Raw genomic sequence first — 57,671 nt, 5'->3', positions numbered from 1 at the left:
AAGCCTTGAGTCCTTCAAACACTTCCTGGCAGTATTGCAGGATACCGGCACATTCATTGAGGACAATATTAGCATCCTCAGTCAGGCCACCCTGCTCCCACTTGCCATTTTTAAAATTAGCCACATAGCGCTTAGAAATCGGACGATAGCTAAACCCTAAATTTGACCAGTCAACATTTACACTTGCCATACTAAAACCCCTTTTCTATCATCAAAGTAACTTTATTTTATTCCTACAGTGTACAAATGTCAAGGAATGATTGTTACTTTAATTGACTCTGCAGTTTGCGCAGTTCCATTCTGGCTCCGGCAAGTTTTTCACGAATATCACTGGCCAGCAGGGCCTCACCTTTCTCCTCATACGCCAGGTCACCGGCCAGACCGTGGAGATATACCCCGGCTAAAGGTGCCAGGCCGCTTTCCGTCTGCATGGTCAGGCCGGCAATTGTTCCTGCCAATACATCGCCGCTGCCAGCGGTGGCCATACCGGAATTGCCTTTCGTCGTGAAAAACGCCATGCCATCAGGATAAACCACCATCGTACACTCGCTTTTCACCACCAGCACACATTGATACTCCGCAGCAGCCTCCCTGACAATTGGCAGCAGGGAAGTACGTAAATCATCCACAGATACACCCAAAAGCCCGGCCATTTCCCCTAAGTGGGGTGTCAGCACCGGCACCTGGGGCAATTTGCTTAAGTCGTCCACCTGACTGCGGTATGCATAGATTGCATCGGCGTCCATAATCAAGGGCTTATTAACCCGGCTGACAAACATACGCACGAGTTCCTGCGTTTCCATGGCTCGTCCAAGTCCCGGTCCAATAAGCACCGCATCATGTTTTTCTGCCAGTGCTAAGAGCGTCTTTAAGGCCGCCTCACCGCCCATAACACCCTCTGATTTTTCTTTTTCCGGCACAGGCTGCACCATAACTTCAAGCAGCTGTGACGCCAGCACCGGCTGCAGACTTGCCGGCACTGCCAGAGTCACAACCCCGGCTCCGGCCCGGAGCGCCGCCGTAGCTGACAGCGCCGCCGCCCCCGTCATCCCCAGACTGCCGGCAATCACCAGGATTTTACCACAATCACCTTTATGCACGGCATGGCCGCGTAAGGGCAAAAGTGTTGTGGCCAGACTGTCGTCCAGCAATTCCTGCTGAATGCTGTCACTTTGCAGCAACGTCTGCGGTATACCAATATCGTCCACAATCAGCTCCCCGGTCATTTCCGTGCCAGGGCTCAGCAAATGCCCCACCTTGGGCAGGCCCAGGGTCAACGTCATATCAGCTGCTACAGCCACAGTGGAAATTCTGCCCGTATCAGCCTCCACGCCGCTGGGAATATCAATGGACAGTACTTTTTTCTGCGACTCATTAACTTCTTCAATAATACGCAGAATCTTCTTTTTTAACTCACCCTTGAACCCGGTTCCAAGCAATCCGTCCAGCACAGCATCAGTGAATTTCAGCGCCAGGTGCAGCCGGTTCCAGTCCCTGTCCTCCTCCAGCTTGTGAATCTCGATTCCCATCTGAGCCGCTGTTTTTTCCATGCGGGCAGCGGCCGGTTTTAAATGCGCCTCTTCACAGGTAAGAAAGACTTTTACCTTCGCGCCCATATTCTGCAGGTACCGGGAGGCCGCCAGAGCGTCGCCGCCATTATTGCCGCTGCCAGCCAGCACGCAGATAGACTTGTCACGCACGCCCTGCAGCAGAGAGGCCATTGCCTGTGCCGTACGGTGGCCTGCACTTTCCATCAGCAGCAACTCCGGCAGACCGTATACTTCTGCTGCAGCTTTGTCGATATTACGCATTTCCTCACTTAAAGCTATTTTCATTTCTCTGCCTCCATTACACATTGTGCTGCCGCATATTCTTTGGTGTGAGTCAAAGACAGCCAGACCTTGCTCACATTTTTTTCTTTGGCCATTGCTGCCCAAAAGCCCTGCAAATTGACCTGCGGACACCCCAGTTCATCATTAACGACTTCTATCTCCAACAGCGAACCACCGCGCAGCCCTGTTCCAAAAGCCTTCAGCACAGCTTCCTTGGCCGCAAAACGGGCGGCAAAGCTCTGCGCAGCCTGTTTGCCCCGGCTCTTACAATACTCTACTTCCCGGGCGCTAAACACCCTCTGCTGAAAGTGCTGACTGTCAACAGCCTTGGCCATACGCGCCACTTCTACAATATCTGTCCCTATTCCTACTAGCAAAACTTACCTCCTGTATCTATAGACATAGAATAAGCCGGCTAGTTTAAGCCGGCCCATCTTATTGATTTAATAGGACGTTGTCTGAATGCCGCTGCCTGCACTGCCGCTGGTTGACGGCGTATTATTGGTCATACTGCCTGCCGGCGTAGTGTCAGTGGACCCCTCCTGCTTGCTGGCCTTTCCTTCTTCAGGATTGAACCGGTAATTGCGGGCAATAAAAATTTCTACCCGGCGGTTCTGCGCCTTGCCTGCCTCGGTTTTATTGTCAGCAATCGGACGATACTCACTGTAACCGATAGCACTAAATCTGGCCGGATTAAGCCCGTTATTGGCAGCCAGGAGCGCCTTCATCAGATTCAGGGCACGGGAAGAACTAAGTTCCCAGTTGGAAGGATACTGCGGCGTACTAATCGGCACATTATCCGTATGACCGGAAATGACCACGCGTTCCGGAACAGACGCCAACAGCCCTGACACCACCGGAACAATGGATTTAGCCTGTCCCACCAGCTGTGCTGACCCCGAAGGGAATAAAGCCCGTTCTTTAATGCGAATCATCAGCCCCTCTTCGGCCAGCTGCGTGCTCAGCTGCTCGTCGAGATTATTCTGCTCGATATATTCCTGCATTTTCTTTTGCAGTTCCTCAAGCTGCTGATTTTCCGCCAGATAGGCATGATTACCCTGGTCCTCGTCAGAAATCAGTTCCGAACGCCGTCCCACATTCGGACCAGCCTTATCAAAGAAGGAAGGACCGCCCATATTAAAGGCTGCAGAAAAAGCCTGCGCCAGGTCAGCCATCTTTTTCTGGTCTGTCTGCGAAATAGCGAACAATGCAATGAACAATGCCAACAGAAGTGTCATCAGGTCAGAATAAGGCAAAAGCCAAGGCTCGCCTTCATGCTCCTCGTGGGGAGCGGCATGTTTCTTTCTAGCCATTAAATCACTCCTTCTTCAAGCCTTCACGTGCGGACTGAGGAATGAATACCATCAGCTTAGCTTCAATTGCCGTTGGCGAATCGCCAGCCTGCAAAGACAAAATACCTTCAATAATCATACGTTTCTCACTGACTTCGGCCTTGGACAAAAGTTTCAGTTTGTTAGCCAGGGGCAGATACACAACGTATGCGGTAAAAATACCCAGAATCGTAGCAACGAATGCTGCTGCAATAGCGTGACCCAGTTTGTTAACGTCGTTCAAGTTACCCAGGGCGGCGATAAGACCGATAACGGCGCCCAACACACCGAGGGTAGGAGCATACAGACCTGCCTGCTCCAGCATTGCACGGCCTTCAGCATGACGTTCCTGCATAATCGCCAGTTCTGCGTCCAGTACGTCACCCACGAATTCAGGGTCCATACCATCGATGACCATGCCCAGACCAGTGCGGAAGAACGGGTCCTCAATATCCTGTACCTTACTTTCCAGCGCCAGAATACCTTCACGGCGTGCAATCTGCGAAAGCTCGATGAACATATTCAGCAGCTCTGACTTCTCATGCAGCGCCGGTTTGAAAAAAGCCATCTTAATCAGCTTAGGCAAATTTTTCAACTGATTCATATTGAATGCAGTAAACAAACAGGAGAATGTACCGCAGATAATAATCAGGAATGCTGCCGGGTTATTCAGCGAACTGATAGGCGCACCCTTGATGATCATACCTACGAATACCGAGATAAGACCACCTACTGCACCAATAATTGTTGACGTTTCCAAAATAAAAGCCCTCCTAACCTTCCGTTGCCATCAAAGAGCATCTAAAGATTTCAATTTTTAATTGCACCTAACCTTAGTTTATATAATTCCATGCCGATACAAAAAATCCTACTATAGCGCCGGAAAAAAATTTTAACTTTTTATAATAAATTTTTGTTATTATATCATACATTCATTAAAAGTATGATATAATAGATGAGGATAAAACAAGTTTATAGAGAAAGAAGCGATACGATGGAATTACGACAACTTGAATATTTCCAGATGGCCAGTCGTCTGCGAAATATCACCAGAGCGGCTGAGAGACTCCGTGTTTCCCAACCGAACATCACCGTAGCGATTAAAAAGCTCGAGGCCGAACTTGGTATCCAGCTTTTTGACCGCAGCCAAAAGCAGCTGTCTCTTACCCCAGAAGGAGCAGTCTTTCTCAACCGCGTGGAACTGGCTCTGCGCAACATTCAAGACGCCGTCCTTGAGGTCAACGATTACAAGCAACTGCAAAAAGGCACCATTAAAATCGGCATTCCGCCCATGATGGGTGCCTATCTCTTCCCCAAAATCTTCTCCAGTTTCCAACGCCGCTACTCCCATCTGGAAATCTTCATGCATGAAGAAGGTTCCATGTCTATCCGCGAACAGCTGGAACGGGATGAACTCGATTTCGGCATCATCATCATCTCCGGCGCCAGCAGCCATCTGCAGCTCCTGCCCATGACGAAAGACCAGATTGTCTGCTGTGTCCCCGAGGACAGCCCGCTGGCCAGCAAGAGCAGCATTTCCCTCCATGATATTGCCGAGGAAAACATCATCATGCTTAAAGAGGGTTCCTTCCTGCGTCAGACGATCCTCTCGCAGATGAAAGAGGAAAATATCACACCCAATATCGTGCTGGAATCCAATCAGGTTGTAACCCTTAAGGGATTAGTTGCCAGCGGTGTCGGCATTGCCTTCCTTCTCAATATGGTAGTGGAAGACACGCCTGGTGTCAAGGCTATCCCCCTTGCTGACCCGTTGGTTGTCGACGTGGGCCTGGCCTGGAAAAAAGACCGCTATATCTCCAAGGCGGCTCAGTCCTTCATCGACTTCTGCAAGGATTTGCTCAAAGAACGGAAAAACAAACAGTAAGACAATAAAAAAGACGGCTGCACGCCGTCTTTTTTATTGTCTTACTAACCGTTATTACATAACGATATGTGCCATCACGAAACCCATGCAGCAACCAGTTGCTACACCGATAAGACCAGGAATCATAAAGCTGTGGTTAAGAATGTACTTACCGATACGCGTGGTACCAGAACGGTCGAAACCAATGCAGGCCAGGTCGGAGGGATAAGTCGGCAGGAAGAAGTAACCATAGCAGGCGGAGATGAAGGACATGATCATCACCGGATCCATGCCTACAGACAGTGCCAGCGGTACAACGATAGCGATGGCTGCTGCCTGAGAGTTAACCAGTTTGGAAGTGAGGAACGCGATGATAGCGTATGCCCAGGGATAAGTCGTTACAGCGGCACCAAGGCTCTGCTTGAGGAAGGTCATATGGGCACCGAAGTACGTGCTGGCCATCCAAGCAACACCGTAAACGGATACGAGAGCAACGATACCAGAACGGAATACCTGGCTGTTACCCACGTCTTTTGCCTTGATTTTGCAGGAAATCAAAATCATAGCTGCTACAAAGAGCATTACCATCTGGATAACAATCGTCATCGAAATCGGCTTCATAGCGCCCTTGGCATTCGGGAAATGCGGCAGCAAATCCGGGAAATTGCCCAGGCAGGCAATGACGAAAATACCAGCAAAGAAGATGTACATAGCGCGGTAATAAGTAGCCGGCAGTTCCTTGTCCATCAGGGATTCCGTATCACCATAAACATAGTTGCGGTTTTCCGGGTCCTTGATGAATTCCTGGAAACGTTCATCATCAGCCAGTTCCTTACCACGGCGGTAAGACCAGAGAGCTGCGCAAAGTACGCCAAAGCCCGTTGCCGGAATGGATACTGCCAGAATCTGCAGAACCGTGTAGTTAAAGTTATGAGCAGCAAAGAAACCAACGATGGATACTACAGCAACCGATACAGGGGAAGCACAAATTGCCATCTGCGATGCCACGGAAGCTACAGCCATCGGACGTTCCGGACGGATATTCTGCTTGATAGCGATATCATAAATAATCGGGAACATCGTGTAAACAACGTGACCAGTACCACAAAGCACCGTCAGGAACCAAGTGGTCAGTGGAGCAAAAATCGTAACCTGCTTCGGGTTGCTGCGCAGGAAGATTTCTGCATATTTCAGCATAACCGTAAGACCGCCGGACGTCTGCAGGAAACCTGCGCAGGTAACAACTGCCAGGATTGTCAGCATTACATCAATAGGCGGATTGCCCGGTTTGTAACCGAAAACAAAGGTAAAAATAATGAGACCAATACCACTGATTACTGCCAAGCCAATGCCGCCATGGCGAACACCGACGATTAAGCAGGCCAATAGTACCAAAAGACCGATTAACATTTCCATAATCTTAATCTCCCTTTCCTTAAATATAGTTGTTAAAGACTTACCCCTTAGGTGTGATATTCTTCATAGCCCTTGAAATTCCTGCAACCCTCTGTAAAAAATTTTCAAAACCTTTTAAAATATCGCACATACATGAGTTGGTCTTAAATACTTGCCTATTATACTACACAGCTTATATATAAGTAAATACTATTTATCATAAAAATATTTAATAATTATTTATTTTTATGTTACCTTAATCACAGTTAATAAACATACTGGCAAAATGTCTAAAATCCCCCTTCACTTGACACGTTGTAAACCTTTTGGGTATAATTACTATGTATTTATAATATATTTAGGCAACGGCGCCTTTTGCTACTCCCCTTTTAGGACAGCAGGATAACTGTAACTTTTGGAAAGGGCAGAAACAAAAGGCGTTTAATTATTATATGAAAGAAGGATATCCATGGAACTATTGAACACCATCGTCAATGAAATCAACAACATTCTTTGGTCCTATGTGTTGATTATCGTCCTCGTGGGCTCCGGTATTTACTTTACCCTGTCCACTCGTTTTGTACAGCTGCGGCTCCTGCCGGAGATGATACGCCTGCTCACTGACGGCGTCGGCACAAAAACCGAAGGCCACGCTGTCAGCTCCTTTCAGGCATTCTGTGTCAGCACAGCCTCCCGTGTCGGTGTTGGCAATATTGCCGGCGTAGCCATCGCCATCGTGACCGGCGGTCCTGGTGCTGTCTTTTGGATGTGGGTTATAGCTTTTATCGGCTGCGCTACGGGTTTTGTGGAAAGCACCCTGGCACAGATTTACAAGCTGCCCCGCAAAAATGGTTCTTTTCACGGCGGCCCTGCTTACTACATTAAAAATGCCCTGCATCAGCCGGGCGTAGCCAAACTCTTTGCTATTCTTATTTCTGTAACCTTCGGTCTTATCTATTGCTCCGTACAGGCCAACACCATCGCCCTGTCGGCCCAGACCGCCTTTAACATTTCCCCGGCTATCACCGCCGGTTTCCTGGCAGTTTTCACCGCTCTGGTTATCTGCGGCGGCGTAAAGCGCATTGCCCGGTTCACAGAATTTTTGGTTCCCATCATGGCCGGTCTTTATATTCTAGTAGCCATCATCATTACGATTATGAACATCGACAAAGTTCCCGGCATGCTGGCGCTCATTATTCATGACGCTTTCTCGCCGCAGGCAGCTGTCGGCGGTGGCCTCGGTTCCGCCATTCTCACCGGTGTAAAACGCGGCCTGTTCTCCAACGAGGCCGGTGAAGGTTCTGTACCAAATGCTGCAGCTACGGCAGACGTTACCCATCCGGTAAAACAGGGCCTTATTCAGTCCTTCGGTGTTTATGTTGATACGTGGCTCGTCTGCTCTGCTACGGCCTTTATCGTACTGCTGACCGGTCAGTATACCATCGGCGGTGAACTCACGGGTATCGCCCTGGCCCAGGCCTCCCTGGCCAGCATTTTCGGTGGCTTTGCCCCTGCCGCTGTTTCCTTTATGATTCTTATGTTCGCTTTCAGCTCCATTGTCGGCAACTACTACTACGGCGAAATCAACATTGCCTTCTTCGAGTCTAAGTCAAAAGCCGGGCTGTTCCTGTTCCGCGCCCTCGTTATCTTCATGGTAGTATTTGGCAGCATGGCTGAACTTTCGCTCGTCTGGAATCTGGCTGACCTCTTTATGGGTTTCCTCTGCCTGACTAACCTGTACGCCATCATCCGCCTGTACAAATATGCTCATGTTGCTCTCAACAGCTATCTGGAGCAAAAAAATAAGGGCATTGCTGAACCGGTCTTTGCCCCGTCAGTTCTGCCCAGTGAAAGCGGTATTCACGCTTGGGGTGTAGATAAGGACTAACTTACAGTTTATTACGCCACACAGCATTATTCATGCAATAGGTGGTACAAATGGCGATGGCTAAGGCATCGGCTGTATCATCAGGTTTTGGCGGCTCCGGCAGGTGCAGCAGCTTGGTTACCATATAGATAACCTGTTTCTTATCTGCCTTGCCGTAGCCGGTTACATCCTGCTTTATCTGCATAGGCGTACGCTCTACCAATTGCAGGTTGTTCTTGGCAGCTGCCAGGAGCACCACACCGCGGGCCTGGCCTACAGGAATGGCGGTCGTGACATTACGGTTAAAAAACAGCTTTTCTACGCCCATCACATCTGGTTTGTATTCCTTAATAAGCCGGTCCAGTTCATCGTATATTTTGAGCAGCCGGTCCTCCATCCGCATATTCGGCGTGGTAAAAATCGAACCATAGGCGTGGGGAATCAGGCGGCTGCCTCTGGCCTCCACGAAACCATAACCGCAGATGGCCGTGCCAGGGTCTATGCCTAGTGCTAACATCATTTATCCTTTCATAAAACAATTTCAGATACAGAAAATGGGCTCGTTACGAGCCCATTTTTTATACCTGTTAGTCTTCGTCAGTTTCGTAGTTACTGTACACGTTCTGCACGTCGTCGTTGTCCTCGAGTGCCTCTTCGAGTTTCAGCATCTTTTCGGCATCTTCACCGGAAAGTTTTACCGTATTCTCCGGAACCATGGTGATTTCAGCCGAGGCGGTTTCAATGCCCTTCTCAGCCAGTGCTGCCTCGATGGCGTCGAAAGCCTCCGGCTCAGCCGTGATTTCAAATACTTCGCCTTCGTCCTTCATGTCATCTGCACCGGCCTCCAGTACGATTTCCATGAGTTCGTCTTCATCACCGAAAACTTCTTTTTCTACAACGAAGATAGCCTTCTTGTTGAACATCCAGCCTACGCAGCCATCCTGACCGAGGTTGCCGCCGAACTTGGAGAACAGATGGCGTACATCTGCTGCCGTACGGTTGCGGTTATCCGTGAGGATATCGAGCATAACGGCAGTACCAGCCGGGCCATAGCCTTCGTAAGTGAGTTCTTCGTAGTTGCTGCCCTCAGAAGCGCCGAGACCTTTCTGGATAGCACGGTTAATGTTATCCTTCGGGATATTATTGGCCTTAGCCTTGGAAAGAGCCAGTTTCAAACGCATATTACCAGTGGGGTCGCCACCGCCCATACGTACGGCAATGGTGATTTCACGGCCGATTTTCGTGGTGATACGGCCGCGGATAGCGTCGTTAGCACCCTTTTTACGTTTGATATTGGCCCATTTAGAATGTCCTGACATGCAAAATTCGCTCCTTTTGCTTATTTACCTTCATTATTGAAGAAATTATCGTTAATAACTCTGATAGTATACTACGATTCTTTTTTTTCGTCAAATTGCGAGCATACTATTTGTGTTTTTCCCAAAAACTCCCTGCCTGCGCAAAATTGGGCGCGATGACTACGGCGCCATCTTTATTCATATAGCCCCATTTTTCTCCGATACAAACCGGCAGCAAGCCTTCAGCCATTATGCCGGCGTCCGTAACTTCTGCCGGCAGTTCCTTTACCGTCTGCCCTGACTTGTCAATCAAGTACCAGCCTGCACCCGTATAGGCCGCGGCTACGCCTTCGCCAAAGGGGCGCAGCATTAAGTATCGCGGACTGATATCATGTTTGCCGTCTACACTAATTGCTCCCCACTTCTTATCACGGCGGACCAAGGACATATCTTCTTTAAACGGCAATACCTCATCATAACTGGTGGGGACGATTTCCTTGCCCTGACGATTGATGAAACCGCGCTTTTCATTGCTCTTCAAGGCATTTTTCGGTGGCAGACCGATACTGCCCAGGGCAATACTGGCACCATAAGCCAGTGAGCTCCAGATATTCAGCTTTTTCTTCACTTCGTGAATTTCCGCCACACCATTTTTAAAGGGGCCGATATAGCGCGAGTCACGCGGCAGCAGCAAAATCCCGTGCTTGTCTATATAGCCTTTCCCCTGTGGCGACTGCACCGCTGCCAGGCTCTCGGCAAAACCGGAAAACACCTCACTGAACTGCGGCTGTATTTTCATAATGCCCAGCTTATCAATAAAGCCCCATTTGCCCTGCTGTTTTACTGCGGCCAGTCCGCCGGAAAATTCTTTTGCGCCATCAAACTGCAAGTCGATAACGATTTTACCGCTGTCACTAACATAGCCCCACTTATCTTTTTTCTTAACAGGGGCCAGCATTTCTTCATTGAATTCGCCGATATAATCAAAAACCTCATTACCCAGTGGAGAACCGTCACGCCGCACGAGCCGCCATTCCGTCCCCTGCCGTACAGCAAAGCTGTCATTATTTTCCGCTGCTGCCGTTATTTCATCATAAACAGCCGGCAGCAGCTGCTGTCCTTCACTATTATAAGCGCCCCAGTGCGCCTCATTATTTTCTACCAGATATGTTTTGCCATGATTAGGAATCAAGATAGTCAGGTATTCCACCGGGACTATTACCTTTCCCTCCCGGTTCAAAACACCGCACTTATCCCCCTTCTTCACCAGCAAAGCGCCGTTGTCCCAGGGAATAATCCTATCATAACCCAACGGCACCAGAAAATTTCCCTGCGCATTGATAACACCGCATAAATCATGTTCCTGCACCACAGCCAGCGGTTCAGCTTGCAGGCGGTTATCCCCACAGCCCCATAACATCATAGCTGCCGCCGCTGCTGCCAGCCCCTTTTGCCACCGATTCCTCATGCAGTCCTCTCCTTTGACTTGTCACTGTACCTTAATCTGACACATCTTCATAGCGGCCAGGGCATTGTCGTGGCTTTCCGGCGTAACACCGGCACAGCAGCTGCTGTCCACGCTGACCTTGATTTCCGGGTAAGCTGCCTTGATGAGCATAGCATTGCTGATTACACAGATATCCGTACACAGCCCCACGAGCTCCACTTCTGCCGCGTCGCCCACATATTTAATAAGTTCCATGGAGCCAAAGGTCGGCTTTTCCACCACCGTCCGGGCCTTTTCGACAAACGCCTGCAGTTCCGGCGTTATCTCCCAGCCCTGCGTGCCCTTAATACAATGTTCCACCGGCAGATTCTGCCCCTCCTGCGTACTCAGATAATTCTCGCCATGCGTGTCCATGGTGAAAATGAGGTCAGCCTCACCAGACGCTGTTATTTTTTGCAGCTTTTCTTTCAGCCTGGGCAGCATCGTCTGTGCCTCCTTTGTTCCGAGGCTGCCATCGATAAAATCGTTTTGCATATCCACAACTACAACTATTTTCTTCATATTTCTGCTCCTATCATTGACCATTTTCCACGATTAAACATAAAACAGACACTTGCTCACTGCTTTCATTATAACGCCATTGTTCCAGCTTTGCCATAGGCAAAACCACCTAGATTTTACATAATAATAACCGCTGACAGGTCAGAAACAACTTGTCAGCGGCTGAATTTTCACAGGCGTATAACGCCATACTGTACTTTGCTGTAACGTCCGCCGGCGCGCTCTAAAAATCCCAGTCGGGCAAATTCCAGACTTTTGCTGGATTCTTTGAGAACTACCCTCTGCCGGGCAACGCGTTTAGCCTCGGCAATCGTTTCCACGGTCAGCGGATTCTTGTTGGCCACAGGGCGCAGGGGCGCAATGTTTTTGCTCTCAGCGAAGGGGTGGCGGAACATCGGGTCAAAATAAATGACGTCTACAGAATTATCCGGCTGTGCTTTGAGATAGTCATAAGCCTCTATAGCATGCGTCTTTACCCGGCGCATGGCCGCAATAATCTGCTCAGTATCATTTTCGTAATTGGCCAGTCCATAGCCCACTACCGCCTCAATCAGCGGCTGCGACTCCAGACCGGTAACACTGCCGCTGTCACCGACCACAGCACTCGCCACAATGGCATCAGCACCAAAGCCCAGTGTACAGTCGAGCACATCCATTCCCGGCTCCAGCCCCATGGCCTCGGCCATGCGGTCACCGTCACCAAAGCGCAGGTTTTTCATGCGCAGATGTGCCATATTGGGGTGAAAAAACAATTCTGCCTCCGGCGTTACCAGTGTCAGCAGACCTTTTTTGGCCACCAGCGCAAATTTAGCGTTATAGCTTTGGCAAAGTTCGGGGATATTCGTGCGCCCCCGTTCCGCATAGGGAATGGAGAGTTTTTCTGCCATTTCCCGGGCCAGCTTTTCACTGGGGCGGTTCCACTTACGGCCTGTAGTCGCTATGGCCTGCAATTTATTTTCCAACACTATCTATCAATCACTCTTTCTCAAAAACCAAAGCCTGTCCGCTTGAACATCTTGGCTAAATCCTCACTGCTGAACTTTAAAATGGTCGGACGTCCGTGGGGACAGGTGTAGGGAAATGCCGTTACCGCCAGTTCATCCAGCAGTATTTCCATCTGCCGCATATTGAGCTCTTCCCCGGCCTTGATAGCCGCGCGGCAGGCGGTCGTGGCCAGGCAGGCCTGACGGATTTCCTTGGCAGTGGTTTCATGCATATTGCTCAAATCCGTCAGAATTTCCCGGACAATATCCTCCGCCTCACTGACTGGCACATCTGCCGGCACTTCCATCAGGCGGTAGTCAAAGTCACCAGCGGCCTCTAACTGAAAGCCCAGTTTAGCAAACAGTTCCTTGTTCTCCTCCACCAGAGCCGCCTCTTTGCGGTCAAAGGTCAGGAGCTGGTGTACTAACAGCTGCTGTGAGGGAATGCCGTCCACCATGGCTGACAACTTGTCAAACAGTATACGTTCATGGGCGGCATGCTGGTCAATGATATATAGTCCCTTTAAGTCCTGCGCGATAATATAGGTCAGGTCCACCTGCCCGATAGGAATCATGCGCCCCGTGTTTTCCCCGGCCGGTTCTGCGGCTGACAAATCGTTATTGTGGGCGGCCGTTGACATGTCTGTATTTGACAGGTCAGATTTTGACTTGTCAAGCTGCTGACTGTCAGCTACGGCCTCCCGATGTTCGGCCTGCTGATAATGAACCTGCCGCTCCTGCTGCAGCTGGGCCTGTGCCTCCGCAAAGCTCACCGCCGGTTTTACCGCCGGCCGGCTGACAGCCTCGTAAATGGTTTTCGGCTGATACGCCGGCTGATGATTTGCAGTCAGCGGCTGCCGTGCTGTCTGCGGTGCCGGAGCCGTGGCTGGTACAAACTCCATCGGCTCCATCGTGTACTGCTGCGCCCGGGGCTTTTCCACCACCGCCGCTACGTCCTGCAACGCGCCGCCGGCACTGGGGCGGATAGCGTCCAACACCGACTTATACACGGCCTTAAAAATACGGCTTTCATCTTCAAACTTCATCTCGCTTTTCTGCGGATGAACATTGACATCAATCGTGCGCTGCGGCACGGTGATTTTAAGCACCGTCAGGGGAAAACCGCTTTTAGGAATCAATGAACGATAGGCGTTGTCAATGGCTTTGGCAATGGCTCGATTCTGGATAATGCGCCCGTTGACAATGAAGGTCTGCCAGCTGCGGCTGCTTTTCAGCATAGACGGCTTGGTGATAAAACCGGCAATCTTCAGGTCGTCGTCCTCTAACTGCAGCGTCAACAGGGAATCGGCTACCTGCCCGCCGTAAATGGCCTGCACCGTATCAAACAGATTGCCATTGCCCGGCGTTACCACCGCCGTTTTGTTGTTGTTGATAAACTGAAAGGCAATATCCGGCCTGGACAAGGCCAGTTTGATGATAAAATCATTTATCTTCGAGCCTTCCGTATGATTGGTTTTCAAAAATTTCTTCCGGGCCGGGGTATTGAAGAACAAGTCCTCCACCTTAATGGTCGTCCCCACATTGCAGCCCATTTCAATAATATCCGGCGTCTTGCCGCCAGTTATCTCCACCTTGGTTCCCAGGTCTGCCCCCTGCTCCCTGGTCAGCATGGTGAACCGCGACACAGAGGCAATCGTCGGCAAAGCCTCGCCCCTGAATCCCATCGTGGAAATGGTATTAAGGTCTGAAACCGCCTGTATCTTACTGGTAGCATGGCGCAAAATCGCCATTTGTGCGTCTTCCTTGCTCATGCCCTTGCCGTTGTCCGTCACGCGCATAAAAGAGGTGCCACCGGCCATGATTTCCACTTCGATACGGGTTGCCCCGGCGTCCATGGCATTTTCAATAAGTTCCTTGATTACTGATGCCGGCCGCTCCACCACCTCACCGGCGGCAATTTTATTGATGGTGTTGTCATCTAAAACGTGGATTAGGCTCATGCTTGTCCTGCCTCCCTCTTGGCCTGTGCCTGTAATTTATAAAGTTCATTCATGGCCTCTAACGGTGTCATGGTCATAACGTCCAAAGCCAACAATTTGTCGCTAAGGCTGTTAGCAAACAACGAGCCCATCATGTCCACGGGCTTTTCTGCCGGTGCCGGAGCTGCACTGCCGGTATTTTCCTGCATAACAGCCGCGTCTGCCTCAAGTTCTGCCAGAATATCCTCTGCCCGTTTGGTTACGGACTTGGGCAGGCCAGCCAGCCGTGCTACATGGATACCGTAGGACTTATCCGCCGCCCCCGGTACAATGCGCCGCAGGAAAGCTACCTGCGTACCGCGTTCCTTGACCGCTACACAGTAATTCCTGACGATTTTGTTTTCCAAATCCGTCAGTTCATGATAGTGTGTCGCAAAGAGCGTCTTGGCATGCACCTTCTGCTCGATGTGTTCAATCACGGCCCGGGCAATACTCATGCCATCAAAAGTGCTGGTACCGCGGCCGATTTCATCGAGAATAACCAGACTGTTCTTGGTCGCATATTTTAAAATCTGCGCCACTTCATTCATTTCCACCATAAAGGTACTTTGGCCGCTGACTAAGTCATCACTGGCACCAATACGGGTAAATATGCGGTCAACCGGCGAAATTGCCGCCTCCCGTGCCGGGATAAAGCTGCCAATTTGCGCCATCAACGTGAGCAACGCCGTCTGCCGCATGTAGGTGGATTTACCGGCCATGTTCGGCCCGGTAATCAGCATGATTTCGCAGTCATTATGATTCAGCTTTGTATCATTGGGAACAAACAAATCACGCGTAAGAATGCGCTCCACCAAAGGATGGCGGCCGTCCTTTATGTCAATCTCGCCGTTGGTGGTCATGCGCGGCCGCACGTAGTTATAAGCTACCGCTGCCTCAGCCAGTCCCGTCAGTACGTCCACAATGGCAATTTCATGGGCTGTGCCCTGAATTTCCGTCAGTCTGGTCTTAATGACTTCGCGGACTTCCGTAAAGAGATTGTACTCAATGCTGACGATTTTTTCCTGTGCGCCGAGAATTTTTGTCTCAAACTCTTTCAGTTCTTCGGTGATATAGCGCTCCGCATTGGCCAGTGTCTGCTTGCGGATATAGCGGTCAGGCACCAGGTCAGCACCGCTGTGGCGCACCTCAATATAATAGCCAAACACCTTGTTATAGCCGATTTTCAGTGAACGAATGCCCGTTTCTTCCTTTTCCCGTTCCTCGATTTCCTGCAGCATGGACTTGCTGTCATGGGCAATCCGGCGGTACTCGTCAAGGTCAGCGTTGTAACCTGCTTTAATAATGCCGCCATCACGCAGGGAAATTCCCGGCTCGTCCACAATGGAACGCTGCAATAAATCTACCAAGTCATCAAAGACCTGCATATTTTCATGACAGCCCTTAAGTACCTGCGACTGTGCCTTGGCCAGCTGGCCTTTAATCTGTGGCAGGCACATCAGCGATATTTTAAGCGCAATCAAATCCCTGGCATTGGCCGTCCCCACCTCAATACGCGTCAACAGACGCTCGAAGTCATGCACTTCCTTGCAGCCGGCACGCAGGCCGCCACGCAGAGCAAAGTCCTTGGTCAGCTCTTCCACCGCGTCAAGCCGCTGGTTGATGGGCAGGATATTTAACAACGGGTACTCCAGCCATTTTTTCAGCAGGCGGCTGCCCATAGCTGTTTGCGTAAAATCCAATACATCGAGCAACGTATCCTTCTTGCCGCCATCACGCAGGTTGCGCGTGATTTCCAGATTACGCAGGGTATAGGTATCAATGACCAGATTTTCCGAGGCATCCAAAAAGTTCAACTGATTGAGATGCGTTAAATCCGTCATCACCGTAGCATGGAGATAATCGAGCAGCGTAGCCACGGCCTCCTTGGCCCCTTCATCGCAGGGACGCACATCTGCGGCAAAATGCTCAATAATCCTGTCCTCCACCGCAGGGGAAACGTCCTCAATACGCGTGTACGATACAGCCGGCAGGCGCAGGTCGGTGAACTCCTTTAAATTGTCCATAAAGGACGGCTGCCCCACCACCAGCAGTTCCGGCATGGCCAGACGGTAAAGCTCATCATATAGCATTTGCTCCCGGCTGCCGCCGTCATATATGCCATAGAAACATTCGCCCGTGGAAATATCCGCACCAGCCAGAATAATGGCCTCGCCCTTTTCATAAACCAGCGCAATATAATTATTGGCCGCGTCCTTCAGGGCCGACTCCGACAGCACCGTTCCCGGAGTGATGATTTTTATGACCTCACGCTTGGTCAGCCCTTTGGCCTTGGGGTCACCAATCTGCTCGGCAATAGCCACCTTGTAACCACGGCTCACGAGCTTGTTGATATACCCCTCAGCCGCATGATAGGGCACGCCGCACATAGGTGACTTATCCGTGTCGCCGCTGCGGCTGGTCAAGGTCAGACTGAGCTCCTTTGACACAATTCGCGCATCGTCAAAGAACATTTCATAGAAATCACCCAACCGGAAAAAGAGAATGGCCTCGGGATGCTGTTCCTTGGTGGCCAGATATTGCTGCATCATGGGCGTAAGTTCCATGTAAGCGCTGCACCTCCACAAATCTAAAAAACTATAAATAACGGCAGGAGCTCCCTCACCTTGAGGGAGCTCTCCGCAAAATTATACACGCATGCCTTTTAACACCCAGGTCTGAGGGTGAGTAATCTTAACATTGATGAAATCACCAGGCTGCTCATCCTGATGACTAAAGAGCACGATTTTATTCGTACGGGTATGCCCCGTCCATACAGCCGCGTCATTCTTGCTGGGGCCTTCGACCATAACTTCCATAACAGCGTCCTGCAGAGCCTGATTCTTTTCCAGGCTTATCTGATTCTGCACCTCCATGAGGGCGTTCAGACGTTCTTTCTTCACCGCATCGTCCACCTGATTGTCCATCGTGGCCGCCGGCGTGCCGGAGCGCTTGGAATAGATAAACGTATAGGCCGAATCATAGCGGATTTCCTTTAAGAACGCGAGCATCTGCGCAAAGTCATCTGCCGTTTCGCCGGGGAAACCCACAATCAAATCCGTAGTGAGTGACGCCTCAGGAATACGCGCCCGAATCTTCTTCACGAGTTCCTTGTAGCTTTCCACCGTATAAACACGATTCATGGCCTTTAATAGATGATTGCTGCCATACTGTACCGGCAGATGAATATGCTCACAAAGATGCTCACCTGTGGCAATAGCCTCAATGACCTCATCACTCAAATCCTTGGGATGCGAAGTCATAAAGCGCACACGCTTAATGCCCGGCACCTTATCCACCATCTGCAGCAGTTCCGCAAACGTGGCCAGCTTATGGTCTTTGCCGTAGGAGTTAACATTCTGGCCGAGCAGGGTAACTTCCTTATATCCCTGCGCCACAGCCTGCTCCACTTCTTTCACCACATCTTCGGGACGGCGGCTGCGTTCGCGGCCACGCACATAGGGCACTATACAATAGGTACAAAAATTGTTGCACCCATACATGATGGGAATCCAGGCTGAAAGTTTACCGTCACGGGCCACACGGCTGTCCTCGGCAATCGCCGGCGCTGTCTTATCGTCCAGTGCCGTATTGACCACATGACCGTGCTCCTGCTCAATTTCCTGTACAACCTGATTGAGCTCATGCACCTTGCCGGTCCCCAGCACAAAATCAATATGCGGCGCCCGTTTGATAAGCTTGTCGCTTTCCTTCTGCGCCATACAACCGGTAATGCCGAAAATCAGCTGCGGATTCTTACGTTTGAGATTCTTTATCTCACCGATTTTACCGTAAACCTTATCCTCAGCCGTTTCCCGGACAGCACAGGTATTGATGATCAGCAGATCGGCCTCTGCCATATCCGCATCATCAGCCAGCCGCTCATAACCAATATCCGCCAGCTGCCCGGCCATGCGTTCCGCATCCGCCACATTCATCTGACAGCCGTAAACCAAAAACTTGACATAGCGCTGAGCTTTGCCATTTATTATCTTCATCTTAAATCATTCAGTCCTTTAGTAAATTGTTACCCAATACTATATTTTAGCAAAAGCCTTCTTTTTTGTCTATGTCAGACATCAGCAAAACAAGGCAATCTGGTCGGATTCGCCCATGCCGTCGAGGCAGCCGTGGTCGCGGAGTATTTCGATATTGGTCTTGGAAATACCGGTACGGCGGCGCAGGTCTTCGATACTGGTGAAAATACCATCTTTTCTGGCCTCGACAATGCTCTGGGAGGCTTTTGTGCCCATGCCGGCCAGGCTGGCGAGCGGCGGCAGCAGGGATTTTTCGTGGATAACGAATTTTTCTGCATCCGAGGTGTAGATATCCACCTTTTCGCAGTCGTAACCACGCAGGTACATTTCCCAGGCCAGCTGCAGAACAATCAGCGTAGCATTTTGCTTGGCGTCGAGTTTTTTCTCCTTGGAAATCTCCTCCAGTTCCTTTATCTGCTGCCCAACATATTCCTGCCCCCTGGCAACGACGTTGGCGTCAAATTCATCGGCGCGGATTGAGAAATAAGCCGCATAATAAGCCAATGGATAATGAACCTTGCAGAACGCAATGCGGTAAGCCATCATAACGTAAGCCGTGGCATGCGCCCGAGGGAAGAGGTATTTTATCTTCTGACAGGAATCAATATACCACTGCGGTATATCGCCGTCCTGCAGTTTCTTCACCACTTCCGGGTCAATGCCCTTGCCCTTACGCACCTTTTCCATGGTCTTAAAGGACAGCAGCGGGTCAATGCCGTGATGGATAAGATACATCATGATATCATCACGGGCCGAGATAGCATTCTTAATGGTACACTGACCGCTGCGGATAAGGTCCTGAGCATTGCCCAGCCACACGTCGGTACCATGGGAGAACCCTGATATACGCACGAGGTCCGAGAACACGTCGGGATTGGTGTCGTCAATCATCTGCCGCGTAAACGGTGTACGGAACTCCGGTATGCCGAAGGTGCCGGAAGTTGCTCCGAGTTCCTCCGGTGTCACGCCCAGCGCGTCAGTACAGTAAAAGAGCGACATCGTGGCCACATCATCGAAGGGAATCGTTTTCGGATCGCGGCAGGTCAGGTCCTCCAGCATTTTGATTACGGTCGGGTCATCGTGTCCGAGAATATCGAGCTTAACCAAACGGCTGCTGATGGAATGGTAATCGAAATGCGTGGTAATCGTGCCGCAGTTCATATCATTAGCCGGGTGCTGAATGGGTGTGAAGAAATGTACGTCCATATCCCGGGGCACAACCATGATGCCGGCCGGGTGCTGGCCGGTTGTGGACTTTACGCCCATACAGCCGTGTGCCAGCCGGTCGATATAGGAAATGTGCTTTTTAACACCCTTTTCCTCAAAGAATTTCTTCACATAGCCAAAGGCCGTTTTATCAGCCACGGTCTGAATGGAACCGGCACGGTATACGTTGTCCTTGCCAAACAGAATTTCCGTGTACTTATGCGCCACGGGCTGGTATGTACCGGAGAAGTTCAAGTCGATATCAGGCACCTTGTCCCCATCGAACCCCAGAAATACGGCGAATGGTATGTCGTGGCCGTCCTTAATAAGCGGTGTACCGCAGACAGGACAGTCCATATCCGGCAGGTCATAGCCGCAGCCGTAGGAACCATCGGTAATAAATTTGCTGTACTGGCAATGCGGGCAACGCCAGTGCGGCGGCAGGGGGTTAACCTCCGTTATCCCCGTCATCGTGGCGATAAAGGACGAACCTACGGAACCACGGGAACCTACCAGATATCCATCGTCATTTGATTTTTTCACCAGACGCTGGGAGATAAGATAAAGCACGGAAAAGCCGTGGCCGATAATGGGCTTAAGCTCCTGCTGCAGACGTGCCTCAACGATTTCCGGCAGGTTTTCCCCATACATGGCCTTGGCCCGGTTGTAGGACATGGATTGAATTTCTTCGTCGGCTCCGGGAATCATCGGTGAGTACAAGTCATCAGGAATCGGCTTGAACTTTTCAATCATGTCATTTATTTTCCGGGGATTGGTGACCACAGCCTCGTAAGCTGCCTCTTCGCCGAGGTAGTCAAATTCGGCCATCATTTCTTCCGTCGTCCTCAGGTACAGGGGCGGCTGCATTTCTGCGTCATCAAAGCCCTTGCCTTTCATGAGAATGGCGCGGTAAATGCTGTCATCGGGATTGAGGAAATGTACATCGCAGGTAGCCACCAGCATTTTCCCCAGCTTTTTGGCCAATTCTGCCACTTTGAGGTTGATATTGATTAAATCTTCATCAGTCGTGATATTAGGAAATTTTTCGCTGCGTTTCAGGAAGTCATTGTTATGGATGGGCTGAATCTCCAGGTAGTCATAGAAATCTGCTATCTCAAGCAGTTTTTCCTCAGACTGCCCCTCCACAATGGCACGAATCAGTTCGCCGGCCTCACAGGCCGAGCCGATGATTATACCGTCCCTGTATTCCTGAATGATTTTCTTGGGCAGGCGCGGCTGACGATGGAAATATTTGACATGGGACAGGGATACCAGCTGGTAGAGATTGCGCAGGCCGTTGGGATTCTTGGCCAGGAAGATAATATGATTAGCTCTTTTCTGCTCAAAATCATCCCCGGTAAGATAGCCTTCCATGCCGTAGATAACCTTGATATTGAGTTTTTCTGCCGTTTTGGCCGCGTCCGGATAGGCCTGAACCACGCCGTGGTCAGTGATGGCAATAGCCGGCCAGCCCCAGCTGTCAGCTGTCTTTATGAGGTCTTTAACCGATACCACCGCGTCCATGGCGCTCATGGTGGTATGCGCATGGAGTTCCACCCGCTTTACTTCGGCCTCATCGGTACGCTTTTTCTGCTCTTTTTTAGCCAGTGAGTCCACAAAGAGCACGTACTCGTTCATATAGGTATCAAAACGCACCGAGCCCCGCACGCGGACAGACATGCCGTCCTTCAGCTGGCTCATTATTTCGTCATAGTTTTCTTCCTTGCCGTTGCGCCCCTTGCCAGTTTTGAAGAATTTCTTGCAGGCAATGCCGTTAGACTCATCCGACAGGCAAAAGGTCAGGAGTTTGGTACCCGTCTTAAACTCAATGGTTTTCAGGCCGGAACCGGCACCTTCACCGATAAAGCCTTCCAAGATGACGTTTTTCGTCTCGCCGTCCAGCTCGTCGATAAGTTTGCGCTCGCCCATGACACCAGTGCCAAAGATGGTATTGCCGGCACTTTGTACCACCACTGGCCGGGACAAGTCCTCGCGTTTCCTGGGGGCAGCTTTTTCTGCCGCCGGTTTCTTATCGGTGGCTTTGGCCGACTCGGCCCGGGATTCAGCCACGCGTTCCTTATGCACGGCCGCCTGATATTCGGGAGTATTAAAGCTGTCGTCTACTTCCAGATTCTGCAGTACCTCTTCACTGGCCTCGCAGACTACGGGGCAGCGATAGCCCAGCATGTCCTTAATAGCCCGGCTCATCAACTGTGTCACGGCATGCGCGCGCATGATTTCGCCGCCCAGTTCCCCGGGCACATGCAGGATGAGTTTGCTGCCGTCTACGGTGTACTTGGAACGCTTGAGCAGTTGAAAAACCGTGGGATTCCCCTCGGCCACCTGCGTTACGAGCTTGGCCCACACCTTATGAATGCCATCCTCAATGTCAATGACGTCCTGATAGAAAATGACGTCCTGCAAATTACACTTGCTGCAAATCTGCGCCGCAGCTGCTTTTAACAGCGCGTCAGGAATAAGCGTCTGACTTGTCAAAGCAATTTCCCAGGCGCTGTTTTTGACACTGACTTCGACATGACGGATAACCGCATTTTTCAGCAAGGTCTTTTCCTCATCATCGAGCGTCATGCCCTGCACCAGCTGCCAAAACATATTATCTTGTTGCGGAACTATGCGATACTTCTGCATATACTCACTTACTCCGGATACAACTCTTTATACTTCTTACGGTCACCAATTACCTGACGTACATAATCCCTGGTTTCCTTATAGGGAATAGCATCTATATCATGAAAATTCAGCGTCCAATGGCGTTCCTCCATCCAGGCACGCACATTGCCCCGGCCGGCATTGTAAGCGGCCAGTGCCAGTACATCATTACCCTTGAATTCCCGCTGCAATTCCGCCAGATACCAGGTTCCATAGCGGATATTGCGGTCCGGTTCATGAAGGCTCTCCACGCTGTAGTTTTTATCATCCAGCTGGTCAGCAATCCATGCCGCCGTTTCCGGCATGAGCTGCATCAGCCCCACCGCGCCGCGATGGGATTTGGCCGTGTGCTTGAATTTGCTCTCGCTTTTGATTACCGCCGCCGTCAGATTGCTGTCCACATGATATAGTTCCGCATATTTCATCACCGTATCATGATAGGGATAGACATAGAAATACTTGCGCTGCACCGGCTCAAACTGCAGGATACAAAAAGCACTAAGGCTTATACCTAAAATAAATAAAGCAACGCAAAAGCAGGTTGCCATGCGTCGCTGAATGCGTCTGTTACGCTGGACCCTGTCACGAAAGTCCTGCATGGGTCCACTCCTTCCAAAGTTTATCAGCCTGGTTGTATGATTCGGCCAGGCTGCCATTATTATCAATCAAGCTGTCGGCCCGTTGTTTTTTTTCAGCCAGCGGCATCTGGGCAGCAATGCGTCCTAAGGCCTCTGCCTTTGTGTAGCCATTGCGTTTTATCAGCCGTTCAAGCTGTACAGCGGCGTCCACAAAAACCAAACAACTTACCTCTGTCATTTTATCCCATCCGGCCTCAAAGAGCAATGGAACATCAAGGATAATTACAGGAAAATTTTTCTGCCGGGCCGCCTGTATCTGTTCTACCATTGCCGCCTGTAAAACCGGATGACTCGTTTCATCCAGCCAGCGGCGCTGCTGCTCATCACTAAAGACGATATTGCCGATAGCCCGGCGGTCCAGCGTCCCTTCCGGCAGCAATATCCCCTGGCCGAAATGCGCGACATACTTTTGATAAAGCTCGCCTCCGGGCTCTGCCAGGGTTCTGGCCAGGTCATCGGCACTAAGGACGGCTGCGCCCTTGGACTGAAAATATGCCGCAATTGTGCTCTTGCCACTGGCAATGCCGCCGGTCAGGCCAATTATTTTCGCCATACTCATCACTCCTGGCACTGGGGGCAAAAGTGCGTCCCCCGGCCGCCAACGGTAATACGCTCCATAGGCGTGCCGCACTTACGGCAGGGCTGCCCCGTGCGGCCGTAGGCGTAGAGATGTTCCTGATGACCGCCCTTGCCCCCGGCTCCATTCTGGTAATCCCGGAAAGTCGTACCGCCATCGGCAATGCCGGCAGCAATGACTTCATTTACTGCAGCTGCCAGCTTGCGGCACTCCGTTTCCGTAAGCATATTGGCCGGACGCTGGGGATGAATCCCGGCTAAAAACAGGGCCTCATCGGCATAGATATTGCCAATACCACTGATGTATTTTTGATTGAGCAAAAATGATTTTATCGCACCCTTGCGTTTTTGGGCCACACCCTGCAGATATTCCGCAGTAAAATCATCACTTAACGGCTCCGGTCCCATTTCCGATAAGCCCTTAAGCCGCCAGCGTTCCCCGGCCTGCAGGCCATGAATTGTGCCGAGCGTACGGGTATCACCATAGACTAGACTTGCTCCGTTGCCCAGTTTAAAGATAACCCTGGCATGGCTGTCATGATTAACGCCTTCCGGCTCGTAAACCAGCCGGCCTGTCATGCGCAGGTGAAAAACGACTTCCCGGCCGCCGGTGAGTTCCATCAGCAGGTATTTTCCCCGGCGGACCATCGACTCAATGCGCTGGCCTGTTACCAGCGACCGGAACTTCTCAGGTTCCGGCCATTTTATCATACGGGGCAGGACAATATCCACAGACATAATCTGCTGTCCCTGCACCATTTTATCCAAATAGCGGCGGATTATTTCCACCTCTGGCATTTCCGGCATTTTACTTCGCCTCCGCCCAATTCTTACCGGCATGCATATCGATAAGCAGCGGCACGGAGAGTTTTACTACCTGCTCCATCGCCTTTTTCAATATGCCCTGCACCTTGTCCATTTCGGACTCCACCACTTCCAGTACCAGTTCATCGTGCACCTGCAGGAGAATCCGGCTTTTTACCCCGGCTGCCTGCAGTTCTTTATACACACTTATCATGGCCAGCTTGATGATATCGGCCGCCGTACCCTGTATCGGCGTATTCATGGCCATGCGCTCAGCCAGCGAACGCTGCATAAAGTTGCGGCTGTTAATGGCCGCCAGTTCCCGGCGGCGGTCAAACATGGTCTTTACATAGCCGTCCTGATGAGCCTGCTCCACGGTCTTGTCCAAAAAAGCCTTAACCCCCGTGTAGCGTGCAAAATAATTATCAATATACCGTTTGGCTTCCTTCTTTTCGATATGCAAATCCTTGGCCAGGCCAAAATCGCTGATACCATAGACGATACCAAAGTTTACGGCCTTGGCATGACGGCGCAAAGTGCTGTCAACTTCGTTAAGCGGCACATTAAAGACTTCGGCGGCCGTCCGTGCATGGATATCCTGATTCTGCACAAAAGCGTCGATAAAGCGCTCATCAGCAGACATATGCGCCAAAATGCGCAGTTCAATCTGCGAGTAATCAGCCGACAGCAGGTAGTCATACCCCTCACCCGGCTCGAACAGGGCTCGTATCGTACGGCCTTCTTCGGTACGCACGGGAATGTTCTGCAGGTTCGGGTCAGAGCTTGACAGTCTGCCCGTTGCCGTCACCGTCTGATTGAAAGTGGTGTAGATACGCCCGGTATCACCAATCAGGTCACGCATACCATCGATATACGTGGATTTCAGCTTGCTAAGGGTACGATAATTAAGCACCAGTTCCACCACAGGATGTTTAGCGCGCAGTGTTTCCAAAACCTCGGCGTTGGTCGAATAACCGGTTTTCGTCTTTTTGACCGGCGGCAGCTGCAAGTCCTCAAACAGGACCTCCCCCAGCTGCTTGGGCGAATTGATATTAAACTCCCGGCCGGCCAGCGTGTAAATATCCTGCTGCAGGCTGTCCAATCTGGCGCTTAATTCCTGCCCCTTGCTATCAAGTTCCTGACGGTTGATATAAATGCCTTTCTGCTCCATGCTGGCCAGTACTTCTACCAGTGGCAGTTCAATTTTGCTGTACAGTTCCTGCATGCCAAGTTCCTGCAATTTGGCTGTCAGCATCTGCTGTACCTCAGCCAAAATATCAGATTCCCAGACAGCTTTTTCCTGTGCGTCTGTCAACCCTTCCGGCAAAGTCTGTCCCAGATATTCCTGCGCCAGATTCTCGACCTGATAACGGTTGGACTCGGGGTGCAGCAGGTAAGCTGCCAGTTCCGTATCGAGGTAATTTTCTGCCGGCTGCCAGCCTGCCTGATAATAGGCCTTAAGGCCGCTAAGTGCCACTGTTGGCACACTGCCTAAAACGGCGAGCAGTTTTTCATAGGGTTCACCCTCAGCGGTTACAAAACCGTGTTCATGGGCCGGCAGGGTGCATAAGGCCACACCGGTTAGTTTGGCAAAGGGAGCCTTGCCGGCAAAAATGCCGCTTATGGCCAAAGCCTCAGCTGCCGCCAGCTTTTCTGTAACTTCCGCTGCCGTCCAGGTCTTGCTGGTCAGGTCGATAGTTTCCGGCGCCGTCTGCGAAAAGTCTAAGACCGGGGCCGTATCACCTTCACCATAGAGCTTGACGAAATTTTTCCAGACCGCCCGCAATTCATAACGGTCACAGAATGTCTGCATGCGCACATGGTCCGGGGTAACAGCATAAGCCTCCCAGTCCAGCGTAAGGTCCGGCACATTGCATTCGATAGTGGCCAGTTCCTTGGACATGAGGGCCTGTTCTTTGTTTTCCGTCAGCCGTTCCTTAAGTTTTTTGCCGGAGATGTCATCAATATGCGCCAGTACTTCCTCCAGCGTACCATATTCAATTAACAGCTTGCTGGCTGTCTTGGGCCCTACTCCCGGCACTCCGGGAATATTGTCAGACGTATCCCCCATCAGCCCCTTTAAGTCAATCAGCCGGATAGGTTCAAAGCCGTATTCCTCCCTGAAGGCGGCCTCATCATAGGTTTTCATCTCTGAAATGCCCTTCTTGGTCAAAAGGACCTGCAAATTAGGACGCACCAACTGCAGGGCATCACGGTCCCCCGTGATTACCATTACCTCATGACCTGCTCCTGCCGCCTGAGTGCTAAGCGTACCAATGATATCATCGGCCTCATAGCGCTCTTTTTCGATAAATGAAATACCAAAAGCTGCTGCAAATTCATGCAGCAGCGGAATTTGGGCGAGGAGCTCTTCCGGTGTTTTGTCCCGGGTGCCTTTGTACTCAGCGTAGCGCTCAGTACGAAAGGTCTGGCGGCCCTTATCAAAGGCAATTACCAGCTTATCCGGCTGTAGCTCCCCCATAATCTTGGTGAGCATATTGGAAAAGCCAAAAATTGCATTAGTTGGTTCGCCACGGGAATCCGTCAACGGCGGCAGTGCATAAAAAGCACGATACATAAGGCTGCTGCCGTCTAAAATCACAAAACGCTGGCTCAAGCCTATTCCTCCCTTGGTTGTTGCCTGTGTTTAATTATTTGGTCGTTTGTTTCCTGCTATCCTGTTTAATGACCTGTGCCTGGCTGTCAGCCTGAACAGCTTTCTTGTTCTGGGACATTTCCTGAGCTACAGGGTCAGTCACCACTTTGACGGCCGGCTTTTCGGCTTTATTATCTGCCGGCTGCTGTTTGTTTTCCACAGCCTGCGGCATGTTCTTCAATATAAAGCTGCCATTTTCCACCTGACCGGTCAGTTTGAAGAGCGTCGCTGCACCATCGAGCTTGCAGTAGAGAACGTCCTTCTTGTCAAAACCATCAGCTACCCCCACGGTGCTGATAAGTTTTTGTGTCTTGTTGTTCCAGCCCAGGTCAATATGGGTGGCGTCAGCCAGGTCAATTGCCGGCAGGTAAGTCACACCATTCTTGATGACGGCCTTATTCTTCATTTTTACACCATTGACGAACAGGGGGTAAACCTGACCAACATAAGTAGGTTCCCCATCGGAGGCATTGATTTTAGCCTCGATTTCATCATTGGTCACAAACCCGGATACACCATAGCCGGCCAGCCACTTATTGACGTCTGCCACGCTGATGTTCTGCCAGCCATAACCGTCCGGATAGATATAGTAAACAACGTTGTTATCGGCCAGTTTTTCTACCACTACGCGGTTGTAGGTAATTTCTACCGGCGTGCCGATTTTCACGAGGTCAAACAGGGCCTCAACGTCGCTTTCCAGCATGCGGATACAGCCATTGGACACATAATGGCCAATGGATTCCGGCTTATTGGTGCCGTGAATACCATAGTTGCCCTGCAGCTCCATCCAGCGATAGCCTAAGGGGCAGGACGGCCCCGAAGGAATCACATCGCCATTTTCCGGGTTAATCCACGAAGGATTTACGTCCTTGGAACGGATTTTATAGTAGCCGGTCGGCGTCGGCGTATATGCCGTCCCCGGTCCTATGGGATACAAACGGATTTTTTCCTCCCCGGCAAACACCGCCAGCGAACGGGCTGCCAGATTTATGGAAATCCGCAGGTCCTCCATATTGGCCGCAGCCGGTGCAGCAGGCGCAGCATTTTCCTGTTTCTTATTCTCCATCTTGGGAGAGGCCGTATCCGGGACTTTTTGCTGTACCATAACGTCAGCAAAGGTCGGTACCTCACTGGCAGCCGTTGCCGCCATAGCCCCGGGCGTAAAACTCCCGGCTAAGATAAGCGAACCTAACACACTTGCACAAATATTCCTGAGCATTTTTTTCTCTCTTTTCTCTCCTGAATTTGACATGTCAATCTGACTTGTCACCTTAATATCCTACCATTAACAGACAGCTTTTTCAATGGGGCTTTTCTCCCGTCAAAGTGCCGGGCGCACCTCACCGAAAACGTCCTTATGCTCGTTAATCTTTTCCTGGCCGCCGAACACACAGAGGACATTCTCATGCATGCAGCTGTCGATGAGGTCAGCCATAGCGCGGACATCTTCCTGCCGCGTTGCCAAAATCTCGTCACGGGATTTCTGCCGGTCAGTGGCCGTAATCCCGCGGAGCCAGCAGGTTGCAGCTGCCGCGCCCTTCATCTGCGGCGTAAGCGGCGTATCAATGTTACTCATGGTCCCAATGATATACTTATCCATTTCACGCTCCGAGGCGGTGAAATTGCGTACATAATCTGCTGTTCCGTCAAAGACCGCCAAGGTTTCAGTAAGATTCGGGTCACGGTAGGAACCAAAGAACATCATGCCGTTGCGGTTAAAGCTGGTAAGGGCCCCGTAAGCGCCGCCCAAAACGCGAATCTGCGTCCAGAAGTAATCATAGCGCAGCATGGTTTCCAATACATGCATGGTGCCCGTAAACTTGTAGCCAAGTTTCAGGAAGTTTGCGCCCTTGCCCACATACTGCACGCGGCTCGAGGACGTAAGACCTTCATTTTTAGGCTGCAAATCCCAGTGATATGCCTGTGCCGGATATTCCTCATGGCTGAGCTGTTCCTGGAAAGCGGCAAATTTGGCGGCAAATTCCTCATAATGCTCCTCATTGTCAGTTACGCTCACAATGAGGTTGCTGGTCGTAAATATTTTACGGGCAACTTCCGTAACCTTTGCATGCAATTCCGGCAGTTTGGCAGGATAATCAGCCAGCAGCTCCTTAATAAAGGGATAGAACGGCAGGCCGCCTTCATCTGCATAACGGCCGGCCGGAGTCAGATACCCGGCCAGACGGGAGCTGACCACCTGATGGGCCGAACGCTGCAGATTCTGCTCAATCGTGGACTGTTCCTGCTCGAGCAGTTCGCGGATACGCTTTTCATCGCCATAACAGCTGCCTTGAATAATCTCCTGCAGCAGTTCCAAAAGCTGCGGCATTTTTTCCCGCAGGACCTTGGCCTTAATCTTAAACTTGGGCACGCTGGAATCAGGTTCATCTTTTTTGGTATAGGTGACGATATCGTAAGCAATGCCGCCGGTATGAAGATTTTTCAAATTAGCAAGTTCCGCATAGCTGTGCTTGTCCGTGTCTACACTGCCCAGGAGTTCACTCAGCAGGAAAGCATATTGGATATCTTCCTGCGGCACAGTTGCTGCATCAAACAACAGACTTAAATATGTAATGCCATGCGTATCTACATCACTAAAGAGAACCTTAGTGCCGGCGATATCACGTTCTGCCAGCGGCAGGTCATATATTTTCTGCCGCACGTCGCTAAGTTTTAGTACAGGAATCTTGGCCAGTGCCTCTTCCGTATCCACACTCTGCTGGCGTTCTTTGAGGGCCTTATTAGCGGCCACCAGTTCCTGCAGCTCGTCAGCGCTCATGCTTTCCTTTTTCTTAGCCAAAAGCTCAACTTGCGCCTTTTCCCGTTCTGCGGCCATCGTCGTGCTCGGGGCCATAGTCAGCAGGGCAGCATGCGGATTGTTGAGGAAGTAACGGCGAATCAGGTCTTCAAAATAACCATTGTTCAAGCCTTCCTTCATGGCCTTAACGATATCTTCGTAAGCCAGTACATCTTCCGGGGTACCATCATAGAGCCAGGTACGCATAATGCGGATACCATAGATAAGTCCCTTGGGTGCAGAACCGAAATCAGCCTCACGCAAACGGAATTCGAGCAGGTTGATGGAGGCCTCCAGCAGAGTTTTATCAATGCCTTCATCCGCCAGTTTTTTCAAGGTGTCAAAAACAATATTATAGAACTTATCTGCACGGTCTACTTCAGAATTATTGATGACAATGCTGAAGAACGGCTGCAGAATATCCTCCTCGTAATTGGAATCAACATCCTTGCCCAGCTGAGCATCAATAAGTGCCTTGCGCAGGGGCGCAGCCTGCGTGCGCAGTAAAGCGTGTTCCAGGATTTCCAGCCCCATAGCGTCCTGCAGGTTCAGGGAGTCGCCCATAACCCAGCTCAGGGACAGGAAGGATTTTTCGGCCGTGTCCTCATCAGGGCTGGCCGGGTACTGCAGGTTCTGCCGCAGCAAACCGGCAAAAGGCTGCTGTTTTTCAATCTGCGACGTAACCGCGATACGTTCAAAGTTAGACAGATACTCCTTATCGAGATATGCAAGTTTTTCCTCGATATCCAAATCACCATAGAGGTAAATATAGCTGTTGCTCGGGTGATAATAGCGCTGATGGAAGTCCTTGAACATCTCATAAGTCAGGGACGGAATGGCCTCGGGGTCACCACCGGACTCATAGCCATAGGTAGTATCAGGATACAGGGCTGCCATAATCCGGCTTTCGAGCAAATCGTCCGGTGCCGACAGTGCGCCCTTCATTTCATTATATACAACGCCGCTGTACACCAGAGGGTCCTCCGGCTTTTCAATCTCATAATGCCAGCCTTCCTGCATCAGCACCTGGGGATTTTCCAGCATATAGGGATAGAATACAGCATCGAGATACACATCCATCAGGTTCTGGAAGTCCTTGTCATTACGGCTGGCCACCGGGTACATCGTTTTATCCGGATAGGTCATGGCATTGAGGAAGGTATTTAAAGAACCCTTGACCAGTTCCACAAATGGTTCCTTCAGGGGATATTTGCGGCTGCCGCACAAGGTGGAATGTTCCACGATATGCGCCACACCGGTATCATCAACCGGCGGCGTACGGAAACTGATGGAAAAGACTTTATTGTCATCATCATTTTCCAAGAAAAAGAGACGGGCGCCGCTTTTTTCGTGCTCAAAAGTCCATGCGACTGAACTCGTCTCCTTGCTTTCACTGCGATTTATTACTTTAAAACCATGTATACGGTCATTTATCTTCACAAAATCACTCCTGTATATCAAACATAAGTTTACTTTGCACTTCAATAATTATAACGCCTATGGCAAAAATTTACCATAGGCGTCAGCGTTATTATTTAGGAAATAAGCAGGTCAGCCAGTTCTTCGCGCGTGACCGCATAAGTACCCAATCTGGTCACAACGCGGCTGGCTGCCAAATTAGCCAAATACGCCCCTAAAGCCGGTGGCAGTCCTCCGGCCACAGCCAGGCCAAACACCGCCGTCACGGCGTCTGTAGCACCCAGGACATCGAATAATTCCTGCGCCTCGGTTGGAATATGCACCGTCTCATCAGTCCGCACTAGTGACAAGCCCTGCTGTGACCTGGTGGCAATTACGTTTTTCACATGGAATTTACGCATGAGATAATGGCAGGCTTTTTCCACAGCACCGTCCTCATTCTCTGCCGGCTGCAACAGTTCTTTATTGATTCTTTTTAAGTTCGCTACCACATAATCAGCTTTGCGGTAATTAACCCAGGTCGCGGCACTCATATCCACCACCACCGGCACACCGTGATTATGACATTTTTCAATAATCCAGCTGCAGGAGGCGTCCGTGCAGGCACCATTGGCATGGTCAGAAATAATCACACAGTCCAGACTCTCGCTGAGTTTTTCGCCAATGTACTGCTCATAGCGCGCCATATCCTGCAAAGCTATCGGCCGGTCATCTTCGAAGTCCAGGCGGAACATCTGCTGATTGCCGCTCATAATACGCACTTTGGTGGTCGTGGGACGTTCTGTATAGATAAGCCCGTCGGTATCAATACCGTAGTTCTTAAAGCGTTCCACCAGACTTTCACAATGCGAATCCCGTCCCACAAAGCCGGCAATACTTACCCGGCAGCCCAGCACAGCCAAACTATACGCGATATTGGCACTGCCGCCGAGTTTTTCTGATGACGAATTAACCCTTGTTATGGGTACGGGTGCCTCACCGGAAATTCGCGTAACATCACCATAATAATATTTATCAAGCATTATGTCACCGACAACCAGCACATGACATTGTTCCGGTTTGGTGGCCAAAAAATCACGCAATCTCTGCGCATCCATATTTAAACGCCCCCTTTAATAATTTATGTATTCGCTAAAAAAAAACAATATCCTGCAAAAAAGGAGCATTGCCCTAAGGCAATGCTCCCTAAAACATACAGTTTTAATTTGCTTTATCTTAGCCGTTGATACGTGCCAAAACTTCAGCTGCAGACAGGTTGTTAGCCGTCATGTATTCCGTCAGTTCTTTGTAATCGTCCTGAGCTTTCTTAGCTTTAATTTCGCTCAGCTGTGCTTTCAGAGCTTTAATCTCGTCCTGCTTTTTGGAAATCTTTTCTTCGATAGCGTTAATTTTCTCTTCGTAATTTGCTTTTCTTGCCATGGTTCATTTCTCCTTTAAAATAAAAATTATCTTTTATTATTTTAACGAATAATTTACCATTATGCAAGTATTTTGGTAAAATTTTTTATTGTTTCAAGCCTTAGCAATTTCAATCGCTGCCTGCAAATCCAGACTGCCTGTATAAATCGATTTGCCGGCAATTACACCTTCAATTCCACAGCTTTCCTGTGCCTTTAATGCTTTTATATCAGCTAGGGATTTCACTCCGCCGGAGGCGACAATTTTTACGCCGCTTTCCTGTGCCAGTTTTACGGTTGCGTCAACATTTACACCGCTTAACGTTCCATCACGGGAAATATCTGTATAAATTATGGTTTTTACGCCGGCGTCTTTCATTTTTTGTGCCAGTTCAATAACACCGACATTGCCGGATTCGCCCCAGCCTTCCACGGCGACAATTCCATCCTTAGCGTCAATGCCCACGACAATACGCTCACCGTATTTAGCGCAGGCCTCACGCACCAAATCAGGATTTTTGACAGCGACTGAACCTAAAATAACCCGGGTAATTCCCATGGCCAGTAATTTATCTATCTGCTCCATGGTACGGATTCCGCCCCCAAGCTCTGTCGGAATATTTACGGCCTGCAGAATTTCCTCTATGGCCGCTAAATTTTGCGAAGAGCCAGCAAGTGCCCCATCCAAATCCACAAGGTGCAAATACTCTGCCCCCTGCGCCTGCCACTTACGGGCCATAGCCGCAGGACTGTCCGAAAAAACCGTTTCCTGGGCAAAATCCCCTTTAAACAAGCGCACACATTTACCGCCCCGAATATCAATCGCCGGAAATATTATCATAAACATCCTCCCCAACACCAGCCCAGCGCTCAAGGATGAGCGCTCGCGGACGTAAATCACGTGATGTGATTTCAGTCCGCTGTTTTCGCCTGTACCCTTATGGGTATTTGGTACTTTTCTTTGCGCCAAAGAAAAGTACACACATACACATTAACTCAACTTGCAGAAATTATCAATTATATGCAAACCAACGTCTCCGGATTTTTCCGGATGAAACTGCGTAGCGAATATATTTCCCTTTTGCACCGAAGCCGTAAGCTTTTCTCCATAATCCGTTGTAGCTGTAATAACGGATTTATCTTGCGGCACCGCATAATAACTATGCACAAAATAAACGTATTCCTTATCCTGCTCCAGCCCCGCAAACAAATCTTGCTCCTGGCGCGGTTCAGCAATATGCAGCCTGTTCCATCCCATATGCGGAACCTTCAAGCCCTCGGCCTGAATCTTTTTCACCTGTCCAGGTATAAAGCCCAAGCCCTTTGCTTCCGGCGATTCTTCACTGCCGTCAAAGAGAATCTGCAGCCCTACACAAATACCCAAGAGTGGCTTGCCTGCCACCACTTCCTCTTTCAGCAAGGGAATCAGACCGCTTTCTTCCAAATTTTTCATGCAGTCCCCAAAGGCCCCCACGCCGGGCAAAACCAGTTTTTCTGCCGCTTTAATTTCCGTGGGATTATTGGTAATCTTTGCCTCTGCCCCCAAAGCGGCAAAGGCTTTTTCCACGCTGAATAAATTGCCCACACCATAATCAATTATTGCAATCATCTGCCGGCCTCCTTAGAGCATGCCCTTCGTTGAAGGAATACCTGTTACCTTGGGGTCAAATGATACAGCCTGCCGCAAGGCATGTCCCAGCGCCTTGAATATCGCCTCGATTTTATGATGGGTATTCGTGCCATACAGGATTTTTACATGCAGGGTTATCCCGGCATGCATAGCAAAAGCCCGCAAAAATTCCTCCGTAAGTTCCGTATCAAAGCCGCCCACCTGTGGTGCCATTTCGCCACCGTCATAAACCAGAAATGGACGGCCGCTGATATCGAGGGTTACAAACGCTAAGGATTCGTCCATGGGCAGATAAAACGTCCCATAGCGGCAAATGCCTTTTTTATCGCCAATCGCCTGTTTAAAGGCATCGCCCAGCGCAATGCCAATATCTTCGACACTATGATGGCCGTCGACCTGCAAATCGCCCTGACAGTTAAGCGTAAAATCCAGCTGGCCATGGGCCGTAAACAAATTGAGCATATGGTCAAAAAAGCCGATACCGGAGGAAATTTTTCCCTGCCCTTTTCCATCCAAATTCAGCTGCAGGGTGATATTGGTTTCTGCTGTCTGCCGTTTTATTTCCGCGTTGCGCTCACTCATATACGACCCTCCACAAACGTTTTTACCGCCTCATACCAGGTGTCATTTTCCTCGCGCAGTCCCATGGAAATGCGCAGGCAGTTCTTTAACCCCGGCTTATCCCCAAAGCTGCGGACGCCAATGCCTTGTTCTTCAAGGTATTTATTAAGTTTCACAGCCTTGGCATATTTAATGAGAATAAAATTGGTTTCCGAAGGATAAACCGTTACCCCCGGCAGTTTGTCGAGCAAAGTGGTCATGCGTTTGCGCTCGGCAATCATCATCTGAATGCGGGGCACGTATTCATGACGCATCTGATAGACAATATCGGCTGTAACGAGTGATAAAACATTCATGTGATAGGGCATATAGGACTTGCCAATCATCGTTATGATTTCCTTGGCAGCCAGCATATAACCCACACGGGCCGACGCCAGGCCATAGGCCTTGGAGAAAGTTCTGGCCACAATTAAGTTCGGATATTTAGCCAGCAGGCCGACTGCCGAACGGCCGTAAAATTCTATATAAGCCTCATCGATAAGCAGGGCACAATTGCTGTGAATATTGGCTGCTATGTACTCAATGGTGTCCAGGTCATACGCTGTCCCCGTAGGATTATTAGGATTACAGATTACCGCCAGCCCGGCTTTTTCCTCATTTACCATCGCTACAAATTTTTCTTTATTCAGGGAATAATCCTTATTCAGCGGAAATTCAATTCCCTGAGCCTGGGCAGCTTTGGCATAAATGCTGTACATGGAAAACGACGGCACCAGATAGACGATTTTTTTCGCTTTCGTTCCCCCAAAGCAATAGAACAGCTTTTCAATTATTTCACTGGAACCATTGCCAAGTAAAACATTTTCCTTCTGCAGGCGGTGATTATCCGCAATCTGCTCACACAGATAGTCGTATTCCTCATTGGGATAACGGTTAAATGCCACCCGGGACAAACGTCCCATCAGGCGGTCCTCCACCATCGGCGGCAGGTTCATATTGCATTCATTGGCGTTGACTTTTATCTGCCAGTCCCGCTCTACCACATCATAGGACGGCATATCCTTTAAGCCGGTACGATATTTCAACATAAATTATTTCCTCCTCAGTCGAATGGCATTGGCGTGTGCCTGCAGCCCCTCCGTTTCCGCCAGGCGGATAATATCATCACTGACGGCCGCCAAGGCCTCCTGACTATAAGAAATCAGGCTCGTGCGTTTCATAAAGGTTTCTACATTCAGTACGCTGTAATAACGGGCAGTACCGCCTGTAGGCAAAACGTGATTAGGGCCGGCAAAATAATCGCCCAAGGGTTCCGGCGAATACGCCCCAAGGAACACTGCGCCGGCATGTTTTACTTCCGGCAGGAGTTTAAAAGGCTCTTTGGTCAGTAATTCCAAATGCTCCGGTGCCGAAGTGTTGGCAAATCGCAGGGCCTGCGCCATATCCTCTGCAATGACAATCAGGCCATTCCGTTCTATGGAGGCACGGGCAATTTCCTGCCGTGGCAGTTTCTGCAGCTGGCTTTCAGCCTCCATGGCTACCTGCCGGGCCAGTTTTTCGCTGTCAGTAATGACAATGCTGGAGGCCAGGGGGTCGTGTTCTGCCTGGCTCAGCATATCTGCCGCCGTATAAACGGGGTCAGCGCTGTCATCAGCCACAATGAGAATCTCGCTGGGGCCGGCCAGCATATCGATATCCACGTGTCCGTAAACTTCTTTCTTGGCCAATGTCACAAAAATATTGCCCGGGCCGGTAATTTTATCCACACGCGGAATGGTTTCTGTTCCAAAGGCCATAGCCGCAATGGCCTGCGCGCCGCCTATCTTATAAATTTTCTGTACGCCGGCCAGTTTAGCAGCAATCAGCACATAAGGATTGATAGCGCCGTTTTTCGGCGGTACCATCATGATGATTTCCCCCACGCCGGCCACAACTGCCGGCATGGCATTCATAATCACTGAGGAAGGATAGGCGGCCGTACCGCCGGGTACATATATGCCCACCCTGTCCAGCGGAATCAGTGACTGTCCCAACAGCGAACCATGTTCACGGTAAGTCATCCAGGAATTAGGCTTTTGCTCCTCATGATAACGGCGTACGTTGGCCGCCGCCTTCTCTAAGGATTCCACCACCTTGGGGTCAGCCTGCGCCTCTGCCGCAGCAAATTCTGCCTCCGTCACCAGTAAATCATCAATGTTACATTCTACTTTGTCAATGAGTTTCGTATAGCGCAGGACAGCTTTATCACCTTCAAAGCGCACATCATGGACAATCTGGGCCACCAATTCGGCGGCGCTCATATCCCTGCCGAAGGTTATTTTATTAGCCTCCCTGATTTTAGGGCTTAATTCCACCGTATCAAAAGCAGGTTTCTGTAACATTTTATTGATGGCTGCCTCGCCCAGTTCACTTGCTTTGACAATCTTCATTGTGCCGCCTCCGCTTCTAAGACCTTACGTAAATCTTCCACCAGACTGTGTATTCTGTCAAACTTCAGTTTAAAGCTGACACGGTTGGCTATCAGCCTTGCCGTCGCCTCCTGAATAGAAACAATTTCCTCCAAATCATTTTCCCGAAGTGTCGTACCGGTTTCCACGATATCTACGATACTTTCCGACAAGCCCACAATCGGCCCAAGCTCAATGGAACCATTCAGCTTGATGTATTCCATCTGCATGCCCTGCTGACGGAAAAATTTCTCGGCAATATGGGGAAATTTTGTAGCGACACGCGTGTGGTTGTAATCCATGAGTTTGGCCCGTTTTTCCGCCTTGGGCACAGCCATCATCAGATGACATTTGCCAAAGCCCATATCGAGCAGTTCATAGACGTCTTTTTCCGTTTCGAGCAGTACGTCCTTGCCAATCACGCCGATATCTGCCGCCCCATATTCCACATAAGTCGGCACATCAGCGGTCTTGGATACGATAAAACGGATTTTCTTTTCTTCGTTGCTGATAATCAGCTTGCGTGATTTATCCGACAAACCTTCGGCCGTATAGCCGATTTTTTCCAGTAATCTGGCCGACAAGCCAAAGAGTTTACCCTTGGGTAATGCTATGGTAAGATATTCCATTTCAGACTTCATGCACAAGCCTCCAATTCCCTAAACTGACCAGTCAGTCTGACCGGTCAATGGTCAAATGTCAATTCAATTCATCTGCCGCACGCAGCAGTTTAAGTTCCGGCGGTTCATTTTCCGCAGCCGAAGCATGATGACAGCGGATAAGCGTGGCCTCAGCTGCCATGCCGATATTTTCCAGTTTCATCGCACCTATTTCCGGGTGTTTGTAATATACATACATTATATGACCAAGCCAGCCTTTACCAGTTTCCCCCAGTTGTTTGGCTTTAGCCGGGAAATAATGTTTTAACAGTACGGCTGCGACCTTACCCATAATATCCATATCCCCCTGCACGCGTCCAACATCGTGCAGCAGTGCGGCACGCAGCAGCAAGGCTTTGTCCCCTGACGGCTGCTGCTGCCATAGTTTCATGGCTGTCCTGGCCACATGCAAGGCGTGGTACTGGTCAGCAGGGTGCATGGCATAAAAGAGCTGCTGTGCCGCCTGGGGCAGTTTTTCGGCCACCAAATCCTTATCTTCCGGCGTAATCCGTGCGGTCAAAGCCCGGTAAAACTGTTTGATACGCTGTATCATGAGATATACTCTAAGGCCGCATAATTTTTCTGCTGCTGGCTTTCTTGGGCCGCCGCCTCTGTCTGGCTGCTGACTGCCAGTTCCACGGATTTACCCTGCTCACGCAAGACTGCAGCCCTTTCAATGGCCGCCGTTTCCCGGCCGTCAGCGTAACCCACATATACATCACGGGGCAGGCTGTGCCGGGGCAGTTTCTGCCGTTCAATGGCCAGCAGAATACGCTCTATCCCCAGGGCAAAGCCCGTGGCCGGACAGGCCGTACCAAAGTCGGCCAGCAGGTGGTCATAACGGCCGCCGCCACAGAGCGGATATCCCAGGCCCGGTGCATAGACTTCAAAGACCATGCCGGTATAATAGCTGAAGTCCCTGATTATGCCCAGGTCAAAACGCACATACTGCTCAACCTTGTAGGCTTTCAGCAGGCGGTATATTTCTGCCAAATTGTCCAGTGCCCGGCGGCTTTGTTCATTAAGCGCAATATCGTACGCATTCTTTAAGAGCTCTTCGCCGCCATTTAAGAGCGGCAGTTTCTTTAAGACCTGCTTGGCATTCTCCGGCAGCTGCAGCTGTTCCACCAGCTGGTTTAATTCCACCAGATTTCGGCGTTCCATAGCCTCCTTCAGCTCTGCCTGTTCCTGTTCGCTCAGGCGGTACTGATTGAGTATGCCGTTTAGAAATTCCACCTGTCCCAGGCAGACCGTAAACTCTGTCAGTCCGGAACGCAGCAGCCCGGTTACGGCTAGTGCCACCACCTCGGCGTCCGTGGCCGGACTGCCAGGGCCCATAAGTTCTACACCGGCCTGATAGAATTCACACTGACGGCCGGCCTGTGCCTGCTCATAACGGAACACACTGCTGATATAGGATAGTTTCAACGGCAAGGGACTGTCCTGCAGGCGCGTGCTGACGAGCCGGGCAATGGGCGTAGTCATTTCATGGCGCAGGGCCACGGTTTTATTTTCCTTATCAAAGAGCTTGAACAGATGATTGCCAATACTGCGGTTACCGCCCAGGCTCAACGTATCCAAATATTCAATGGAAGGTGTAACCACTTCCTCATAGCCCCACTGCGCAAATAATTCTGCCAGCCGGGTTTCCACCACCCGTTTGCCTGCCGCTTCTGCCGGCAGAAAATCCCGGGTTCCATAGGGAATCTTTAACAAGCTTATATCTTTTTCCATGAGCACTACTCCCCTCGCCTTTGTTTATATCATTTGTCTGCTGTATCAGCCGGTATTCTGTCCAAAACGATTTTATACCCGTCCGCACCGTAATTCAGGCAGCGTTTTACCCGGCTGATAGTGGCGGTGCTGGCACCGGTACGGGCCACAATATCATCATAGATATGGCCACCCTGCAGCATACGGGCTACCTCGAGCCGCTGGGAAAGCGCCTTAAGTTCACTGATAGTGCAGATATCCTCGAAGAACTGATAACATTCCTCTATCGATTTCAGTGACAGGATAGCTTTAAACAGCATATCATTCTGATCCTCCCGCAGTTTAGGATTAACCAATTCCGTCCCCTCCTCTTATACTTTTCGTCTTTAATCCTTTAGTTTGTGAAATTATGTCACTCATTATAGCATAAACGTAAACAAAAAAAAAGCCCTGGAAAGATTTTTTCACTTTCCTGAGCTTTTTGTATCCCAATGTCAGTTCAGAGCAAACATTTATACTTTATTACTCTTTAAATTCAATTTTTCCGGTCATACCGGATTTGAGAGTAAATGACGTGTCAGCCGGCAGGGAAATTTTTACAACGGTCAGAATTTTTGACTTGTCAGTTTCTGACTCGTCATTTTCCGGCGTACTGATATCCTGTACCGTTCCCTGCAGTTTATGACCGTCAATTTCGTAATTGACAAATTCCCCGAGCCGTACCTTGGCAGCCTGATTTGCTGTCAGCTTGGCCTCCAGCCAGGCATCATTGCTGGCCTGAATGCGGACAACTTCCTGTTCATTCTTTAACTCGCTGCCTGTGGCAATACCCTCAGCCAGACTAATTACACCAGCCGCTGCTGCTCGGATTTCCGTTGCCTGCTGGTCATTTTTCGCGTTGGCTAAAGCAGCCTCAGCCTGCTTAACCTGTAACTCAGCCTGTTTTAACACCTCAGGGCTGGTCGGAACTACCGTTGTCTGCATTGCAGCTGCGGACGGCGCAGCATTGGCAGCTGCCTGGGCTGCAGCATACGCCGCCGCGGCTTCATCACGTTTGGCCGCGCTGATAGCGCCCATCTCAAACAACTCATTCATACGCTGCATACGTGAATACGCATTTGAAGCGCGCTGCTGAGCTCCGCTGTCCACGACAGGTGCTGCTGCCTGCGCCACGGTCGTCCCCTTTTGCAGCTGCGCATAACTTTGCTGAGCCAGCTGCACATTCTGTTCCAGCTGGGCAATATCTTCCGGCGTAATCTTGGATTCCACCCGGGCAATCACAGCGCCTTCTTCCACATAGTCGCCGTCCTGCACCAACAGTTCCGTAATCTTGCCATCACCTTTGGCTGTAATCACAGACTCACGCCCCACTACCAGCGCGTCGCTCACGGTAAAGCTGCGAGAGTTGTGCTGATAGAGGTACAAGCCGCCACCGGCCAGAGCCGCCAGTACAATCAAACCCAGCAGGCCAAAGCGGATAAAATTCTTCGCTTTCTCTGTAACATCTACTTCCATCTATATCCCCCCTTGGGATAATAACCATCAGACTATCCAAAGGCCCGGCGTAACCTTTTCGGGAGCGTTTGACGCGCAGCGCCTCAACGCCAGAAAAGGTTATGCCGGGCCTTATCGAGCCTAACTTACTTTATTTTAGCCCAGCTGAGCCTTAATCACTTCTACAGCCTTATCAAAAGCCTGCGGCAGAGCATCTGCATTCTTACCGCCAGCCTGAGCCATGTCCGGACGGCCGCCGCCGCCACCACCGACAACAGCAGCTGCTTCCTTGATAATCTTGCCGGCATGAATGCCCTTGGCATTGGCCTCTTTCGTAGCCTTGACCACGAGGTTGACTTTGCCATCATTAGCGCAGGCCAGAACCACAACGCTCGGCGTATCGAGCTTGGAGCTGGTCATATCAGCTACTTCACGGAGTTCGTCCATGCTGCCGGCATTTGTCTTGCCGCAAACAACATTAACGCCGTTTACTTCCTGCAGACCAGCAATCAGTTTTGCCGCATCAGCCTTATCGCGCATAGCAGCTACTTCGTCGAGCTGTTTCTGCATAGCCTTCATTTCGCCCTGCAGTTTTTCAATCTGCGCCGGCACTTCTTCTTCCTTGGTCTTGAGCTTGCCAGCAGCGTCAGCAAGAATTGCCATCTTAGCGTTGGCATAGTCCAGCGCAGCCTTCCCCGTGATAGCCTCAATACGGCGCACACCGGAGGCTACACCAGATTCGCTGACAATCTTAAACATGCCAATCTGGCCAACATTGGCTACATGGGAGCCGCCGCAAAGTTCCATGGAGAAATCAGGAACCTTGACCACACGTACCACATCGCCGTATTTTTCGGAGAACAGAGCCATAGCGCCAGCGGCTTTAGCCTCATCCAGGCTCATGTGGGAGATTTCCACATCCTGGCCCTTGAGGATTTCGTTATTGACGAGTTCTTCTACATCAGCGAGCTGCTGAGCCGTCACCGGTTCAAAGTTCGTGAAGTCAAAACGCAGGCGTTCCGGCGTAACGGAGGAACCAGCCTGGCTGATCTGGTCACCAACAACCTTCTTGAGAGCAGCCTGCAGCAGATGCGTAGCCGTATGGTTACGGGCAGAGGCCAGTTTCTGGGCCTTGTTTACAGCAATCTGTACTTCGTCGCCAACTTTAAGCTGACCTTCTTCAACATAAGCTACATGGTAAACCGTGCCGTCCGGCAGTTTCTTGGCGTTGCTGACGCTGATATGACCGAATTCCGAGGTCAGAATACCTTCATCACCAACCTGTCCGCCGCCTTCTGCGTAGAACGGCGTCGTCGTGAGGATTACACCAGCCTCCTGGCCGTCGGTGATTTCGTCCACCAGCTTGCCATCCTGCCAGATAGCCACAACCTTGCCTGCCGTTGCCTTTTCATCAACCGTCAGCTTGCTGACATCGATGGAGGACAGGTCGGGCACAGCCACACGGGTGTTTTCAGCACGGGCGTTGCGGGCACGCGTGCGCTGTTCATCCATAGCCTTGTCAAAGCCTTCCTTATCGAGTTCCAAACCATTTTCATGGAGAATTTCTTCCGTCAGTTCCCAGGGGAAACCAAAGGTATCGTAAAGGCGGAAAGTAACTTCGCCGTCGAGCGCCGTCTTGCCGGCAGCCTTAACCTTTGCGATTTCAGCACCGAGAAGTTCCATACCCTGGTTGAGGGTAGCAGCAAAACGATCTTCTTCAAGGCTGATAACCTTCTTGATGTAATCGGCCTTGTTGACGAGTTCTTCAAAGTCCTTGGCACCGCGGTAAATTTCCACAGCAGCATTAACTGCACCTTCGAGGAACTTGTCCTTGATGCCGAGCATACGGCCATGACGGATAGCACGGCGCAGAATACGGCGCAGCACATAGCCACGGCCTTCGTTGGAGGGCAGAATGCCGTCCATAATCATGATGGCCATGGAACGGGCATGGTCAGCGATAACCTTAAGGGAAACGTCCTTTTCGGCATCTTCGCCATAGGTCACACCGGCAACACCAGCAGCGTATTCGATAATCGGGTACAACAGGTCGGTTTCAAAGTTGGTCTTTTTCTCCTGTACAACGGAGGCCAGACGTTCCAGACCACAGCCCGTATCAATGTTTTTATGAGCGAGGTTCTTGTAGGAACCATCTTCCTGCTTGTCGTACTGCGTGAACACGAGGTTCCAGATTTCAAGATATCTGTCGCAGTCACAGCCCACAGCACAGTCCGGCGAGCCGCAGCCGCGTTCTTCGCCCAGGTCAATATAGATTTCGGAGTCCGGACCGCAGGGGCCAGGGCCGATTTCCCAGAAGTTATCGTCCATCTTCACGATATGGTCCTGCGGGAAACCAGGCTGGGATTTCCAAATTTCGATGGCTTCATCATCGTCTGGATAAACCGTAACCCAGAGTTTGTCCTTCGGCAGTTCCACGACTTCCGTCAGGAATTCCCATGCCCAGGGAATAGCTTCGCCTTTGAAGTAATCGCCAAAGGAGAAATTGCCCAGCATTTCAAAGAAGGTCTGATGACGGGCAGTACGGCCGACATTTTCGATATCGCCGGTACGCACGCAGCGCTGACTGGTCGTCACACGCGTACGGGGCGGTTTCATCTTGCCCGTGAAGAAGGGCTTTAACGGTGCCATACCTGCACCGATCAAAAGCAGCGTTGGGTCATCCTGCGGAATCAGCGAGAAACTCGGCAGGCGCAAATGCCCCTTCTTTTCTGCAAAGAACTGCAAATATGCTTCACGCAGTTCGTTACCACTCATATACTTCAAACAAATCTACCCCCATATAGGTATTTTGCAGCAGAACACATGTCTGCTGTAATTTACAAATCTAACGTTCCTATTTTACCAAAAAAAAAGCCATAATAAAAGGGCTTACACGCAATTTTCCACGGCCGGACAGGATAAAATATTGTAAAACTGTTTCAGCCACTCAAATATATTACAGTTTGACAGTCAATGCGTTATTAAAAGTATCCCGTCAATACGTGCATGGGGTTCACGGGGGAGTAATTTTTCTGCCCCCAGCAACAGTCTATTCAATTGCCACGAAAACCCGTTGCTCCCGTTACAAGAACATCGATGTGCTTGTTACCTGTCACTGCGAAATAATCATTTTACACGGACGTCACTTGGGGCGGAGGTGGTGATGCTTTTCGCAGTGGAACGACTGTCCGAACGCAGTGAGGACTGGCCCACAAACAACAGTTCCTGGAAACTGAGATGAACAATCGCGCCGACTGCTTGCCGGCGCATGCAGCTAAAAAAGTTCATAATTTTGCTGGTGGGCCATTCAGTGCAACAGCGAAAAGTATTACCACCTCCACCCGACTGAGTTGTCACAATTAAAAGTAAGCAGGCACTGACCGTCAAACTGCAATAAAAAAAGTCCATTGACACTTCATTTCGTCAATGGACTTTATAGTCAACTGCAATTAAGCTCTAACCACCATGCGCTCAATATCACCATATTGGATTTTGGCACTGGCCTCAACAGGATTCCCCTTTAAAATATCATTTTCCACAGCCGCCTTATCAGACACGTTTACGCGTCCGGCCGACACTTCATCTTTGACCTTCTGCAGCAGGGCTTTTCTGCCGGCCACCGTATCCGAGAACACTTCGTTGTTATAACGGGCATTCATCGAATGTGCATCTTTATTATCGTTGCAGTTAAAGAAAATATACATGTATTTCTTTTTGGCAACAGCCGCCTTTGTGGTTTTAGCAGCTGACTTAGCCGCCTTGACTGCGGTGCTGGTTACTGCCGCCTCTACTACCTTGCTGGCAACTCCCTTTACCGCTTTTTTCGCAGCCGTAGCTGCCGTTTTCTTCACACCGGTTGTCTTTTTTGTCGTAGCCAAGTAGAATTCCTCCCCTAAAAATTCACTATTTTTATACTTGGAAAAAGTGTATCACAAAATTAACTACATTGCAAAATTTTTGACTCAACTCTGCCCTTCAGCCTTATCACGATAAAAATACAGGAAGATGATGGGTATCACCAACAATGTAAAGACGGTGGACGTCAGCAGGCCGCCGATGATAACCCAGGCCATGGATACACGCGTTTCGGCGCCATCGCTGAGCGCCAGCGCCATCGGCATCATTCCCACCATCATGGTGATGGTAGTCATAAATATCGGCTTTAACCGCACACAGCCAGCCTCCACAATAGCCTCCAGCGCATTGCGTCCCCTGTCCATTAAAGTCAGGGTGTAATCAATGAGCAGCGTACCGTTTTTCGCCACAATACCATCCATTACCAATATACCAATCATTGAGTAAAGATTAAGGGTATTGTGGGTTAAGAAGAGCAGCAACACTGAACCTATCAGCCCCAGGGGCAGGGAAAACATGCGGATAAAAGGCGTAAGCACTGATTCATAAAGCACCGCCAGCAACATGTAAATAAGTATCAGCGCCAGGAATAAGGCACTGAGCAATTCCGCAAAGGTATCATTCATGCGGTTGGCCTGCCCCTTAAAGCGGTAAGTAATACCTTCGCCTAAATCGGCCTGCTGCAAAGCCTTTTTGGCGTCCCGCACCACGTCACCTACGGGCCGGCCTCTGAGGTTGGCACCAATCTGTATGGAACGCTGCTTATCCACGCGGCGTATACTTACCGGGCCGCGGCCATCTTTGACATTGGCCACATCGCCCAGGTACACCAGTTTGCCGTTTGACCATACCGGTACTCTGGCCACGTCCGAGGCCTTGTAACCATCGGCACCTGTCAGACGCACTTTGATATCGGTATCCTGTCCCCCATTCAGCGGGTCATTCTTTAAACTGCCTGCCGATATACCGCTGATGGCCGAACTAAACGCCGTATCAATATCGGCAATGGAGGCGTCAAAAGCCTTCAGCTTGTCACGGTTGACTGTCAGCTGAATTTCCGGCATGCCTTCGGTATAGGAGCTGCTGACATCACCCACACCTTTGATATCTTGGCGCAGGATTTTCTCCACTTTGTCAGCCGCAGCCGTTAACTCCGTCATATTGCTGCCTCGGAGTTCAACCTGCAGGGCACCGCCGCCCCCGCGGCCGCCACCGCCGCCGGCAATACCGGCCACGTTGGACTGGGACTCAGTCACGCGCACTTCAGCCGTCTTTATATCCTTGGCAAAATCCCTTACCTCATTGGTAATCTCCCAAATGGAACGGCTGCGATCATGCCTGCCAACCAGTTCCACCTTAATGCGGCCCTCATAAGCACTCGAAGAACCACCGGCCTGCGTCATATAATACTTGACCTCCGGAATCTGCGCCAGCTTTTCTTCCAGTTGCAGGGCAACCTTATTTGGTTCTTCCGAAGAGGCCCTGACCGGACACTCGATATTGATGGTAAAACTTGACTCGTCTGTCTGCGGCATGTATTCCGTCCCGACAGCCCCCAACGGAATCAGCGCGAGTACAGCAGCAAAAATGCCTAAAATTGACAGCAGCAGTTTCTTTTGGTGCCCTAAACTCCAATAGAGCAGCCGCCGATAAATTTCCACTGCCCGCACTTCCAGGTTGTCCATGATTTGCCAAAGCAGGGAATCACTTACATGGTAACCTTTTTTAAAGAACTTGGCCGCAAGCATAGGCGTCAGCGTAAAGGACACAAACAGGGAAAACGCTCCGGCAAAGACAATCGTCAAGCCGAACTGCCGGAAATACTGGCCCGTCATTCCTTCCATAAAAGCAATAGGCATAAATACTGCTGCATCACAAAGGGTGATAGCCACAGCCGCCATACCGATTTCCATACGTCCTTTTTCGGCCGCCTCCTCAGGCGCCGCACCATTTTTGAGATAACGAATGATATTTTCAAGAACAACAATGGAATCATCTACCAAAATTCCCACACACAAGGTCATACCCATGAGTGACATCATGTTGAAGGTAAACCCGGCCAGATACATGACAAAGAATGTCGAAATCAGGGAAGTAGGAATGGCAATCATAACCGCGGCAGTGGAACGCCAGCCACGCAGGAATAAAAACAGCACCAGCCCGGTGGTGATAAGCCCCTCCACCAGTGTGCCCAAAGTGCTGTGCAGGGACGTTTCCACATAATCGGCGTCATTGGACACCACGACAAACTGATATTCCGGATAGTCGCGGCGCAGTTTTTCCACCGATTTCATGATTTCCTGTGCCGTTTCCACGACATTGGCATCACTATTTTTGTAAATGAGCACGTTGATAGCCGGTTCATCGTTTAGCCGTCCATACCGCTGCTGCCGCGCGTCCTGTTCTTTGACCGCAGCCACCGCTGTCAACGGAATCAGTTCACCGCTGGTATTGGCCACCCGGATTTTAGCAATGTCGGCGGCACTGCTGTATTCTGCCAGCACGCGGACGTCTGTCTTGGTGGATTCTGTATAGACCGGCCCGGACGGCATCAGCTGATTTTCGTTGCGGATAGCACTGGCAATCTTGGGCAGTGTCAGCTTGTAAGCGGCCAGTTTCTCCCTGTCCACTTCCACCGCCACTTCCTTGTCACGGCCGCCGTGCAGCTCAATTTCCGAAACACCGCCGGCCTGTTGCAAAACGTCCTGAAAGACGTTTTCCGTCATGGAATACGTCATGCCCAGGCTGTGCTGACTCATGACCGCCAGTTCCATAATTGGCTTGGCGTTGATATCCCGCTTGATGACGACGGGGGCGTCAGCCTCATCGGGCAGCTTGCTTTTGATGGCCTCGACTTTTTTGGTCGCCTCAATCGCCGCCATATCCGCGTCAGCATCAAAGTTCAGCTCCATCATCACCCGGCCGCGTTCATAACTGGCCACAGATGTCAGCGTCTTAACATTGGACACTGAAGATACTGCGTCCTCCACAGGCTTGAGGATTTCCTGCTCCACGGACTCAGCACTGGCCCCCGGATAACGCACTGTCACGGTCACATAAGGGGTATTTAGCGCCGGCAGCAGTTCCACGCCGATTCTGTAGTAACTGTAAAGTCCCAGCACCACAAAAAAGGCCACTATCATGGAAATGCCTACAGGCCTATTGATGGACCAACGGGTGATATTCATGATACCACCTGCACCTTCGTGCCTGTTTGCAGTTTATCCTGATTGGATAGTACCACCTGTTCGCCTGCGCTGAGCCCCTCGATGATTTCTTCCTCTTTATCGTTGAGCAGGCCGATTTTTACTTCCCGCTGCTCAACAGTACCATCTGCCCGCAGCACAAACACCGACGTCACCCCATTACGCGTCAGCACAGCCTCCTGCGGCACAAAAATGGTCTGCGGCCGCTGTAAAATATCAACGGTCGTATGCGCAAAGAGGCCGGCTTTGACGGCCTCATCAGCATCGGAAATTTCCAGACGAACCAGATAACTCTTGCTGTTTTCCTCCATGGCCGGGCTGACAAAGATAATCTTGCCGGCATAATCACGTCCCAGTGCGTCAATGGTAATATTCACCGCCATTCCCGTTTGCAGAATGGCCGCGTCATTTTCCCCGATGGTGCAGTCCACGTTGATATGGCTGTTGTCCACCAGTGTAAACGCCTTGGTACCGGCAGCAGCCAGCGCCCCCACCTCGGCATTACGGTAGGCAATCACACCACTGCGCGGAGCACGCAGAAACATATCCTCACGTTGTTTCTGCAAGGCCTCTACCGCCCGTTCCTGCTTAATGGCATTGTATTCCTTCGACTGGACGGACGCCGCCTCACCGCCCGCCACCTGATTGGCTAAAATCTCAAAGGCCGCCTTGCTGGCCATGTACTCATTTTCCACACTGTCCAAAGTATCCTGTGATATTGCCCCAATGGAAAAAAGATATTGTTGACGTTCAAATTTGCTTTTCGCCAGCTCATAAGCATTCTTCTTACTGATATAGTTGGCATTATAAGAGGCCGACGCCTCCCTGGTATCTGCCCAGGCCGCACCTGCTGCCGCCGTATTCTGGGCAATGGAGATATCCAAATCCTCCATATCCTGAGCCATCAGAACCTGTCCGGCCTCCACCCGGTCACCGAGCTTAACGTATACAGCCGCAATCCGGCCGCTGTATTTCGGTGCCAGGTTGATACTGGCATCAGCTACCGTTTGGCCGGACAGGACAATATGCCGCTGCATATCCTGCCGTTCCACCGTCTGAACCTTGACAGCCGGCAGATTGCGCTGCTGTTTCTGTCCATTCTGCTTGCCGGCACCCATATAAAAATAAAAAGCTACTGTCAGCAGGATTAAACAAATCCCACCGACAGCCAGCTTCTGTCTCCGTGACATTACTGCAAAACGATGCATTATCTTTTCCTCATTTTATAACCTTGAAATTTTTTAGTAACTTTTTCTTTTCTTCATCAGTCAACGCAGAACACTTATTTTCTCCCTTGACCATTTGCAGGCGCACTTTTTTCACCTTAGGCTGACGTTTAGATGAAGGCAACACCGTTTTAATCCGGTTTTCCTTTTGCAGTAATTCTGCCATATTCAGCTTATCCAGGGCCTCTTTCAAATACCCATTGTTACGGGCTTTGCGCAAAACATAAGCCATCGCCAAAGCTGCATCATCCTGTAAATCCAAAAGACTGCCCTTTATTAGTTTTTCCTCATCTATATACTGAGCCAAACCTACCCGTTCCAGATATCTGGATAAATTACCGCGAAAATATGCCAGACGCATCCGTTCTTCCAGGCGCATAGCCGCCCTTACCAAGATTGCATCCAGCCGTTCATCCATACCCGAACGTTTCATACGCATACCCCCTGAAAACATCCGATAAGAATTTATTTCGCTGTGAAACGTTTTTTTCCTGCAAAAAATTAAAACATGTGCAGTGTTTTGCCCTTTATTTTTGTTTTCAAGGTAATTGTAAAGGTTGTCCCCTGCCCCAAAACACTGTCAATAGCAATGGTGCCATGGTGCAGCTCCACGATTTCCTGGGCAATGGCCAGTCCCAGCCCGTTGCCGCCCATTTCCCGGGAACGGGCTTTATCCACCCGATAGAAACGGTCAAAAACTTTTTCCTGGTCCTCCGGCGCAATACCAATTCCTGTATCAGATACAGCCAGGCATACCTTGCCCTTTTCTGCCTTTCTGAATTCCAGAGTGACCTTGCCACCGTCCGGCGTGTATTTCACGGCATTATCCACCAGTATCAGTACCAGCTGCCGGATTTTTTGCTCATCAGCATGAATCATGGTCTTGGGCAGATTTTCCGCGATAATCGCGATATTTTTCTGTTCAGCCAGCGGCTGCATGAGCCGGGCTGTCTGCGCCGCCACCGCTCCGAGGTCAAACTTGGACGGTTTGAGCTTTAACGCCTTGTTATCGCTGCGGGCTACCACCAGCAAATCACCCACCAGCTTGGTCATCTTTTTGACTTCATCATGCACATCTTCCACAACCTGTTTGAGGAAAGGCGATTTAATTGACGGGTCATTCTGCAGCAGCTCTGCCGAGGCCATAACCACTGCCAGCGGCGTTCTGAGCTCATGCGAGGCGTCAGCGGCAAACTGCCGCTGCTTTTCATAAGCTGCCTTTAACGGCACCATAGCCTTACCGGAAAGGATATGCCCCACAATAGTGGCAATGATAAGTGCCAGCAGGCCCAGGCCGGCCATGATGGTGGTGGCTTTTTCCATACCATTGTAGAGGGCCGTTACGTCCTTGCCCACATAAACCCGCTGTACCTTGCCGCTGCTTTCCGTAATTTTTTGAGAGGTCATCATGATTTCTGACTTGTGGCCGTTTTCCCGGGGCTTGGTCACGACAACCACATCACCATCGGGAGCCTGCCACTGAGCCATGACGTCCAGAATAAACGGCTCAATACGGAAGGAGGCACGGGCAAAATTAAGCAGGCGTCCTTCTTCATCAAACACATAGAAAAATAACCGGTCATTGGTATTTTTATAGGCCAGGGTATCGTCTATGACCAGTTCAGGGTGCTGATTAAGATATTTTTGTGCCTCAGCCACATTGTCTGCCGTATCCCATAGTTCCCGGGCCTGCTCGGAACGAATTGACCAGTCCATGGACTGGTGCATGGCAAAGATAAGCACCGCCAAAAAGATAATCATGACCAGCGAGTACAGCATGGTCAGGCGGAACCGGCTTTGGCCGAAGAGATTTTCCGCCATTACTCTGCAACCTCCAGCTTATAGCCTATGCCCCGGACGGTCTTGATGGCCGTAGCGCCATCGCCCAGGTCCAGCTTTTTGCGCAGGATTTTTATGTAAGAGTCAATGTTATTGGAGCTTACATCAGCCTCCATACCCCAGATTCTGTCGAGCAGAATATCACGCGGCACCACAATCCCCAGATTCTGTACCAGGAGGTCAAAAATCTGGAACTCACGCGGCGAAAGCTGTATGACTTCGTCCTTCTTCTTCAATACTTTCGTGGTACGATTCAGGGTGAACTCACCCACTTCCACCTGGTCCTGCTGAATCTTCTGCGTACTGCGGCGTCCCAAAGCTCTGAGACGCGCTAACAGCTCAGCAAATTCAAAGGGTTTTACCAGATAATCATCGGCACCGGCGTCCAGGCCTGTCACCCGGTCCTCAACAGAATCACGGGCCGTCAGCATAAGGATAGCCTTGGAATAGCCTTCACTACGCAGGCGGCGGCAGGCATCCACGCCATTTTCCCCCGGCATCATCCAGTCGAGAATCAAAATATCATAATCGGTGAACATGGCATACTCATAAATATCGCTGCCATTGGTCACCCATTCAACTTTTATTTTATTCTGTTCCAGCATGTACTGGATAAGTTTACCCAAACGTTTATCGTCTTCAGCTAATAATACTCGCATAGTGGCACCTCCACAATTTTCGTCTTCTATATTATAGACATCTTTTCTTGAAAAAGGAATGAAAATCGTTATGACATTACATAAAAATCATAGTTTACACCTATATACAAAGAGGCTGATATGATATATCCCTTCGCCAGCACACGCATAGCGTGTAAAGCGCTCAGTGATAGACCATATCAGCCTTAAAAAATCTATGTTATTTGTAATACTCTTTAATTTGTCAAATCGCTATGACTCTGTAGCCGCCAGCCTTATGCCGGCCTGACGTAACCCTTGACGGAAAATTTCTGTCTGTGCTTTTGTGGCCTCGGGTACGCCCTGCAACGGATACTCCCAGTTGAGTTTTTCCCACTTGGCAATGCCCATGGTGTGATAAGGCAGAACTTCAATTTCCGCTGCCGGCGGCAGGCTTTTCATAATGCCGATAAGTGCGGCCAGACTGTCTTTACCGTCCGTATAGCCGGGGATTAGCACATAGCGCACCGTTACAGGACGGCGTGCCGCCACCAGCTGCAGATTCTGCAGTATAGGCCTTATAGACTTAATATTCGTCAGCGCCTGATAACTGGCATCGGTACTGCCCTTCAAGGAAAAGAGTACCCTGTCCGTATGGGCCAGCACCTGCATGATTGTTTCTTTACTGGCCAGACCGCAGGTATCAAGAGCTGTATCCAAGCCGCGGGCCTGTGCCTCCGCAAAGAGCCCTGCCACAAACTCCGGCTGCAATAAGGGTTCGCCACCGGTTACGGTAAGGCCGCCACCGGAGTTTTCATAAAACAGGCGGTACTCTTCGGCCTCCTGTAAAACCTCTGCCGCGGTAATGGTCTGCTCCCCCTGTGCCCAGGTGTCCGGGTTATGACAGAAGGCACAGCCCAGCCTGCAGCCGGCCAGGAACAGGACATAGCGCATGCCGGGACCGTCTACCGTACCACAGGTCAGCTTGGAATGATAATATCCCTGTACCATCTTACATTGCTTCGTAGAAGGTACGCTGAATAACTTCGAGCTGATGCGGTCTGTCCAGCTTGATAAAGTTTACAGCATAACCGGAAACGCGAATTGTGAGCTGCGGATAATTTTCCGGATGTTCCATAGCGTCCTCCAGCACAGCCCTGTCGAGTACGTTAATGTTAATGTGATGAGCCTCATAACCGCTGTAGCCATCCAGCATCGCCGTCAGGTTCTGCACACGGATTTCATCAGTCTTGCCCAAAGCCGACGGAATCATGGAGAAGGTATAGGAAATACCGTCACGGCAGTCAGCATAATCAAGATGGGCAATGGACTTCATGGCTGCCAAAGCACCATTCTTATCACGGCCATGCATGGGGTTAGCCCCCGGTGCCAACGGCTCGCCGATTTTACGGCCATCAGGCGTCGTGCCGGTCTTTTTGCCGTACATGACATTGGATGTGATAGTCAGAATGGACAGCGTGTGAGACGCGCCGCGATAAGCCTTATGCTTGCGCAGCTCCGTAATGAATTCATGCGTCAGTTCGTGTGCCAACTCGTCCACACGCGGGTCATTGTTGCCGAATTTCGGGAAATCCCCTTCAACGGCAAAATCCACAGCTACACCCTGCTCGTTGCGCAGCGGCTTAACCTTGGCAAATTTGATAGCCGACAGGGAATCAACTGCGCAGGACAGGCCGGCTACACCGAAAGCCATCAGACGTTCAATTTTACTGTCATGCAGGGCCATCTGACCAGCCTCATAAGCATGCAAATCATGCGAGTAGTGGATGACATTCATCGTATCCACATAGAGTCTGGCCAGCCAGGACAATACCTGACTGTACTTTTTACGCACTTCTGTGTAATCCAGTACGTCGCCCTGCGGCAGGGGGATTTCCGGTGCCAGCTGTTCGCCGGTCTTTTCGTCCTTACCGCCATTGATAGCGAGCAGCAGGGATTTTGCCAGATTGGCCCGGGCACCGAAGAACTGCATCATCTTGCCGAGTTTCATAGCCGACACGCAGCAGGTAATGCCATAATCATCACCATAGGCCGGACGCATAACCTCATCGTTTTCATACTGGATAGCGCTGGTCTTGATGGAAATTTCTGCCGCATACTGCTTAAAGCCCTCCGGCAGACGCTGGGACCAGAGCACCGTCAGATTCGGTTCCGGGGACGGGCCGAGATTCTCCAGCGTATGCAGGATACGGAAAGAGTTCTTCGTCACCAGCGTACGGCCGTCCTCTCCCATACCACCTACAGATTCGGTTACCCAAATGGGGTCACCGGCAAAGAGTTCATTGTATTCCGGCGTACGCAGCATCCGCACCATACGCAGTTTAATCACGAGCTGGTCCATGAGTTCCTGCGCCTCAGCCTCAGTAATTTTACCGGCAGCCAGGTCGCGCTCGATATAAATATCCAGGAATGTGGAAACACGGCCGATAGACATTGCCGCGCCGTTCTGTTCCTTAACGGACGCCAGATAACCAAAGTACACCCACTGCACAGCCTCCCGGGCATTTTTCGCCGGCTGGCTGATATCAAAGCCATAGCTGGCCGCCATGGTCTTGAGGTCATGCAAGGCCTTAATCTGCCAGGAGATTTCACTGCGGGACCGCATTTTTTCCTGGTCCATGCTGCCGCCGAACATTTCTTCCTTGTCCTGCTTTTTCTGCTCAATGAGATAGTCAACGCCATAGAGCGCTACACGGCGGTAGTCACCGATGATACGGCCGCGGCCATAAGCGTCAGGCAGACCAGTCAACAGACCTAAGTGACGTGCCTTGCGCATCTCCGGCGTGTAAAGTTCAAACACAGCCTCATTGTGCGTCTTAACATGCTTAGAATAGATTTCCGTAATCTCATCGCTGACCTTGTAGCCGTATTCAGCAGCAGCCTGCTGCGCCATGCGCAGACCGCCGTTGACAATCAGGCCGCGCTTTAACGGCGCGTCCAGCTGCAAGCCCACGATGGACTCATGCGCCTTATCTATGTAGCCGGGACCGTGGGAAATGGTGGTCGATACCTTTTCCGTATCTACATCCAGCACACCGCCCTTTTGACGTTCTTCCGCCAGCAGGCGCTTGCATTCTTCCCATACAGCCGTGGTATTTGCCGTTGCTGCAGCCAGAAAGTCTGCCTGCCCTTCATAGGGCGTGTAGTTTTTCTGAATAAAGTCACGTACATCAATTTTCGTCTGCCACTTGCCGGGACGGAATCCCTGCCAATTTTCCTGTATCATACAATCCTCCTGTTTGTCGCTTAGACAAAGTAAACCGCCTGAGCAAGGCGTATACACACCCTGCCCAGGCGGTTGGCTCTTGAAAAAGCGTTGGTGCAGTTCCCTGTGTTAATCCACTAATCCGCCGGTCCAGCACCTATTTATTACCTGCTACTAATTATATCCATTACGGGCCTCCCTGTCAATATCATGACAAGAGGATTCCCGTTAATGATATAACCTTCTTTATCAGCCTACACTGGAACGCTGCGCCGCTTCCACCGCGTCAGACAATGCCATATTGTAGCCTTCGCTATATCCCTCCTGATAGCCATCGTACTCGCAGCTGGCACCATAATCGCGCAACAGACGCAGCATGTCTTCCAGCTGTGTTTCCGTCCAGTCACTCATCGCACAGAGGGTTCCCAACCTCTCAATGCAGGCCAGTTCTTTTCCCTGCGTATCCATTGTCATAAACAATTTCCTCCTGCCAAAAGATTCCCCATAAATTGTCTAAGCTTACACCTTGGTCAGTATAGCATGGGAAATTTTTCCTAACCAGTCTTGACTTTTTTTCCAGTCACATTCTCCCCCATGCCCATTGGCAAAAAAAATTTTCACCATCTCCAAGGCTCGTAAACTAATGTAAAATACTCTATAATATGATTATTATAGATACGAAATGGAGATACATATATGGAAAAGACTAACCCCATCTACAAAAGTTATGTGGAAATACTCCGCCGCGAACTGGTGCCGGCAATGGGCTGCACCGAACCAATTGCCATTGCCTACTGCGCGGCCAAAGCCAGGTCCGTGCTGGGCTGCCTGCCGGATAAAGTCACCGTTGCCGCCAGCGGCAATATCATAAAAAATGTCAAAAGCGTTATCGTCCCTAACACGGAAGGACGCAAGGGCATTGAGGCTGCTGCGGCCATCGGCATTGTTGCCGGTGACGAAACTGCCGGCCTCGAAGTCATTGCCCATGCTAAAGAGGCGGATAAAGCTAAGCTGGGTGAATATCTCAGCCATAGTGAAATAAATGTAGAGTTTGCTCAGTCTGACCATGTTCTCGACATTATCGTCAAAGTCAGCAAAGGACAGGACAACGCTGTAGTTCAAGTGGTCAACGAACATACGAACATTGTCAAAATCACCCGCAACGGGCAGGTTCTGCTGGAAAAAGAAATTGTCAATGTCATTGACAAAGACACGCCGGACTACGAATGCCTGACTATTGCAGATATCTATGATTTTGCCATGACCTGTGACCTTGCCGATGTACAGGAAATACTTGACCGGCAGATTGCCTACAACACGGCCATCGCCGACGAAGGTTTAAAAAATGACTATGGTGCCAATATCGGCAAGACGCTGCTCAAAGCCTATGGCCAGGACGTCCATATCCGGGCCCGGGCCAGAGCCGCTGCCGGTTCTGACGCCCGCATGAACGGCTGTGAGCTGCCCGTAGTCATCAATTCCGGCAGTGGCAATCAAGGTATGACCGTCTCCCTGCCGGTCATCGAATACGCCAAAGAAACGGGTGCTGACCAGGAAAAACTATACCGCGCCCTGCTGCTCTCCAACCTCGTCACCCTGCATGAAAAAGAAGGCATTGGCCGCCTTTCCGCCTACTGCGGTGCAGTCAGTGCCGGGGCAGGTGCCGGTGCCGGCATTGCCTGGCTCTGCGGCGGTGACTACAAGGCCATCATTCATACCATCGTCAATGCTTTGGCCATCACCTCCGGCATAGTCTGCGACGGTGCCAAAGCCTCCTGTGCCGCAAAAATTTCCGCTGCCGTTGATGCCGGCATTCTGGGCTTTGAAATGTACCGCAACGGCCAGCAATTCTACGGTGGCGACGGCCTCGTAGAAAAAGGCGTGGAAAACACCATCCGCAACATCAGCCGCCTCGGCCGCATTGGCATGAAGGAAACCGATAAGGAAATCATCAGCATTATGATTGGGAAATAAGACGCGCCCCTGCATATAAATTGCAGTCTGACAGTCAATGCGTGCTTATTTTTATTTGTTACAGCTCAGTCGGGTGGAGGTGGTAATACTTTTCGCTGTTGCACTAAATGACCCACCAGCAAAAATATTGTTTTTCTAGCTACATGCGCCGGCAAGCAGTCGGCGCGATTGTTCAGCGCAGTGTCCAGGGACTGTTGTTTGTGGGCCAGTCCTCACTGCGTTCGGACGGTCGTTCCACTGCGAAAAGCATCACCACCTCCGCCCTAAGAGTCGTCCGTTTAAAAGAATTATTTCGCAGTGACAGGGAACAAGTACATCGATGTTCTTGTAACGGGAGCAACGGGTTCGTAGCAATTGTAAATACCTTAGCTGGGGGCGAACGGGGGAGTGATTTTTATGCGGGGAGCGACTGCCTGAGCGCAGCGAAGGCCGGCACACTGTAGTCAATCGCTAAGCAACTACGCTGA

Annotated in this window: 46 protein-coding genes (1 of these 46 cut by a window edge); 3 read left to right on the top strand and 43 right to left on the bottom strand. The window is 50.6% G+C overall.

Annotated elements, in window-relative coordinates; all coding sequences use genetic code 11:
* From DL94_RS0104005 to motA, 5 genes are all read right to left on the bottom strand, one after another.
* A protein-coding gene (locus tag DL94_RS0104005) for a branched-chain amino acid aminotransferase (protein WP_028129032.1) crosses the window boundary here: on the bottom strand, window positions 1-190 show its start. The gene continues 833 nt to the left of window position 1, outside the view; the window shows 190 of its 1,023 coding nt (coding positions 1-190); the start codon lies at window positions 188-190; its stop codon lies off the left edge, out of view.
* Window positions 191-263: 73 nt separating this feature from the next.
* A complete protein-coding gene (locus DL94_RS0104000) occupies window positions 264-1,835 on the bottom strand; it encodes a bifunctional ADP-dependent NAD(P)H-hydrate dehydratase/NAD(P)H-hydrate epimerase (protein ID WP_028129031.1) in 1,572 nt (523 codons plus the stop codon).
* The gene (gene acpS / locus DL94_RS0103995) at window positions 1,832-2,209 is read right to left on the bottom strand and encodes a holo-ACP synthase (RefSeq protein WP_028129030.1); all 378 of its coding nucleotides are present in this window, start codon (window positions 2,207-2,209) and stop codon (window positions 1,832-1,834) included. Before acpS ends, DL94_RS0104000 begins: the two co-directional genes overlap by 4 nt.
* Window positions 2,210-2,275: 66 nt before the next feature.
* Window positions 2,276-3,145, bottom strand: a complete 870-nt coding sequence (locus DL94_RS14205; protein ID WP_037371241.1) for a flagellar motor protein MotB — start codon at window positions 3,143-3,145, stop codon at window positions 2,276-2,278.
* A 4-nt stretch (window positions 3,146-3,149) separates the two neighbouring features.
* Window positions 3,150-3,923, bottom strand: a complete 774-nt coding sequence (gene motA / locus DL94_RS0103985) for a flagellar motor stator protein MotA (RefSeq protein ID WP_028129029.1) — start codon at window positions 3,921-3,923, stop codon at window positions 3,150-3,152.
* 234 nt (window positions 3,924-4,157) lie between these two features.
* Here motA and DL94_RS0103980 point away from each other — a divergent pair, with 234 nt between their 5' ends.
* A complete protein-coding gene (locus DL94_RS0103980) occupies window positions 4,158-5,048 on the top strand; it encodes a LysR family transcriptional regulator (RefSeq protein ID WP_028129028.1) in 891 nt (296 codons plus the stop codon).
* Between the two features lie 54 nt (window positions 5,049-5,102).
* On the opposite strand, the gene DL94_RS0103975 is transcribed toward DL94_RS0103980, so the two are convergent.
* On the bottom strand, window positions 5,103-6,443 hold the full coding sequence (locus DL94_RS0103975; protein WP_028129027.1) for an anaerobic C4-dicarboxylate transporter: 1,341 nt from the start codon (window positions 6,441-6,443) through the stop codon (window positions 5,103-5,105).
* A gap of 448 nt (window positions 6,444-6,891) precedes the next feature.
* Between DL94_RS0103975 and DL94_RS0103970 the strand changes: the two genes are divergently transcribed.
* Window positions 6,892-8,310 carry an alanine/glycine:cation symporter family protein gene (locus DL94_RS0103970; RefSeq protein ID WP_028129026.1) on the top strand — a complete coding sequence of 473 codons (1,419 nt, stop codon included), beginning with the start codon at window positions 6,892-6,894 and terminating at the stop codon, window positions 8,308-8,310.
* Between the two features lies 1 nt (window position 8,311).
* Here the strand turns inward: DL94_RS0103970 and ruvC are convergent, their stop codons facing one another.
* From ruvC to DL94_RS0103785, 37 genes are all read right to left on the bottom strand, one after another.
* Window positions 8,312-8,806 (bottom strand): crossover junction endodeoxyribonuclease RuvC, encoded by a 495-nt coding sequence (gene ruvC / locus DL94_RS0103965; RefSeq protein WP_028129025.1) that lies wholly within the window; start codon window positions 8,804-8,806, stop codon window positions 8,312-8,314.
* 70 nt (window positions 8,807-8,876) lie between these two features.
* Window positions 8,877-9,608, bottom strand: a complete 732-nt coding sequence (locus DL94_RS0103960; protein ID WP_028129024.1) for a YebC/PmpR family DNA-binding transcriptional regulator — start codon at window positions 9,606-9,608, stop codon at window positions 8,877-8,879.
* Window positions 9,609-9,714: 106 nt separating this feature from the next.
* Entirely contained in the window at window positions 9,715-11,055 is a 1,341-nt protein-coding gene (locus DL94_RS0103955; RefSeq protein ID WP_028129023.1) for a WG repeat-containing protein, read from the bottom strand.
* Window positions 11,056-11,076: 21 nt separating this feature from the next.
* Window positions 11,077-11,595 carry a cysteine hydrolase family protein gene (locus DL94_RS0103950; RefSeq protein WP_028129022.1) on the bottom strand — a complete coding sequence of 173 codons (519 nt, stop codon included), beginning with the start codon at window positions 11,593-11,595 and terminating at the stop codon, window positions 11,077-11,079.
* 170 nt (window positions 11,596-11,765) lie between these two features.
* Window positions 11,766-12,560 carry a class I SAM-dependent methyltransferase gene (locus DL94_RS0103945; RefSeq protein WP_197020704.1) on the bottom strand — a complete coding sequence of 265 codons (795 nt, stop codon included), beginning with the start codon at window positions 12,558-12,560 and terminating at the stop codon, window positions 11,766-11,768.
* Window positions 12,561-12,580: 20 nt separating this feature from the next.
* Window positions 12,581-14,539: a DNA mismatch repair endonuclease MutL gene (gene mutL / locus DL94_RS0103940; protein WP_028129020.1), complete on the bottom strand. Its 1,959-nt coding sequence runs from the start codon at window positions 14,537-14,539 to the stop codon at window positions 12,581-12,583.
* On the bottom strand, window positions 14,536-17,124 hold the full coding sequence (gene mutS, locus DL94_RS0103935) for a DNA mismatch repair protein MutS (protein WP_028129019.1): 2,589 nt from the start codon (window positions 17,122-17,124) through the stop codon (window positions 14,536-14,538). Before mutS ends, mutL begins: the two co-directional genes overlap by 4 nt.
* A gap of 81 nt (window positions 17,125-17,205) precedes the next feature.
* On the bottom strand, window positions 17,206-18,555 hold the full coding sequence (gene miaB / locus DL94_RS0103930; protein WP_028129018.1) for a tRNA (N6-isopentenyl adenosine(37)-C2)-methylthiotransferase MiaB: 1,350 nt from the start codon (window positions 18,553-18,555) through the stop codon (window positions 17,206-17,208).
* 81 nt (window positions 18,556-18,636) lie between these two features.
* Complete coding sequence (locus DL94_RS0103925; protein WP_028129017.1) at window positions 18,637-22,449, bottom strand: PolC-type DNA polymerase III; 3,813 nt, start codon at window positions 22,447-22,449, stop codon at window positions 18,637-18,639.
* Window positions 22,450-22,457: 8 nt separating this feature from the next.
* Window positions 22,458-23,069: a lytic transglycosylase domain-containing protein gene (locus DL94_RS0103920; RefSeq protein ID WP_028129016.1), complete on the bottom strand. Its 612-nt coding sequence runs from the start codon at window positions 23,067-23,069 to the stop codon at window positions 22,458-22,460.
* Window positions 23,053-23,661, bottom strand: coding sequence for a dephospho-CoA kinase (coaE, locus tag DL94_RS0103915; RefSeq protein ID WP_028129015.1), 609 nt, complete (start codon window positions 23,659-23,661; stop codon window positions 23,053-23,055). The genes DL94_RS0103920 and coaE overlap by 17 nt, the downstream gene beginning before the upstream one ends.
* A gap of 5 nt (window positions 23,662-23,666) precedes the next feature.
* A complete protein-coding gene (gene mutM, locus DL94_RS0103910) occupies window positions 23,667-24,491 on the bottom strand; it encodes a bifunctional DNA-formamidopyrimidine glycosylase/DNA-(apurinic or apyrimidinic site) lyase (RefSeq protein ID WP_028129014.1) in 825 nt (274 codons plus the stop codon).
* Window position 24,492: 1 nt separating this feature from the next.
* A complete protein-coding gene (gene polA / locus DL94_RS0103905) occupies window positions 24,493-27,105 on the bottom strand; it encodes a DNA polymerase I (protein WP_028129013.1) in 2,613 nt (870 codons plus the stop codon).
* 34 nt (window positions 27,106-27,139) lie between these two features.
* Window positions 27,140-28,363, bottom strand: coding sequence for a L,D-transpeptidase family protein (locus DL94_RS0103900; protein ID WP_028129012.1), 1,224 nt, complete (start codon window positions 28,361-28,363; stop codon window positions 27,140-27,142).
* Between the two features lie 102 nt (window positions 28,364-28,465).
* Window positions 28,466-31,381: an insulinase family protein gene (locus DL94_RS0103895; protein ID WP_028129011.1), complete on the bottom strand. Its 2,916-nt coding sequence runs from the start codon at window positions 31,379-31,381 to the stop codon at window positions 28,466-28,468.
* Window positions 31,382-31,476: 95 nt separating this feature from the next.
* A complete protein-coding gene (locus DL94_RS0103890; protein WP_028129010.1) occupies window positions 31,477-32,457 on the bottom strand; it encodes a bifunctional heptose 7-phosphate kinase/heptose 1-phosphate adenyltransferase in 981 nt (326 codons plus the stop codon).
* 118 nt (window positions 32,458-32,575) lie between these two features.
* Window positions 32,576-32,779 (bottom strand): hypothetical protein, encoded by a 204-nt coding sequence (locus DL94_RS0103885; protein ID WP_028129009.1) that lies wholly within the window; start codon window positions 32,777-32,779, stop codon window positions 32,576-32,578.
* Between the two features lie 93 nt (window positions 32,780-32,872).
* Complete coding sequence (gene hisA, locus DL94_RS0103880) at window positions 32,873-33,598, bottom strand: 1-(5-phosphoribosyl)-5-[(5-phosphoribosylamino)methylideneamino]imidazole-4-carboxamide isomerase (protein ID WP_028129008.1); 726 nt, start codon at window positions 33,596-33,598, stop codon at window positions 32,873-32,875.
* 150 nt (window positions 33,599-33,748) lie between these two features.
* Entirely contained in the window at window positions 33,749-34,366 is a 618-nt protein-coding gene (hisH, locus tag DL94_RS0103875; protein ID WP_028129007.1) for an imidazole glycerol phosphate synthase subunit HisH, read from the bottom strand.
* Between the two features lie 12 nt (window positions 34,367-34,378).
* Entirely contained in the window at window positions 34,379-34,969 is a 591-nt protein-coding gene (gene hisB / locus DL94_RS0103870; protein ID WP_028129006.1) for an imidazoleglycerol-phosphate dehydratase HisB, read from the bottom strand.
* Window positions 34,966-36,036: a histidinol-phosphate transaminase gene (gene hisC / locus DL94_RS0103865; RefSeq protein ID WP_028129005.1), complete on the bottom strand. Its 1,071-nt coding sequence runs from the start codon at window positions 36,034-36,036 to the stop codon at window positions 34,966-34,968. Before hisC ends, hisB begins: the two co-directional genes overlap by 4 nt.
* A gap of 3 nt (window positions 36,037-36,039) precedes the next feature.
* Entirely contained in the window at window positions 36,040-37,377 is a 1,338-nt protein-coding gene (gene hisD / locus DL94_RS0103860; RefSeq protein ID WP_028129004.1) for a histidinol dehydrogenase, read from the bottom strand.
* A complete protein-coding gene (gene hisG, locus DL94_RS0103855) occupies window positions 37,374-38,036 on the bottom strand; it encodes an ATP phosphoribosyltransferase (RefSeq protein ID WP_026766718.1) in 663 nt (220 codons plus the stop codon). The genes hisD and hisG overlap by 4 nt, the downstream gene beginning before the upstream one ends.
* A 58-nt stretch (window positions 38,037-38,094) precedes the next feature.
* Window positions 38,095-38,607, bottom strand: a complete 513-nt coding sequence (locus DL94_RS0103850) for an HD domain-containing protein (protein ID WP_028129003.1) — start codon at window positions 38,605-38,607, stop codon at window positions 38,095-38,097.
* A complete protein-coding gene (gene hisZ, locus DL94_RS0103845; protein ID WP_028129002.1) occupies window positions 38,604-39,788 on the bottom strand; it encodes an ATP phosphoribosyltransferase regulatory subunit in 1,185 nt (394 codons plus the stop codon). The genes DL94_RS0103850 and hisZ overlap by 4 nt, the downstream gene beginning before the upstream one ends.
* 29 nt (window positions 39,789-39,817) lie before the next feature.
* Window positions 39,818-40,123 carry a YerC/YecD family TrpR-related protein gene (locus DL94_RS0103840; RefSeq protein WP_028129001.1) on the bottom strand — a complete coding sequence of 102 codons (306 nt, stop codon included), beginning with the start codon at window positions 40,121-40,123 and terminating at the stop codon, window positions 39,818-39,820.
* Window positions 40,124-40,289: 166 nt separating this feature from the next.
* Window positions 40,290-41,282, bottom strand: coding sequence for an HlyD family secretion protein (locus tag DL94_RS0103835; protein WP_028129000.1), 993 nt, complete (start codon window positions 41,280-41,282; stop codon window positions 40,290-40,292).
* A 135-nt stretch (window positions 41,283-41,417) separates the two neighbouring features.
* Window positions 41,418-44,036, bottom strand: a complete 2,619-nt coding sequence (gene alaS, locus DL94_RS0103830) for an alanine--tRNA ligase (protein WP_231464520.1) — start codon at window positions 44,034-44,036, stop codon at window positions 41,418-41,420.
* Window positions 44,037-44,710: 674 nt separating this feature from the next.
* On the bottom strand, window positions 44,711-45,139 hold the full coding sequence (locus tag DL94_RS15815; protein WP_051586293.1) for a hypothetical protein: 429 nt from the start codon (window positions 45,137-45,139) through the stop codon (window positions 44,711-44,713).
* A gap of 84 nt (window positions 45,140-45,223) precedes the next feature.
* The gene (locus DL94_RS0103820; protein WP_028128998.1) at window positions 45,224-48,304 is read right to left on the bottom strand and encodes an efflux RND transporter permease subunit; all 3,081 of its coding nucleotides are present in this window, start codon (window positions 48,302-48,304) and stop codon (window positions 45,224-45,226) included.
* Complete coding sequence (locus DL94_RS0103815; RefSeq protein ID WP_072023088.1) at window positions 48,301-49,530, bottom strand: efflux RND transporter periplasmic adaptor subunit; 1,230 nt, start codon at window positions 49,528-49,530, stop codon at window positions 48,301-48,303. The genes DL94_RS0103820 and DL94_RS0103815 overlap by 4 nt, the downstream gene beginning before the upstream one ends.
* Window positions 49,531-49,540: 10 nt before the next feature.
* Window positions 49,541-49,981, bottom strand: a complete 441-nt coding sequence (locus DL94_RS0103810; protein WP_028128996.1) for a hypothetical protein — start codon at window positions 49,979-49,981, stop codon at window positions 49,541-49,543.
* A 68-nt stretch (window positions 49,982-50,049) separates the two neighbouring features.
* The gene (locus tag DL94_RS0103805) at window positions 50,050-51,369 is read right to left on the bottom strand and encodes a sensor histidine kinase (protein ID WP_028128995.1); all 1,320 of its coding nucleotides are present in this window, start codon (window positions 51,367-51,369) and stop codon (window positions 50,050-50,052) included.
* A complete protein-coding gene (locus tag DL94_RS0103800) occupies window positions 51,369-52,046 on the bottom strand; it encodes a response regulator transcription factor (protein WP_028128994.1) in 678 nt (225 codons plus the stop codon). Before DL94_RS0103800 ends, DL94_RS0103805 begins: the two co-directional genes overlap by 1 nt.
* Window positions 52,047-52,277: 231 nt before the next feature.
* Window positions 52,278-53,015 carry a pyruvate formate-lyase-activating protein gene (pflA, locus tag DL94_RS14195; RefSeq protein WP_037371240.1) on the bottom strand — a complete coding sequence of 246 codons (738 nt, stop codon included), beginning with the start codon at window positions 53,013-53,015 and terminating at the stop codon, window positions 52,278-52,280.
* 1 nt (window position 53,016) lies between these two features.
* Window positions 53,017-55,251, bottom strand: coding sequence for a formate C-acetyltransferase (gene pflB, locus DL94_RS0103790; protein ID WP_037371239.1), 2,235 nt, complete (start codon window positions 55,249-55,251; stop codon window positions 53,017-53,019).
* 228 nt (window positions 55,252-55,479) lie between these two features.
* Entirely contained in the window at window positions 55,480-55,704 is a 225-nt protein-coding gene (locus DL94_RS0103785; protein ID WP_028128992.1) for a hypothetical protein, read from the bottom strand.
* Window positions 55,705-55,926: 222 nt separating this feature from the next.
* Here DL94_RS0103785 and DL94_RS0103780 point away from each other — a divergent pair, with 222 nt between their 5' ends.
* A complete protein-coding gene (locus tag DL94_RS0103780) occupies window positions 55,927-57,204 on the top strand; it encodes an L-cysteine desulfidase family protein (protein WP_028128991.1) in 1,278 nt (425 codons plus the stop codon).
* The last annotated feature ends 467 nt before the right edge of the window (window positions 57,205-57,671 follow it).

Source organism: Selenomonas sp. AE3005, assembly GCF_000686945.1.
GTDB lineage: Bacteria > Bacillota > Negativicutes > Selenomonadales > Selenomonadaceae > Selenomonas_A.
Note: the sequence above shows the minus strand (reverse complement) of the source record. Positions and strands in the feature narration are given on the sequence as shown.

What these genes read in the sequence shown, in the direction of transcription:
- DL94_RS0104000 (WP_028129031.1), bottom strand. Translation starts at nt 1,835, where the DNA reads ATGAAAATAGCTTTAAGTGAGGAAATGCGTAATATCGACAAAGCTGCA.
- DL94_RS14205 (WP_037371241.1), bottom strand. Translation starts at nt 3,145, where the DNA reads ATGGCTAGAAAGAAACATGCCGCTCCCCACGAGGAGCATGAAGGCGAG.
- DL94_RS0103980 (WP_028129028.1), top strand. Translation starts at nt 4,158, where the DNA reads ATGGAATTACGACAACTTGAATATTTCCAGATGGCCAGTCGTCTGCGA.
- DL94_RS0103975 (WP_028129027.1), bottom strand. Translation starts at nt 6,443, where the DNA reads ATGGAAATGTTAATCGGTCTTTTGGTACTATTGGCCTGCTTAATCGTC.
- DL94_RS0103970 (WP_028129026.1), top strand. Translation starts at nt 6,892, where the DNA reads ATGGAACTATTGAACACCATCGTCAATGAAATCAACAACATTCTTTGG.
- ruvC (WP_028129025.1), bottom strand. Translation starts at nt 8,806, where the DNA reads ATGTTAGCACTAGGCATAGACCCTGGCACGGCCATCTGCGGTTATGGT.
- DL94_RS0103960 (WP_028129024.1), bottom strand. Translation starts at nt 9,608, where the DNA reads ATGTCAGGACATTCTAAATGGGCCAATATCAAACGTAAAAAGGGTGCT.
- DL94_RS0103955 (WP_028129023.1), bottom strand. Translation starts at nt 11,055, where the DNA reads ATGAGGAATCGGTGGCAAAAGGGGCTGGCAGCAGCGGCGGCAGCTATG.
- DL94_RS0103950 (WP_028129022.1), bottom strand. Translation starts at nt 11,595, where the DNA reads ATGAAGAAAATAGTTGTAGTTGTGGATATGCAAAACGATTTTATCGAT.
- mutL (WP_028129020.1), bottom strand. Translation starts at nt 14,539, where the DNA reads ATGAGCCTAATCCACGTTTTAGATGACAACACCATCAATAAAATTGCC.
- mutS (WP_028129019.1), bottom strand. Translation starts at nt 17,124, where the DNA reads ATGGAACTTACGCCCATGATGCAGCAATATCTGGCCACCAAGGAACAG.
- miaB (WP_028129018.1), bottom strand. Translation starts at nt 18,555, where the DNA reads ATGAAGATAATAAATGGCAAAGCTCAGCGCTATGTCAAGTTTTTGGTT.
- DL94_RS0103925 (WP_028129017.1), bottom strand. Translation starts at nt 22,449, where the DNA reads ATGCAGAAGTATCGCATAGTTCCGCAACAAGATAATATGTTTTGGCAG.
- DL94_RS0103920 (WP_028129016.1), bottom strand. Translation starts at nt 23,069, where the DNA reads ATGCAGGACTTTCGTGACAGGGTCCAGCGTAACAGACGCATTCAGCGA.
- coaE (WP_028129015.1), bottom strand. Translation starts at nt 23,661, where the DNA reads ATGGCGAAAATAATTGGCCTGACCGGCGGCATTGCCAGTGGCAAGAGC.
- mutM (WP_028129014.1), bottom strand. Translation starts at nt 24,491, where the DNA reads ATGCCGGAAATGCCAGAGGTGGAAATAATCCGCCGCTATTTGGATAAA.
- DL94_RS0103900 (WP_028129012.1), bottom strand. Translation starts at nt 28,363, where the DNA reads ATGCTCAGGAATATTTGTGCAAGTGTGTTAGGTTCGCTTATCTTAGCC.
- DL94_RS0103890 (WP_028129010.1), bottom strand. Translation starts at nt 32,457, where the DNA reads ATGGATGCGCAGAGATTGCGTGATTTTTTGGCCACCAAACCGGAACAA.
- DL94_RS0103885 (WP_028129009.1), bottom strand. Translation starts at nt 32,779, where the DNA reads ATGGCAAGAAAAGCAAATTACGAAGAGAAAATTAACGCTATCGAAGAA.
- hisA (WP_028129008.1), bottom strand. Translation starts at nt 33,598, where the DNA reads ATGATAATATTTCCGGCGATTGATATTCGGGGCGGTAAATGTGTGCGC.
- hisH (WP_028129007.1), bottom strand. Translation starts at nt 34,366, where the DNA reads ATGATTGCAATAATTGATTATGGTGTGGGCAATTTATTCAGCGTGGAA.
- hisB (WP_028129006.1), bottom strand. Translation starts at nt 34,969, where the DNA reads ATGAGTGAGCGCAACGCGGAAATAAAACGGCAGACAGCAGAAACCAAT.
- hisC (WP_028129005.1), bottom strand. Translation starts at nt 36,036, where the DNA reads ATGTTGAAATATCGTACCGGCTTAAAGGATATGCCGTCCTATGATGTG.
- hisD (WP_028129004.1), bottom strand. Translation starts at nt 37,377, where the DNA reads ATGAAGATTGTCAAAGCAAGTGAACTGGGCGAGGCAGCCATCAATAAA.
- hisG (WP_026766718.1), bottom strand. Translation starts at nt 38,036, where the DNA reads ATGAAGTCTGAAATGGAATATCTTACCATAGCATTACCCAAGGGTAAA.
- DL94_RS0103850 (WP_028129003.1), bottom strand. Translation starts at nt 38,607, where the DNA reads ATGATACAGCGTATCAAACAGTTTTACCGGGCTTTGACCGCACGGATT.
- hisZ (WP_028129002.1), bottom strand. Translation starts at nt 39,788, where the DNA reads ATGGAAAAAGATATAAGCTTGTTAAAGATTCCCTATGGAACCCGGGAT.
- DL94_RS0103835 (WP_028129000.1), bottom strand. Translation starts at nt 41,282, where the DNA reads ATGGAAGTAGATGTTACAGAGAAAGCGAAGAATTTTATCCGCTTTGGC.
- alaS (WP_231464520.1), bottom strand. Translation starts at nt 44,036, where the DNA reads ATGAGTGGTAACGAACTGCGTGAAGCATATTTGCAGTTCTTTGCAGAA.
- DL94_RS0103820 (WP_028128998.1), bottom strand. Translation starts at nt 48,304, where the DNA reads ATGAATATCACCCGTTGGTCCATCAATAGGCCTGTAGGCATTTCCATG.
- DL94_RS0103815 (WP_072023088.1), bottom strand. Translation starts at nt 49,530, where the DNA reads ATGCATCGTTTTGCAGTAATGTCACGGAGACAGAAGCTGGCTGTCGGT.
- DL94_RS0103810 (WP_028128996.1), bottom strand. Translation starts at nt 49,981, where the DNA reads ATGAAACGTTCGGGTATGGATGAACGGCTGGATGCAATCTTGGTAAGG.
- DL94_RS0103805 (WP_028128995.1), bottom strand. Translation starts at nt 51,369, where the DNA reads ATGGCGGAAAATCTCTTCGGCCAAAGCCGGTTCCGCCTGACCATGCTG.
- DL94_RS0103800 (WP_028128994.1), bottom strand. Translation starts at nt 52,046, where the DNA reads ATGCGAGTATTATTAGCTGAAGACGATAAACGTTTGGGTAAACTTATC.
- pflA (WP_037371240.1), bottom strand. Translation starts at nt 53,015, where the DNA reads ATGGTACAGGGATATTATCATTCCAAGCTGACCTGTGGTACGGTAGAC.
- pflB (WP_037371239.1), bottom strand. Translation starts at nt 55,251, where the DNA reads ATGATACAGGAAAATTGGCAGGGATTCCGTCCCGGCAAGTGGCAGACG.
- DL94_RS0103785 (WP_028128992.1), bottom strand. Translation starts at nt 55,704, where the DNA reads ATGACAATGGATACGCAGGGAAAAGAACTGGCCTGCATTGAGAGGTTG.
- DL94_RS0103780 (WP_028128991.1), top strand. Translation starts at nt 55,927, where the DNA reads ATGGAAAAGACTAACCCCATCTACAAAAGTTATGTGGAAATACTCCGC.